Raw genomic sequence first — 57,047 nt, forward strand, 5'->3', positions numbered from 1 at the left:
GACGCGCGCGCACGTCGCCGATCACCCATTCCCAGAACGGGAACGGCTTCGTATGCGGATTATCGACGCGGAAGATGCGCACCCCCGCTGCGATCCAGTGCAGAAAGACGTCGCGCAATGCGATCCATAGCTCGGGCTTCGCGTCCTGCGCATAGAAGTCCGGATTCACGATGTCCTGATACTTCTTCGGCGGATTCTCCGCATAACGCAGCGTGCCGTCGGGACGCCATGCGAACCATGTCGGATGTTCCTTCAGCCACGGATGATCGGGCGAGCACTGCACCGCGAAATCGAGCGCGATTTCGAGACCATGTTCATGCGCGGCTTCGAGCATGCGCTTGAAGTCGTCGAGATTGCCGAGTTCCGGATGCACGGCGGTATGTCCGCCTTCCTTGCCGCCGATCGCATACGGGCTGCCCACATCGCCGGGACCTGCCGTCAGCGTGTTGTTCTTGCCCTTGCGGTTCGCGACGCCGATCGGATGAATCGGCGGGAAGTAGAGCACGTCGAAGCCCATCTGGCGGATGCGGGGCAGCTTGCCGATCACGTCGATGAACGTGCCGTGGCGGTTCACGTCGTCGCTCATCGAGCGCGGGAAGATCTCGTACCAGCTCGCGAAGCGCGCGGCGGCGCGTTCCGCATCGACGCGATACACGACCGGATCGCGCGACAGAAACGGACGATGCCGCGCGGCTGCGACGGCCTTCGCGGTCGCCGGCGCGAGCGTGAGTTCGAGCTTGCGCGCGTCGTCGGCTTTCGTGAACTCCTTGACGATCGCGTCGAGCGGGGCGCTGTTGCTGTCGGCGTCGTCGGCGGTCTTGACTTCGGCGAGGATCAGCGCGAACAGATGCTTCGCTTCCTCGACTTCCAGCTCGACGGTCTGCCCGGCCTTCAGCTTCTTCTGCATGTGATCGACGAGCGACGCGTAATCGTCGCGCCACGCCATGACGACGAATTCGTGCCGGCCCACGCGTTCGAGCGGAATGCGCGCGGACCACAGATCGAGTCCGGCGGGCTGCACGGCGCGCATCGGCGCTTCGTGCCAGACGGTTTCGTCGGCGGCGCGCCATTGCACGGCGGCGGCGATCTTGTCGTGACCTTCCGCGAAGATCGCGGCCTGAATCTCCACTGCCTCGCCGACGATGCGCTTGGCCGGAAAGCGCCCATGATCGACCGAAGGCGTCACGCTTTCGATCGAGACGCGCGGCGCGGCGATTGCCTCGGTCACCGCTTTCTTGTCCGCGGCCTTCGCGCCGCGCTTCACCTGCGGCTGCGCGAGCAGGATGAACGGCTCGGCCTCGGCGCGAAAGAGCCGCACTTCGCCCGCCCTGAGCGAAAACGGCGCGAGCCGTTCGGCCTTGCCCATGGAATCGTCGATGAGCGCAAAGCGCGTGTAGTTGCCCGGCACCGATTCGAGCAGATGCAGCGTATCGACATGCACGGGCGCGACGAGATCGGGATTGATCACGGCCAGCACGGCGTCGTTGCTATGGCGCAAATCGCCGCCATCCGCGCGGATCAACGCAGCGTACGGCGTGCCCGCGCCCGTCAGCGCCCGCAGTTCACCGACGCTCGACAGCGTGCCGACGTTGCGCTGCAAGTCGTTCGCGCGTTTGACGCGCGCCGTGAGGTCGATGCGCTTCTCGTTCTTCGCCCGCTCGTATTCGGCTGCGATGCCATATTGCGGCGACATCGGCAGGCCGACGCCATACTCGAAACCCATCGGCACCATGATGCCGGTGCCGAGCGCGGCGGCGGTGTCGAGCGCGCGTGTGTACGCGCGTTCGACGAGCGCGGTGTCGCTCGTATCGGAGAGATCGCTGATGAGCCGCGTGCCGAACGGATCTTCCGGAAACGTGATCGGCGATGCGATGCGCGACAGTGCCGCGTGCTCGTCGAAGAGCCACGCGCTCTTGAAATCCCACCAGCGCGTCGAGGCGAACACGGCATCGAATGCGGCATCGGCGAGACCGTGCAGATCATGGCGCGTGACGCCCACGGTCCATGCGAGCCAGCGTGTCTCGGGATGCTTCTCGCGCACCGCGGCGCCGAGCCTGCGCCATACGTGCGCCGGCACCGCGTGCGGCGAATCGAAGCGAAAGCCGCCCACGCCCGCATCGGCGAGCAGGTTCAGCTCGCGTGCCCACCATTCGGTCAGATGATGCGCGGCCTCGCCATCGGCGAAGTTCGCCCGCGCGACATCGCGCTGACGCGGCGGCTTGCGCGGATCGAGCCGCGCATCGGCGCTCTCGAAGGGCTGGAACCAGTGTTTGTTGTCCTGATAGAGGCCGCCTTCCGCGCTCACGCGGTCGATCACGATATCGACAAGCAGCGTGAGCTCGTGCTTCTTCGCGGCGTCGGCGAGCTGGCGCAGGCCATCGGCTGCGCTCATATCGGATTCGAAAACGGCATGCAGCCGATGATGATCCGCGACGGCCTCGCGATGCCCGTTGCTCCCGGGCATGAATGGCGAGCCGATCAGGACGTGATCGAAGCCAAGCGCGGCCGCGTGCTCGAACTGGGCGGGCCAGTTCGCGAGCGGGCCGACGAGCAGGGGATCGATGAAGTAGATACGCGGCGCGTACGCATGATGAGCTTGATGGTTTTCCATCGTTCGTCTTTTCCAGAGTCGTCCTGCGGTGGCGGGGATGCGGGCATCAATCGCGATCACGCTCACGGGCCAAACTGCTGAAGAGCCGGTCCGCACATACGGAATCGCGCGGACGTCAGGCGGAACTCAGATTACACCCTGGCGCCGCGTGAATCGACGCCGGCCTGGCCGCTTGTCGCGATGCACCGTGCATCGTGCGCTGGTCACGCTCACGGTAGGCGCCACGATCCCAAGTGATTTCCTTCGGTTCGCACGGGGCGAGGCAGCAGTTTGCGTGCCTCGCCCGGCGAGTGCCCGGTTCAGCTTTGCATCAAGGCACTACTATGGAACAACTGCGCCGCGTATGCTCATGCGGTGCGCGCAAGCGAACGCGCGTCCTGCACTTGCGCGGGCGCGGTTGCCTGCATGAGCTCGGGAACGCGGCGCGTGCGCAACGTCGAGCGGCTCGGGCGCGCGTCGCTCAGGCCGACGTACAGTGCGACCATCGTCGTCACGGCTTCGTTCCATCCGAAATCGCAGGACATCGCGTTGCGCTGCAGCGCGCGCCACACTTGCGGACGCATGTAGGCATCGAGCGCGCGGCTCGCGGCGTCGATGACATCGTCGGCGCGTTCGCCGTCGAAGAGAAAGCCCGTAGGCGCATGTGCGGCGCGCGGTGCCGCGATCGACGCGATGGGCGTGTCGTGCGTGCCGTCGCGCAGATACGCCGAGGGACGCAGCACGTCGCGCACGTCATGTTCCGCGTTCTGCGCCGCATCGACGATGGTGTCGGCGAGGCCGCCCACGCGCGAGGCGATCGGCAGCGTGCCGTAGCGCATGGCATACATCTGCGTGAGGCCGCACGGCTCGAAGCGGCTGCCGTGCAACAGGAGATCCGCGCCCGCGTGCAAGGCATGCGCGCGCCGTTCGTCATATCCGATATACACGCCCACGCGATCCGGCCATTCCTGCGCGAGCTTCCTGAAGCCCGCCTCGATATACGCCTCGCCCTTGCCGATCACCGCGAGTTGCAGGCGCGGATGTTTCTCGAGCAGCCGGGGCAGCGCTTCGAGCGCGACATCGGCGAGCTTCTGGCCGGTCATGCGGCTGCCGATTGCCATGAGCGGCGCGAAAGGATCGACGGGCAGGCCGAACCTGCGTTGCAGCGCGCGCTTGCAGGCGTGCTTGCCGCGCATGTCGTCGAATGAATAGTTGCGTTCGATGAGCGGGTCCGTGGCGGGATTCCACGTCTGTTCGTCGATGCCATTGACGACGCCCACCAATTTGTCCGCGCAGCTTTGCAGCACGCCTTCCATCAGATGCCCGAAGCGCGGCGTGAGGATTTCGCGTGCGTAGGTTTCAGAGACGGTCGTCACGCGATCGGCGTGCACGATGCCCGCTTTCATCAGACTCAGCGCGCCATAGAACTCGATGCTCTTCGGATCGCTCAACGCATGCACGAGCCACTTTTGCGGCACGCCGAGCGACGCACCAAGCGAGAGCGCGTAGTTGCCCTGGAATGCAAGATTGTGGATCGTGAATACGCTCTTCGCGTGCACGCCCGCGTGTTTCATCAGAAGCGGCGTCAGGCCGGTATGCCAGTCGTGGGCATGAACGACGTCGGGCTTCTTCACGCCGCGCACGCCTTCGGCGATCTTGACGGCGGCCGCCGAGAGCATCGCGAAGCGGATCGCGTTGTCCGGATAGTCGCGGCCCTGCGCATCCTGATAAAGGCCGGTGCGCGCATAGAGCGCATCGGCGCGCAGCAGCAACACCGGCACGCCGGTATCGGGCATGCGGCCGCGCAACAGTGCTGCATCGCCACCGGGCAGGCCCGTAAGCGTGCCCACCTTGCTCAGACCTTCAGCCTGAGCAATCGCATTCGGGTAGGCGGGGAGCAGGATGGTGGCGTCGACGCCGGCTTCGCGCAGCGCGGCAGCATAGGCGCTGACCATGTCGCCGAGTCCGCCGGTCTTGGCGAGCGGGACGGCTTCGGAGGCGACCAGCAGAACATTCAAAGGCAAAGTGGGGCTCCTGAGCAAGAGGAACGCGCGGACGGCAAGCCGCGCATGCGAGCGCTGATCGAGGTTTCGTCTGAAATAGCTGGCGCAATTCAGCAATCGCTGTGCCACGCGCGCGCGTGCATGTGCGGTGCAGCACATTCGTGTGCGGCCATGGCATGCCGAGACCGCCGGCGCACGGCGCCGGCCAGGCACGAAGCTGCACGAACGTGCCGCGTGTAAAACTGACAGCGGCGTGCGTCGCGTTTTTACACGGCGTATCCGAAGAGCTTATGGAGCGCGCGTGACAGCGTCGTTTCAGCCGCCGACCATGCTCGCGGCGATGTTGATCGAGAGCCCGAGCACCGCGAGATTGAAGAAGAAAGACAAGACCGACTGCGCGAGCGCGGTGCGGCGCGCGGATGTCGATGCAAGCGAGACGTCGGCGGTTTGAGAGGCGACCGCGATGGTGAAGGAGAAGTAGAGGAAGTCCCAGTAATCGGGCTTCAGATGCCGGTCGGGAAACCTGAGGGCGGGATCGTTATCGGGCGACTGATAGTAATGCCGTGCGTAGTGCAGCGTGAACATCGTCGGGATCAGGAGCCAGGCGCCGAGCATCGTCGCGCCGGTCAGGACGTAATGCAGCACCGCTCCCGCGCCCAGGTTCTTCGCGGTCGATAACTCGAAGACGATCGCCACGATGCTCGCGAGTGCCGCGACGCTCACGACCATCAGGACCGTCGCGGCGTTTTCGTCCTCGCGTTCGGCAAGCGCCTGCACGTCGCTCTGGCGCGCGGTCGCCATCTTGAGCCAGATCAGCACGAGATAGAGCCACACCGCCGCGTCCCAGCCGATCAGCGCGCGCGCGGTCGGGCGCACGTGCGCCGGAACCAAAGCGGCGACGACGCAACCAATCAGGAGGCCGACCAGGGCGCGCGGCCGGTAGCGCAGAACGGGCGGGAGAATCTGCTTCATTTCGTTTCTATCCGCGTGAGAGCCAGCCTTCGCTCGATGCCTGCGATTATTGCCCGGTCACCTTTCGGCAAGCTGAGGAAAGCGCATGAAAACGTCCGAGCGCGTGTCGTTCGCGATGCGGCGGGGCCTCGTGGCGGGCGGGTGCGCGTTCGCCGCGTGGGCGTCGCTGCCTGCGCGCGCTCAACAGCAGTCGCGCGCGCCCGGGTTCGATGCGTTCGTCGCGGTATCGGCGAGGCTCACAGGCCGCACGAGCTTCGATCCGCTTCTGGCCGACCGCGTGCATGCGGCGCTCGTCCGGCACGTTCCCGAGTTCGCCGCGAAGATCGCCGCGCTCGACCAATGGATTGCGACGCACGGCGGCACACCGACCGACGTCATCACGGCCGCGCTGGAAACCACGCGCCCCGAGCTCGCGAAGACGGTGGGTGCGGTGATGCGTGCGTGGTATCTCGGCGTCGTCGGCGAGCCGCCGCATGTCGAGGTCGTTGCGTACGAACGCGCACTGATGTTCGATCCCGTCGGCGACATGCTCACGATTCCCTCATACTGCCGCGGCGAGCCCGCCGACTGGGCGCGCAAGCCCTGAGCGGCCGGCGCGCAGGCATCACGACCAAGGACAAAGGCGCGCGCATGGCGGGTTCCACTTCGGCGGATGTGGTCGTCGTCGGATCGGGCGTGGCGGGCAGTCTCGTCGCGTATCGGCTGGCGAAGGCGGGCGCGTCGGTGATCCTGCTCGAAGCGGGGCCGCGTCTCGCGCGCTGGCAGATCGTCGACAACTTTCGCCGCGTCGCCGACAAGCGCGACCTGTGCGCGCCATATCCGCTTCTGCGTCACGCGCCTCGCCCCGAGCCGATGAATCCGGGCGCATATCTCATCGATCGCGGCACGACCCCGTATCGACCGCAATATCTGCGGCTCGTCGGCGGCACCACGTGGCACTGGGCGGGCGCCGCCTGGCGTCTGTTGCCCGCCGATTTTCGCGTGAAGTCGCTGTACGGCGTCGGGCGCGACTGGCCGTTTCCCTACGAGACGCTCGAGCCCTGGTACGGTCAGGCCGAAGTCGAGCTGGGCGTTGCGGGCCCGGATCTCGATCTCGGCTCGCCGCGCTCGACGCCTTATCCGATGACCGCGCTGCCGCTCTCATGGATGGACCGGCGTGTGGCGGACGTGCTCGGCGCGCAGTCGTTGCGCGTCGTGCCCGAGCCGATGGCGCGCAATAGCCGCCCATACGACGCGCGCCCCGCGTGCTGCGGCAACAACAATTGCATGCCGATTTGCCCGATCGGCGCGCTTTACCACGCCGCCACGCATGCCGACAAAGCCGAGCGCGCGGGCGCGGCGCTGATCGCGCAGGCAGTCGCGTATCGCGTCGAGGCCAACGATCGCGGCGACATCGTCGCGATCCATTACAAGGACCCGAACGGCCAGAGCACGCGCGTGACGGGCAAGCGCTTCGTGATCGCGGCGAACGGCATCGAAACGCCCAGGCTTCTTCTGATGTCGACGTCGGCGCGCTATCCCAAGGGCATCGCCAATGGCTCGGATCAGGTCGGACGTAACCTGATGGATCATCCCGGCGCGAGCGTGAGCTTTCTCGCGAACGAGGCGCTGTGGCCGGGGCGCGGGCCGGTGGAAATGAGCTCGATCGTCGACTTTCGCGACGGGCCGTTTCGCGCGCAGCAGGCGGCGAAGAAGCTGCATCTGTCGAACGCGGCGCCCACGCTCGCCGTCACCTGGAACCTGCTCGGCAAAGGGCTGACGGGCGGCGAACTCGACCGGCAGATCCGCGAGCAGTGCGCGCGCAGGCTCACGTTCGGTAGCTTCCACGAGCAATTGCCATCGGGCGCGAATCGCGTGACGCTGTCGGCGCAAAAGGATGCGCTCGGCTTGCCGCGTCCGGAAATCGCCTATGCGATCGACGACTACGTGCGCAAGAGCGCCGCCGATACGCGCGCGCTGTTCGGTCGCATTGCCGGCATGTTCGACGGCACCGAGATCGAATACGACGATTCGCTCGGCGCGAGCAGCCACATCATGGGCACGGCGATCATGGGCCGCGATCCGGGCGATGCCGTCGTCGATGCCGAATGCCGCGCGCACGATCATGCGAATCTTTTCATCGCCGGCAGCGCGGTGATGCCCGCGGGCGGTTCGGTCAATTGCACGTTGACGATCGCGGCGCTCGCGCTGCGGCTCGCCGGCACGATCGAAACGTCGTTGCGATGAACGCGCGATTCACGGGCGTGTTCGTCCTCCTGGCTTGTCTGCTCAGCCCTGCCAACGCGCAAACCAAAGCCGCTCAAGGCGAGTATCTCGTGCGCGCGGGCGGCTGCATGAGCTGCCATACCGCCGATCCCGCGCGGCCGTTCGCGGGCGGCAGGCCGATCGCGACGCCGTTCGGCAACGTGTATGCGCCGAACATCACGAGCGACCGGGAAACGGGCATCGGCGCATGGACCGACGCGCAGTTCATCCGGGCGATGCGTGAGGGCATCGGACGCAACGGCGAGCGGCTCTATCCCGCGTTTCCGTACACCGCGTACACGCTGCTTTCGGACGCCGATCTCCTCTCGATGCGCGCCTGGCTCGCAACCGTGCCGCCCGTGCGCACCGCGAGGCCGCGCAACGCGCTCTCGTTTCCCTTCGACCAGCGCTGGCTGATGACGCTGTGGAATCTGTTCAATTTTTCGCCGGGACGCTTCGTTGCCGATCCGTCGAAGAGCGCGGAGTGGAATCGCGGGGCGTATCTCGTCGAGGGGCTCGGGCATTGCGGCGAGTGCCACACACCGCGCAACTGGCTCGGCGGACTGGACCGGAGTGAGCGGCTCGGCGGCGCGACGATCGCGGGCTGGCAGGCAGGCAACCTCACGCCCGAACGCGTGGCGGGCATCGGCGCATGGCGCGACGACGAACTGCTGCGCTTTCTGTCGACGGGCGCGGCGCCCGGCCGTGCCTACGCGCTCGGACCGATGGCGGAGGTCGTCGCCACGAGCACGCAATTTATGACGACCGCCGATCTGCGCGCGATGATCACGTATCTGCGCGCCGTGCCGCCGGTCGCGGTGAAGGCGGCGCGCGTGCGCACGAGCTTCGGTCGGCCGGCACGCACGGACATCACGGCGCTCGACAGCGACGGCGCACGGCTCTACGCGGCCGCCTGCGCGAGTTGTCACGGCGTGACGGGCGAGGGTGGCAAGTCGTTTCCCTCACTCGTGCACGACAGCGTGACCGGCGCACTTGGCATCGCGACGACGAACAATCTCGTCCTCGTGATCCTGCACGGCGTGAATCGTCAGACGCGCGACGCCCATGCCCAGATGCCGGCGTTCGGCGCGCAACTGACGGACGAAGAGATCGCGGCGCTGGCCAACTTCATCACGCGCCAGTTCGGTGATCCACGCGCAACGACCGATGCAAAAACGGTCGCGCGGCTGCGCGCGATAGCGCAATAAATACGGGTTGAATCGACGGCGCGCAGCAGCTTTTACGCGCGTATCCAGCGCGCCGGTAACGCCCGTGTAACGAGTGTCGATGCGGCTTGCAGATTGCTTGCAAAAGCGAGCCAGGCCTCACACCTTGTCATTGAGCAGCGCTATCATCGGCGCATGAATGGTCCTACCTATCCTATCGTTTGCAGGCATCCCGCCAATGATATCGGCCGCGATTTCGTGGTCGGCGATCTGCATGGCTGCATGGATGCGCTGCGCTATCTTCTGCACGAAATCGGCTTCGATGGTGCGCGGGACAGGCTGTTCTCCGTCGGCGATCTGGTCGATCGCGGCACCGACTCGCGCGCGGCCATCGATCTCATCGACAAGCCGTGGTTCTATCCCGTGCTCGGCAATCACGAGGATTCGCTGATCTCGGTCGCGACCGGCACGATGCGCCGTCAGTCGTGGTACGCGATCGGCGGCGCGTGGGCAGACGCGATTCCCGACGATCAACTCGCCGTGCTCGCGGCGCGGCTCGCGAAGTTGCCGCTCGTGCGCATCGTCGGCGAAGGTGAACGGCGCTTCAACGTGCTGCATGCGGAGTTTTTCGGCAACGACGCCGAACTCGACGCCGGCGATTTCCATGAAGACGTGCGCACGCAGATTCTGTGGGGCCGCGCCCTCGCGCTCGGTCAGGCGGACCCGCAGCAACAGCTCGGGCTGTCGCCGACCTACTGCGGCCATACGCCGACGCGCGCCGTGAAGCAGATCGGCTCGCAGATTTACATCGATACGTGCGCGTTCGCGCCGGAAGGCCGTCTCACGATCGTTCAGGCCGGCACCGAAGAGCGCTGGTCCGTGAAGGAGCGCTGGGCCGCCTCCGAGGGCGCGCGGGAGCTTGCGCTGCCCTGACGTCCGCCACGGCTTCGCGCAGGCGGCACGCGCGTTGCTCGGTGCTTCGCCATGAATCGAACGTCAATCAGGCGAGGCGCGCGGTGGCGAGAACGAGAACGAGCGACGAGACAGGCGGCGGATCCGGCGACGCACGGACGGGCGCCTTGCAGGGCTGCCCCGAGGATTTGCCGCCGGGCCTGCGCTACATGGACGATTCGCGGCGCGGCTACACGCGCGAGTGGATCGACGGGGCGTTCGCGTACTTCAACACGCAAGGCAAGCGAATCGATGACGAAGCCGAGATTCGCCGCATCAATGCGCTCGCCATTCCGCCCGCTTATACCGATGTCTGGATCTGCCCCGACTCGCGCGGACATCTCCAGGCGACGGGGCGCGATGCGCGCGGGCGCAAGCAATATCGCTATCACCCGCAGTGGCGCGAAACCCGCGACGCCAACAAGTACGAGCGCATGCTCGCGTTTTCCGTCGTGCTGCCGAAGCTGCGTGCGCGCGTTACGCGCGATCTGTCGCTCGACGGCATGCCGCGCGACAAGGTGCTCGCGACCGTCGTGCGTTTGCTCGACACGACGCTCATTCGCGTGGGCAGCGAGGAATACGCGCGCGAGAACCGCTCATACGGGCTGACGACGTTGCGCAAGCGCCACCTCAAAGTGTCGGCGGGAACGTTGAGGTTCAGGTTCCGCGGCAAAAGCGGCATCGAGCACGATGTCGCGGTGAGCGACGCGCGGGTTGCGCGCATCGTCAAGCGGTGCATGGACTTGCCGGGACAGGATCTGTTCCAGTATCTCGATGCGGACGGCACGCGCCACTCGGTCTCTTCATCCGACATCAACGATTATCTGCGCGAGATCACGGGTGCGGACTTCACCGCGAAGGACTATCGCACGTGGGCCGGCAGCGTGTTCGCGCTCGCGGCGCTCAGGCGGCTGAAATGGGAGACCGTGACGGAGGCGCGCAGGCATGTCGTCGGCACGATCAAGGAAGTCGCGCAACTGCTGCGCAATACGCCTGCCGTATGCCGCAAATGTTATGTGCATCCTGCCGTGATCGACGCATTCGAGGCCGGCGAGCTTGCCGAGACGATGCCCGCGTCGCGCCGCCGCGGACTCAGGACCGACGAGGCCGCGCTCGCCATCTTCCTCGAGAAGGAAGCGAAACGCCGCACGCGCGAGGCGGCCCGCAAGAACCGCAAGGGCGAGGCGATGAACGACACGCGCCTGACCCGGCTGCTCTCGGAATCGAGCCGCAAGGCGCGCGCCGGCGGGCTCAAGGCGAGCGGCAAGAACGCGGCATCGCAGGCGCTGGAGCATGTCGCGAAGAAGCCGGCGGGGAAGGCTGCGCGCCCGGCGTCGAAGAAGCTCGCGCGCACGCGGACCGAGACGGCGATAGCGATCCGCTGAAGCGTGTGAAACGTTTGCCCGCTCAGCCGACCTGGTTCAGCTCGAAGACATAATCGATCGCCTCGCCGTTCCAGTTGTATTCCAGATACGCCGCGTGCCGGCAATCACGCAGCATCGTCGTGCGAAAGGCGGCGAGACATTCGCCTTGCGGATCGCGCACCGATGGATACACGATTCCCGGCGCGCTCGCCGTGCGCACTGCGCGTCCGAGCGCCTTGCCCGGGCCGTAGTCGTCCGGTGCGAGAATGCGCGCATCGAGGCCGGCCCGCTCGATCGCGTCGCCGCGCAGATCGACGACTTCGCCGTGCGCCATCACCGTATAGAGCCGCATCTGCTGGCGTAGCGGAGCCTCGTTCGTCGCCGCGAGAAAGAGCCCGGCGTGATAGCGCGTTTCAGCGATCGCGGTCTGCCGTTCGCGTCCGCAATAGAACACGCCGTAGCTGCCGTCGGAGAAGCGGCTGCCGTTCGGATTCAAATGCGTGAACGCGGCCATGATCGGCCCGCAGCCCGGCCCGAAGCAGCGTTCGTCCGGCGGCACGAGATCGAGTTCGCCGATTTCGGTGCGCAGGCGGTCGTTGGTCATCGCCTCGAGCGCATAGAGCGCTTCGAAATCCTGCGGCGAGGCGACGCGGTCGAACAGGTTGACGGCGGGAAAACGCGTGGGAATCACGCGATACGCGGGCGACCAGCCGATGAGGCTGTGCGGCCACTGTTCGCGCCAGTTCGATGTGTCCTTGCGAAATGCAATTCCCATCACGCCCAGCCGCCTCGCATCGCGTCGAGGTATTGGCGCACGGCGACGAGATCGCTGATATTGCCCGCCAGGAGGCGGTCGATCGCTGGATGTCCACCGAAGGGCGGCGCGGCGTTGGGACGGCGGATCCAGGTATCGGCGGCTTTCGGGTCCGGCAAAAGGATCTGGAGCGCCTTGTAGATGCCGAGAATCAGCGAGAGGCGCTCCAGGGTGTCGCGCCCGAGCCGCGCGGATTGCGGCGCGGCCTTCCATTTGAAGAAGGTGGAACGCCCCGGGGAGCCGAGCAGCGTGATCTGCTCTTCGGCCGATAGCTCCCAGTCACGGGCGATGTTGAAGAACGCGCGTAAGCCGGCGGCGGAAAGATCGCTCGAATCGAGCGCCGGACGCGGCGCCGGGGCGCGAGCCGGCGAGTGTTCGGCGCGTGCGGCGTTGGACATGTCGTTAAGTCTCCAAAGGAACTTGTTGTAGATGTTAGTCCACATTTGGATTAATACAAGCATGCCATGAATGTTTTTACGCGCGGCGCCGGATCAGGCGTCGTCATCGGTCGGACCGTAGCGGCGGCCGGGCACGTGGGATTTGAGCGCGTCGGCGATCTGCGAGGGCGTGCAATCGGCGGGGAGCACACGGCGCTGCACGCGCTGATCGTTCTTCAGCACCCATTCGACCATGCGATAAGCCGGTCCCCACGGCGGTTCGACCGGCAGGGACAGGCGGCATTCGCGCAGCGTGAGCGCGTACTGTTTTCGCATCGTCGGTGCGAGATTGGCAAAGCTTCGGCGCGCGGCGGTGTTGGCTGACATGGCACATTCCTCACGGTGATGATCCGGCCGTCCGATACGGGGCGGCGGCAATTGAGCCGGATCGCGAGACGAGTGTGTCGGGCAAGAATTAAGGGCGACTTAATCGCGAGCGGCGCCGCATCGAGGCGCGGCGAAATGTCGCCCGACGTCCTGCGGGCGCAGGTCAAGAGGGGCTTCGGCATTTTCACCACGTCGCATATCGCCTGTTTGCCGGGGCGGCGGCTTACTGTATATTCGTACAGCTTGTCTGCAACAGGGAGCTTGCCGATGATTCCACGCAACGATCCGCTCGAAGCGGCTGCGCTCGAACGTTTCATGCGCGCGACGCGCGCGGTCAACGCGGCGTTCGACGCCACACGAGGCGAGTCCGATTTCATCCAGGACGGGCAGTCCGTCGCTCGCTCGCTCGAGCGTCTCGACGCCGCGTTGCACGAACTGGAAACATCCGAGCAGTCGCTCGACGCCATTCTCTCGCGCAGAGCGGGCCACTAACCGTTGGAGCGAATCACTTGAAGCGCGTATTCCTGATCGTCGTTCTTCTGGTCGGCTCGTCGTCGCTTTTCGCGGCTGAGCGCTACACGGAAGTCTGGAATCCTCCCGAAGCACAGTCCGTCAAAGGCAAGAGCAAGACGCACGCGGCCGCGCAGACCGCGGCGAGGAAAAAGCACAAGAGCGCGACCTCAGTGAAGCAGGTCGCGGACAAGGCCGCCATCGAGCAGCCGTCCGTGGCGCCGCGTCCGAAGACAGCGTCGCGAAAGCCGGCCGAGCCGGTCATTCCGCGCAAGATCGAGCCGAACGGCCAGGTGATGCGGGTCTGAACGCGTGAACAGGCACGGATGATAAAAAGGGGCGCCCTGACGGAGCGCCCCTTTTTTTGCGCGGCTGAACACGCCGCGCTGCGTTATATCCGGCCCATCAACAACAGAACGATCACCACGATCAGCACGACGCCCAGAATCCCGCTCGGCCCGTAGCCCCAACTGCGGCTGTGCGGCCAGGAAGGAATGGCGCCGATCAAAAGCAGGATCAGGATGATCAGCAGTATGGTTCCGATCGTCATTCGACTTCTCCTTATTCAAATGACCGCGGGACGGATCGGCATCCGGCGCAGCCTCCCAACCGTCATCGACAGTCATGCGCCAGGGGAGCGGCGGCTCGCGGCCACCGGCACGATCAGTTTTGCGATCGACGACAGCACTAGAGCAATGGCCGTGCCAGTGGGCTCGAAAGACCGTGATACAAGGCGGCCGGCGTGTCGAAGGATCGTCAGCGTGAGCAGACGATTGTCGAAAAGGAGACGCGAAACGAAGCGGGATCGGCAAAACTTGCACAGCGCTGGAAAGCCCTTCGACGGGCGTTCGGGCGCGAGGTCATCGCCGGAAAGATCAAAAGATGCCGCGGAACGCCCAGAACAGCAGGCCAGCGAGCGCGATCGACACCGGCAACGTCAGAATCCACGCGAGCGCGAGGCTGCGCACGGTCCGCCATTGCAAACCGGAACCGTTCGCGGCCATCGTGCCCGCAACCCCCGATGACAGCACGTGCGTCGTGCTGACCGGCAGGCCGTAGACATCGGCGGCGCCGATGGTCAGCATTGCGACGAGTTCCGCCGACGCGCCTTGCCCGTACGTCAGATGTGTCTTGCCGATGCGCTCGCCGACCGTCACGACGATGCGCTTCCAGCCGACCATCGTGCCCAGACCGAGCGCGACCGCGACAGCGACCTTCACCCACGTCGGAATGAACTTGGTCGCGTGGTCGAGCTGCTTCTTGTAGTTGCCGAGCACGGCGTCATCGTCCCTGGAGAATGCGGGCGCCTTCTGCTTTTCCATGATGCGCAGCGCTTCGGACGCGATGTACATCTCATTGCGCACATTGCGGACGTTGCCCTGCGGAACGTCGGCGATCGTCTGGCTCGGCCGGACCTGCGTTTCGATCGAACCGACCACCGCCTTCAGCGACGCGACCGTGTCCGGCGCGAGTGTCTTCGTCTGCACGTACTTCTCCACCTGGCCGCGTGCGTCGGCCGCGGGCGAAACACCGTTGCTGTAGCGCTGCAGCACATCGGACGCGCTGTGGCTCACCGCGACGAAGGTCTGCGTTTCGCCCGCCGTCATGGCCTTGTTGAGCGCGTAGGCGGTCGGCACGGTGCCGATCAGGATCAGCATGATGAGGCCCATGCCCTTCTGGCCGTCGTTGGAACCGTGCGCGAACGACACGCCCGTGCAGGTGAGAATCAGCAGACAGCGGATCCAGAACGGCGGCGGGGTGTTCTTCTCCGGCTCCTTGTAGAGCGCCGGCACGCGGACGACGAGCTTCAGCACGTAGAGCAGGAAGCCCGCGAGAATGAAGCCGACGATCGGCGAAAACAGCAGCGACTTGCCGACCGACATCGCCTGGGTCCAGTCGACGCCCGACGTGCCGTTCGTGCCGTGCAGCATCTGGTTCATGAGGCCGACGCCGATCACCGAACCGATCAACGTATGCGAGCTCGACGAAGGAAGGCCGAGCGCCCACGTGCCGAGGTTCCAGATGATCGCCGCGATCAGGAGCGCGAAGACCATCGCGAAGCCCTGCGAGCTGCCCACGCCGATGATCAGCTCGACCGGCAGCAGTTGCAGGATGCCGAACGCGACGGCGCCGCTCGAAATCAGCACGCCGATGAAATTCCATGCGCCCGACCAGACAACCGCTAAGTTTGGCGTCAAAGAGTGCGTGTAAATTACGGTGGCAACCGCATTCGCGGTGTCGTGAAAGCCGTTGACGAATTCGAAGCCGAGCGCGATCAGCAGCGCGATGCCGAGCAGGATGTACGGAAACACCGACGATTCCCGCACCGGCGCGAGATCTTCGAGCAGATGCAGGACGCAGTACACGGCGCCCGCGCCGATGGCGATCAGAAAAAGCAGCAGCGCGAGCCGCTGCCCGAGCGTGCGTCCTTCTCGTGCTTGGGGAAAGGCGATCTGGTTCATGTCGCGTCCTTGGGTGACTTGCACGGGGGTATCGGAAGGTGGAGAGCAGATGAGAAGCGTTTCAGACGCTCAAAAGGCCATGTTTCCCGCAGCGTGTGTCGATTTCATGAATCGGGAAACATGAGCCTTTCGTATGAATTGACGGGCGGCGCGAAGCCGCTCCGGGAGACTTCATGACGATGTGGGTCGAGGTAACGCTGCAAGCGATTCGATCGGACGACGGGTCCATCGGCGTGCTCGCAGAGGCGTTGCAGCGTGTCGCCGCGTTCGCGGGCGCGACGCCCCGCTCGACGCGCCTCACCGCGCGCGAGATCGCGCTGAAAGCGCCGGGCTGGCGGCTGTCGGTGGAGACGCTGGAGGGCGCGCGCACGCTGTGCGCCGTGCAGACCGAAGGCGCGCCGATGCCCGGCTTCGTGCGTTACCGGACTTTCGCGCGGCCTGCGGGCGAGGATCTGACAGCGTCGCTGATCGAATTCGCGCAAGCCGATGAAGCGTTGCACGGACCGCTCGCCAGGGCGTATCGCCATGTGGACGCGGGAACAGCCGCGACGCCCGACGGCGAGGCGCCTGACGTTCCGGCCCCCGAAGTCGAAGTGGAGCGCATCGAATGGCGCATCGATGCGAGCGGCGCGGACATCCTCGCGACGCTCGAAACGTCCGTACAGGCGCTGCCGGCATTGCGGCTCGCGGCGCCGTCGGTGAACGGTGCGCTCGATGCAGTTTTCCGCGTCGCGGGCGAGGTGCTCGACGCCGCGCCCTTTTGCATCGCGCCGGATGACGAGCACGCGTCGCAAGCGCAGCCGGTGCATGCGGCGAAGCTCGATCTTCCGCGCACCGCGACGCGCCGCCAAGCGTTCGTCGCCATCGCGGCATCGGTGGCCGGGCAGTGGTTCGGCAACGCGGACGCATCGCGCGCAGGTCTAGGCGACGAGCACGTGCATCAGTTGCGTGTCGCCCAGCGGCGGCTGAAGACACTGCTGAAACTTTTTCGCGGCTATGTCGACGATGCCTGGAACACGCGCGTTGCGCCGGATCTCACATGGTTCGGCGACCTGCTCGCCGATGCGCGCGACTGGGACGTGTTCACCGACAAGACGCTGCCCGCCTACGCGGAATCGGACGACAGCGCCGAGCGCTGGCAGGCGCTGATCGCCGCCGCCGACGCGAAGCGCCGCGTCGCGCGGGACAAGGTGCGCGATGCGCTCGCGTCGAAGCGGTACGCGCGTCTCACGCTCGCGTTCGTCGAATGGCTCGCTCGCTTCGCCTCCCAAGAGGACGCGTCGCCGACGCGCTTCGTCAGCTATGCCGAAAAGCGCATCCGCAAGGACTACCGGCGCATCGCGCATGTGCCCGATCTCGCGTCGCTCGAAGCGCATGAGCGGCATCGTGTGCGCATTCATGCCAAGCGGCTGCGCTATGCGCTCGAATTTTTCCGCTCGGTCACGTCGCGGCGCACGCGCACGCACACCGCGAAGCTGCTCGGCGAGCTGCAGACGGTACTTGGCGAAGCGAACGATGCGGCTGTCGCAGCCGACCGGCTCGCGTCCATTCCGGAGGCCAGCGATTATCAGCGCGGGTTCGCGCGGGCGTGGGGCGCGGCGTCGGCAAGGAAGGACGCGCAGGAGGGCGAGCGGCTGCTTCGGTCGATGCGTCGTCCGCGTGTGAAGGCGTCGATATAAGCCGCCACCCGTTCATTGACCCGCATGGCCACAGAGGGCGACAGATGAATAAAACAGCACGGCCGAACGTGCGCGACCCGCTGGCACTCGGCGGCTCCGTATGGCTGCGTAGCGGCACTCAGACGCTCGGCGGCGCGGCGCGCATCGGGCTGCTCGCCGCGATTCGGGACTCGGGATCGATCACCGCCGCGGCGAAGGCCGTCGGCATGAGTTACAAGGCCGCGTGGGACGCCGTCGACACCATGAACAACCTGGCCGGCGAGCCGCTCGTGACGAGCGCAACCGGCGGCAGGGGCGGCGGGGGCACGGTGCTCACGCCCGCCGCGCTGCGGCTCATCGAGACGTACCGCGCCATCGAACGCGAGCATCGAAAATTTTTGGAACGGGCGGGCGCGGCGATCGAAGGCTTCGCCCATGACTGGCAGCTGATCGGGAGACTTGGGATGAAAACGAGCGCGCGCAACCAACTGGCCGGCAAGGTAACGAAAATCACGCGTGGTGCCGTCAACGATGAAATCGAGCTCGGCTTGGCAGGCGGCCAGACGATCGTCGCGGTCGTCACGCACGAAAGCACGCAAGCGCTGGGGCTCAAGGAAGGCAGCGACGCGTTCGCGCTCATCAAGGCGTCGTGGGTCATGCTGATGGAAGACACGAATGCGAAGCTGTCGGCGCGCAATCAGTTGCGCGGCACGGTCGCCAGCGTGACGAAGGGCGCGGTGAACGCGGAAGTGTCGCTGGCGCTCGACGGCGGCACCACCATCACCGCGATCATCACGAATCAGAGCGCCGATACGCTCCGGCTCGCGCAAGGTCAGGCGGCCGTGGCGGTGATCAAGGCGTCGAGCGTGATCATCGGCGTGAACGATTAAGCAGCACGCACTGCGACGCCGGCGGCCGTGTCACGCGGCCGCGCGTTGATCCGGCGGCAATTCGGTGCGGCGATCCGGCGCGCGGTAAATCTTCGCCTTCCAGCTCGCCCGCACGTAGGGACGCTCGTGGCCCGACAGCCCGAGCGCGATTTCCGTGATCCAGTGCTGCGTCGGCACGGGCACGCCATGCAAGGCCGCGACGACCGCCGCGAGACTTGCGGCGACGGGCGCCGGCGCGAGCTTGCCGGACTCGGCGCGCCACGCGGCCCACACGAACGCGAGCGCGACCACCGCGCCGAGGGCGCAGCCCGCCACCACTTCGGAGACGGAATGCGCGTCGAGCACGACTCGCGACACGCCGACCCACACGCCCAGCGCCAGCCCCAGCGCGACGCCGATAGCGCGCATCGCGCCACGCGCGGGCAGCAGCGCGACGAAGATCGCGACCGGCAGAACCGCCGTCGACATCAGCGCGTGTCCGCTGATGCCGGTGAAATCGAGATGACGCACACCGATTCCCCAGCCGATGAACGCGATCTTGCTCAACGCGACGAGGCCGCTCGCGGCGCCGAGCAACGCGAGCCAGGCGCCTGCGTATTTCCAGCGATAGCCGAGCGCGAGCCACGCGGCGACGATGAGCGCCACCGGGCCCATGACGCCGACACTGCCGAGCGCAGTGACGAAAATCCAGGCGGAAGAAGGAAAGTCCACGTTCATAGATGTTTTTGGGAATGAGGGTTGCTGCAGTGCGGCAGACACGACGAAAACGGCAGGCCCCGCTCAAAGCGCTTCTGACACGACGCCGCAAATCCTCCTCAGTATAACGCTTGGGAAGATGCTGAATTATGCGACATTCCGCAAAGAAAGCTGCTTGTTACAGCGGGTAACTTCCGTTTAAGTTCGTCTTTTTTGTTGAAATTACGTTAATTTATCCCGACATGTAAGTCGAGGATGCGCGCCATCTAGCCGGTTTGATGTTATTGTGCATCGCACAACGGGCGCGATTTCGCCGCGCCATCCGATTGCATGTTTGTGGAGGACCCAGCCCAATGTCAAAAAGCCTTACCAAGCTCTGGCTGCGCGGCTTGAGACGTCTGGTCACCAGCCAGGTGGACGCAATTCGCACACCGAAGCCCCGCGCCGCGGCCAAGCCCGCACGCGCCAAGACCGTAAAGTCGAAACTGAAGCCCGGCACGGCCGCGAAAGCGGCTGGGGCGCCTCGCGCCAGCGCGCGCCCGGCTGCGCGCGAATCCCGAGTGCGGCCGCGCGCGTCGGCTTGGGCGCGCGGGAAATGGGCGCGCTCGTATCACTCGGCGCCGCCTACGGCCGGCCGTTTCGTGAATCACATGGCTTACGCGCTCTACATGCCGCCGAAAGCCGGGACAGAACCGATGCCGCTCGTCGTGATGCTGCATGGCTGCAAGCAGAATGCCGACGAATTCGCGCAGGGCACACGTATAAATCTGCTTGCCGACAGATATGGTTTCGCCGTGCTGTACCCCGAGCAGTCGAAGCACGATCACGCGCATCGCTGTTGGCGCTGGTATGACGATTCTGGGAACGGAGGCGGCGGTGAGGCGGCGTCGGTCGTGTCGCTGGTGAATGCGGTCGTCGAACAGCACGATCTGGATCCGGAGCGCGTGTATGTCGCGGGGATGTCTGCCGGTGCAGGACTCGCGGCGTTGCTCGCCGTGCGTTATCCGCATGTGTTCGCTGCTGTCGGTCTGCATTCGGGCGTGGTTTTCGGCGAGGCGCGCTCGGCCATCGGTGCAATGGATGTGATGCGTCGCGGCGCGCGAAGCGATCCCGTCGCACTGATCGACGCCGCCGTCGACGTGCGCGAATATCCCGGCATGCCGGCGATCATCGTGCACGGTGAGCTGGATTCAGTGGTGACGGCCGCGAACGCCGCACAACTGGCGAAGCAGTTTCTGCGGCTGAACGGTTTCATCGATGCCGCGGGCAATCGCCGTGCGGGCGAAGCGCGCGAGGAAACGCATCCGGACGGCGTCGTGACGGACTACTTCAAGAACAGCCGACGCGTGGTGAAGACATCGATCGTGCGGGGCCTCGGGCACTCATGGGCCGGTGGCGACGATACCGTCGCTTTCCATTCGTCGAAGGGACCGGATTCCGCCGCGGTCATGTGGGAGTTCTTCAAACACCAGCGACGTCCGAGCGAGGCTACCCGCGATGCGTTCGTCGCCTGAACGCCGCCGGCCGGCGTTTCGAATGTTGCAAATTAGTCTTTAGTTTCAGTGTTCTAGCAGATAGGGCTGGTGTTGGATCAGGGATTACCCTATAATCGGCTTCATAGGTAGTTACCCCAGTATCCAAGCGAGGTTCACCATGTTCCTGATCAGCCGCATTTTCCTGTTTCTCACCAAGACCGCTGACGAGCGCGATCGTGCGCGCGACGACGCCTATCTCGCCGAAGCAACAGACATCTACGATCTCGAATATCGTATGAAGAAGTTGGACCAGCGGGCGACCGCGCGTCACCCGTCGTGGATGTCGAACTAAGTCATCAGTTTCAGGCGCCGAATTGTTCGGCGTTGTTGTGCGAATCGGATGTGAAAATGCCGGCCCTGTGGGCCGGCATTTTCGTTCGTACGCGCGCTGGATCAGATTACTTTGACGCGCACGTCCACATTGTTTCGCGTTGCGTTCGAGTACGGACAGACCTTGTGTGCGGCGTTGACCAACGCCTGGGCCTCCGTCGCATCGAGACCCGGCAGCGCGATGCGCAGTTCGATGTCGAGTTTGAAGCCGCCCGCATCGTTCGGACCGACGCCGACATCGGCCGTCACCGTCGTTTCGACCGGAACCGCGCGCTTTTGCTGGCCTGCGACGAATTTCATCGCCGAAAGGAAGCAAGCTGAGTAGCCTGCGGCGAAGAGTTGCTCCGGGTTCGTTCCCGGCGCGCCCGAGCCGCCGAGTTCTTTCGGCGCGCTCAGTTTCACGTTCAATTGCTCGTCCGAGGAAATCGCGCGTCCATCGCGTCCGCCGGTGCTCGTCGCCGTTGCCTTGTACAGAATGCTCATCGTTTCGCTCCGTGGGTTTCAGTTGTCAGATTGATATTGCGTCCACCACGGTGTAAATATATCGCGCTAATTATTAGCGTGAAAATTAAAATATCGCAATTGACCGCTTAGCGAATCGCTATCGCTGCATATTTAGCGCCCCAGATATTCGTTAATTGAGGCCCGCAGCCGCACGAGATCGCCGCGTAAGCGCAGCATCGCGTCGATGTCGGAGCCTGACGCGCAGTAGATTTCGGTTGGAATCGCCTGGGCAGACTGGCGCAGAGCCCGGCCGACATCGGTCAGGCGGATATAGACCTGGCGCTCGTCCTCCACCCCACGCACGCGCTCGACATAGCCTTGCGCTTCGAGGCGTTTGAGCAGCGGCGTCATCGTCGCGGAATCGAGCGAGAGGCGCGCGGCGATTTCCTTCACGGTGAGATCGTCGGCTTCCCAAAGCACGAGCATCGCCAGATATTGCGGATATGTCAGTCCGAGCTTTTCCAGCAGCGGCTTGTACGCTTTCGTCATCGCGAGCGATGTCGAATAGAGCGCGAAGCACAGTTGCTCATCGAGTTCGAGCGGAATCACGGGCAAGGCGTCGGGCGAAGTCATGGCGAAGGCGCGGCGGGAAGGCCGGGGCGGCCGATGCGGTTAGTGTACGTGCAATGCTTCACGCGCGAAGAATCGCCGTGCCCGTTCGATCCGCCGCAATCGCTCAGGCGTTGGGCGTGCCGGGCGCGTCTGGAATGTCCGGCGAGTCGGCAGACTTCACACCGAAGCAGCCGCGATAGGTCGCGTAGAACGAGCAATACAGCGCAGTCGTGACGATGATCGACGCGGGCATCAGCACCGCGAGCGCCATTTCCTGACCCGCGCCGAGCGCCTGCATCAGCGCGGTCAGGCCGAACGACACCGCGAGCGCGATTGCGATCCACAGCACGCCGTAGTAAATGAACGCGCCACGGTTGCGCCAGCACGACACCAGGCTGAAGAACAGCGCCTTCGCGGGCGGCACGTCGTGCCACGCGACGAGGATCGGCGCGAACCAGAACAGCATCGCGACCGGGATATAGCACGCCATCGCGACGAGCACCGCGAGGGGGCTGAAGCTCGCGGCGACCGTTTCCGGATCGCCGCTCGGGCCATCGCCCATCATGATGCTGAGCAGCGTGCCGCCGTCCACGAGTGCCGATGACGCGAAGATCACCGCCATCGCGACGATATACAGCGCGCCCAGCGCCAGCAGCCGCCGTGCGACGACGCTGCCGTACGAACGGAATCCGTCGACGAGAATGGTGGGCCAGACGGGCTTGCCCGCGATCGTGTTGCGGCACGCCGCCATGAAGCCGACCGCGATGCCCGGGATGAAGAGCAATGGCAGGAGCGGGCCGACGAGCGGCACGCGCGAGATCAGCGTCATCACGAACAGGTAGGCGAAGAACACCGTGAGAAACGCAAACGGGTTGCGGCGGAACAGCCAGATGCCCTGACGGAACCACACGTAGCCGGTCTTGGCGGGAACTTCGATCAGTCGCATGTCGCTAGGTTATCGGTTGACTTGAGAAGCGGCTTTGACGCGTTCGCGCAGAATGCGTTCGAAGTGGCCGGGATCGTGCGCGTTCAGCAACTGTGCCTCGCGCGGGCGATAGAAATCGAAAAGGCGCGAGACCCAGAAGCGCATCGCGCCGGCGCGCAGCATGTCGTTCCAGTGACGCTCCTCGGCGGGCGTGAACGGTCGAACGGTCTGATATGCGCGCAGCAACGCGTCGACGCGCGCGGGATCGAGCACGCCCGTCGCGAGGTCGATGCACCAGTCGTTCACGGTCACGGCGACGTCGAAGAGCCACTTGTCGACGCCCGCGAAGTAGAAATCGAAGAAACCGCCCAGCCGCGCATGCTCGCGTCCGGGAGCGAACAGCACGTTGTCGCGGAACAGATCGCAATGACACGGGCCGTCGGGCAGCGACGCGTAATCCGCCGAGCCGAAGAACGCCGCCTGATGCGCAAGCTCGCTTTCAAACAGGTCGCGCTGCTCGCCGCTCAGGAAATCGACGATCGACGGCGCCTTCTCCTGCCACCACGAAAGGCTGCGCAAATTCGGCTGATGCTGCGAAAAATCGCGTCCCGCGAGATGCAGCCGCGCGAGCATCTGCCCGACTTCGATGCAGTGCGCGGGCGCTGGCTGAAGCTCGGGTGCGCCTTCGAGCTTCGTCACGACGCTCGCCGGCTTGCCGTGCAGCATGCCGAAGAGCGAGCCGTCGCGGCGCGGCATCGGGTCGGGCACGGGCACACGATGCGACGCCAGATGCTGCATCAGATCGAGATAGAACGGCAACTGCGTCGCCGTGAGATTCTCGAAGATGGTGAGCACGTAGTCGCCGTGCGTCGTCGTGAGAAAGAAGTTGCTGTTCTCGATGCCCGACTGGATGCCACGAAATTCGACGACATCGCCGAGATCGTAGTCTTGCAGCCAGTCGCCGAGATCGGCGTTGGTGACGGGAGTGAAGACGGCCATGCAGGAAAACGTCGGTCAGGTTGGACGGCCAGGAAGTGGCCTGTGAACGGTGGCGCCGCGCGAGGAGCCACGGTGCCGCGACCCGCCCGGCTGGAGCGGGTCCGGGAGCGATACGGGATCAGTAACGCAGGTTGATCGAGGGCAGGCGCGTGCTCGCCTTGCCGTTGTCACGCACTTGCGGCGAAGTGTCGGCCGGGGCGCTCATCTGGTAGCGCGTGCCGAAATTCGAATGCACATCGATTTCGACGGGTTTGCCCTTGTCACGAAATTCGGTGATTTCGGTGCCGTTGGTGCTCAGTTCGTGATAACTCGGCGTGCGCGGCGGCGAAATCTCGACTTTCGAGCTGACATTCGCGGGCGGACGATTGATGGATTTGAGATCGGGAAGGCCCGCGGCTTCTTCCGGCGACATTTTCTGGGTCGCCGGTTGAGGTGCCGCGTTTGCGGCTTGCTGCGCCGGCTGCGCGAATGCGCAGAAGCTTGCTGCGGCGAGGACTGCCGCGGCGGCGGCGCAAAGGTGCGGCTTCATGATGGTTCTCCAGGCGATGGCCGGATTCTAACAAAACGGTTGCCGACTCAGTGATCCACGCTGGGCCAACGCCTTATTTTGCGCTGGTTTCGCGAAATTTGACTCCACGAACCAAAAAGGTGTTGCGAGGTGTGATCGCACGCACTCACATGCAGACGGACTTCATGGTTCGCGCATTCTTCCGTGTTAATGTCGATTCACTACGAGGGCATTTGAAGAAAGACACAAGATCATGACAAACGACCGGACCCAGAGCACGCAAGGCACACCCGCCAACGATTTTCCGACCGAATCCTTCGAGGATCCCGCCGCGGCCGTCACGCGCCTTTCCGCGATCTATGAAGCGAATACCGCGTTCCTGCGCGACGCCTTCGCGCGCTATCGCCGCAACGAGCACTTCACGCATCGCGTCCGCGCGTGCTATCCGTTCGTGCGCGTGCGTACTGAACTGAATACGCAGATAGATTCGCGGCGCTCGTACGGCTTCGTGGCGGGTCCTGGCATCTATGAAACGACGCTCACGCGTCCCGATCTCTTCGGCGATTACTATCGCGAGCAATTGCGTCTGCTCACGAAGAATCATCACGTGGGCCTCGAAGTGGGCGTGTCCGCGCATCCCATTCCCATTCATTTCGCGTTCGCCGAAGGCATTCATCTCGAAGGCGATCTCGATCGGGACCGGCTGCTCGCGATGCGCAATATCTTCGATACACCCGACCTCGCGCTGCTCGACGATCGGATCGTCAACGGCACGTACGAGCCGGGCCCGGGCGAGCCGCATCCGCTCGCGCTCTTCACGGCGGCGCGTGTCGATTTCTCGCTGCATCGGCTGAGACACTACACGGCGACTTCGCCCACGCACTTCCAGAATTACGTGCTGTACACGAACTACCAGTTTTATATCGACGAGTTCGTGAAGCTCGGCCGGACGATGATGTCGCGCGCCGACGACGAGGAAACGCGCGCGTATCGCAGCGAGTATTCGTCGTTCGTCGAACCGGGCGATGTCGTCACGTACAACGCGAATCTCGGTGAACAGCCCGAGGAAGGCACGCCGTCCGCGCGCCTGCCGCAGATGCCCGCGTATCACCTGAAGCGCGCGGACGGCAGCGGCATCACGATGGTGAACATCGGCGTGGGGCCGTCGAACGCGAAGACGATTACGGATCACATCGCCGTGCTGCGGCCGCACGCGTGGATCATGCTCGGGCACTGCGCGGGTTTGCGTAACACGCAGCGTCTGGGCGATTACGTGCTTGCTCACGGTTATGTGCGCGAAGACCACGTCCTCGATGACGATCTGCCGCTGTGGGTTCCGGTGCCGGCGCTCGCGGAAGTGCAGGTTGCGCTGGAGCGCGCGGTCGCGCAGGTGACGAAACTCGAAGGCGTCGAGCTGAAGCGCGTGATGCGCACGGGCACGGTCGCGAGCGTCGATAACCGTAACTGGGAATTGCGTGATCACCGCGAACCGGTGCGTCGGCTGTCGCAGAGCCGGGCGGTGGCGCTCGACATGGAAAGCGCGACTATCGCGGCGAACGGGTTCCGTTTTCGCGTGCCGTACGGGACGTTGCTATGCGTGTCGGACAAGCCGCTGCATGGCGAACTGAAGTTGCCCGGGATGGCCGATCAGTTCTATCGAGCGCAAGTGGATCAGCACTTGCAGATCGGCGTTAAAGCGATGGAATTGCTGCGCGAGAACGGGTTGTCGAAGCTGCATTCCCGCAAGTTGCGAAGTTTCGCGGAGGTGGCGTTTCAGTAACGCCGCTTAATGACAGGAGGGCGGCGCAAGATGCCGCCCGCCAAGCGTTTATTGCTGCGCGCGCGGGGCCGCCAGCAGCCGGCTGTAGTTCATCCAGCCAGTGACAGGCGCTTCGGTGCCGTGAGACGGTGTACAGCCGGTCTGTTGGTCCAGTTCGGCCGGCGTGCAGTATGCCCCCTCGTAAGTGACGCGTACCCAAGGCGTATTCGCACCCGACGACTCGGTGACGTTGCGAATCGTTGACGTGTCGGCGTTCACTTTCGAATCTTTCGGCACGACGATGACGGCCGCGCACGTCGAGCCGGGGCACGAGCGCAGATTCATGTCGATGCCGCCCAGCCACATATCGATGACGCCGCGATCGCTCGGAACGGTGGAAGCGGGCGATGTTTCGACGGGCTGCGAAGGCTGCGGCACAGGCGTCTTTGCCACAGTGAGCCTGCTGATCCTGTTCATATCGTCATTGCTGACTCGACGCACGAAGCCAAGTGTCTCCTGGTAACCATCGCTGCCGGTCATCGACAGGTTGTAGGCGGTGTGGTCGGTGTTCCACTGTTTGCGGATGGTGAGAATCTCTTCCTTGCCGCGCGCCACTGTGTTGACGTTGACCGTTCCCTCGCCGGGGTCCACGTCGCCCAAGGTGACGGCCAGCGGCGTGTCGCCCTGAAGGATTTGCAAGCGATTATCCGCGTAGTAGATCGTGGTCAGGCCGGGAGTCGCGGTCGGAGTCCATACGCCGGAGATGTCCTTGAGCAGCGCGATCCTGCCGTCCTGGGGGGCGGAGGCTGGTACGGAATTCGAAGGGCTTTTCGATTGGTCGCAGGCGGCGAGCAGTGAGATGACCATGGCTGCGGCGGCGGCTAGCCGCAATGGTCGATTCGACAAATGTTTCATGTTGGGTCCGGGCTTGCCATTTCTGGCAAAGGCAACGGCGTTCCGATTGGCGCTATCTCGAAAAGCCAGATTTAATTAGTGAAAGCTATCGACAAACGCAAAAATCGACCGGTGCCAGTTGTCGTATGCGGGTGTCGATGGCGAGCGCCAAGACGCAGGGCTAACTGCCCGCGCGGGGCGCTAGGATACATTTCGGATAACTATATTTTGTGGAAATGTGTGATGCCGCGGCATTGCGGTGCCGGGATATGAGAAGCGCGCTACAACAATTTCAAGCTCAAAGGCCGTGTGCGCACACGGCCTTTCGCACGGTTGGTGCTACCGCGTCAAAGATAAAACATCCGATCCTCATCCGACTTGCTTTCCGCCGGCTGCTCGACCGAGTCTTCGCGGTCTTCATAGAACCGCAACACGGCATCCAGCACCTGATCCGGATCATCGATCACCTGCATCAGATCGAGATCTTTCGGGCTGATCACGCCGTTGGTAAGCAACGTGTTCTTGAACCAGTCGAGCAGCCCGGCCCAGAACTCCGCGCCGACGAGCACGATCGGCACGTGACGCGACTTCTTGGTCTGAATCAGCGTCAACACTTCGGCAAGTTCATCCAGCGTACCGAAGCCGCCCGGCATCACCACGACCGCATCCGAATTCTTCACGAACGTCACCTTGCGCGTGAAGAAGTGCCGGAAGCGCAGCGAGATATCCTGCCACTGATTGCCCGATTGCTCGTGCGGCAGTTCGATATTCAGACCCACCGAAGGCGACTTGCCCGCATGCGCGCCTTTATTGGCCGCTTCCATGATGCCCGGCCCGCCGCCCGATATGACGGCGAAGCCCGCGTCGGAGAATTTCTGCGCGATTTCGATCGTGAGCTGATAGTACGGCGACTCCGGTTTCAGACGCGCCGAACCATAGATGCTGATGGCAGGGCGAATCTCCGAGAGGTACTCGGTCGCCTCGATAAACTCTGCCATAATCGTGAACATCTGCCACGATGCGCGAGCCTTCTTGGCCGTCGCGCGCTCTTGATCTGCGAGTGATCGCAGACTCGGAATCACTTTTCTCTTGTTCATAATGCCTGAAGAACTAAGTCTTGAAGGTAAGACCCTGCTATTGGTCGACGGTTCTAGCTACTTGTACCGGGCCTACCATGCGATGCCGGACTTGCGAGGCCCCGACGGCGGGCCCACCGGCGCTCTGTATGGGATGATCAACATGCTGCGGCGCTTGCGGCGCGAAATCAATGCAGAGTATAGCGCGTGCGTATTTGATGCCAAAGGCAAGACTTTCCGCGACGACTGGTACGCCGAATACAAAGCCAACCGGCCCTCCATGCCGGAAGACCTCTCCAGACAGATCGAGCCTATTCACGTCGCCGTGCGCGCGCTCGGCTGGCCGCTCGTCATGATCGAAGGCGTCGAGGCCGACGACGTCATCGGCACGCTCGCAGTCGTTGCCGAGAAGCGCGGCATGAAGGTGATCGTGTCGACGGGCGACAAGGATCTGGCTCAGCTCGTGACGGATCATGTCACCCTCATCAATACGATGACCAACGAAACGCTCGACCGCGCCGGCGTGCTCGCGAAGTTCGGCGTGCCGCCGGAGCGAATCGTCGACTATCTGTCGCTCATCGGCGATACCGTCGATAACGTGCCGGGCGTCGAGAAGTGTGGCCCCAAGACAGCGCTCAAATGGCTCACGCAATACGAAACCCTTGATGGCATCGTAGAACATGCCGGCGAGATCAAGGGTGCGGTAGGAGACAATCTGCGCAAGGCTCTGGACTTCCTGCCGATGGCGAGAAAGCTCGTCACCGTGCACACGGAATGCGACCTCACTTCGCAGATCGAGTCGATCGACGGCACGCTCGTCACGCGTCCCGAGTCGCGCGACGAACTGCGCGACGTGTTCATGCGTCATGGCTTCAAGACGTGGCTGCGCGAAATCGACATCGCCGATGCGGTCGAAGGCCCCACCGATACGCCGCCTGCGGAAGTCACCGAAATCGTGCATCACTACGAGACGGTACAGACGTGGGAGCAGTTCGACGCCTGGTTCAAGCGCATCAACGAAGCGGAGATCACGTCCTTCGACAGCGAGACCACATCGCTCGATCCGATGACCGCGCAGATCGTCGGCATGTCGGTGTCGACCGAGCCCGGCCATGCGGCCTACATACCGGTCGCGCATCGCGGTCCGGATGCGCCCGAGCAGTTGCCGCGCGATGAAGTGCTCGCGAAGCTCAAGCCCTGGCTCGAAGACGCATCGAAGAAAAAGGTCGGTCAGCACCTGAAGTACGACGAGCAGGTGCTCGCCAACTACGGCATCGAAATGCGCGGCGTCGAGCACGACACGCTGCTGCAATCGTATGTGCTCGAGTCGCACCGGCCGCACGACATGGACAACCTCGCGTTGCGTCATCTCGGCGTGAAGACGATCAAGTACGAAGACGTCGCGGGCAAGGGCGCGTCGCAGATCGGTTTTGACGAAGTGCCGCTCGACAAGGCCTCGGCCTATGCAGCCGAAGACGCGGATATCACGTTGCGCCTGCATCACGCGCTCTACCCGCAAGTGGCGCAGGAGGAAGGCCTGTTGCACGTGTATCGCGACATCGAAATGCCGACGTCGCGCGTGCTGCGCAAGATGGAACGTAACGGTGTACTGATCGATCGCGAACGGCTCGATAAACAGAGCAACGAAATCGCCAAGCGTCTAATCGATTTGCAGGCGCAAGCCTATGAACTCGCGGGCGGCGAATTCAATCTCGGCTCGCCCAAGCAGATCGGCCAGATCTTCTTCGAGAAGCTGCAATTGCCGGTCGTGAAAAAGACGCCGAGCGGCGCGCCTTCCACCGATGAAGAAGTGCTGCAAAAGCTGGCGGAAGACTATCCGTTGCCGAAGGTGCTGCTCGAGCATCGCGGGCTGTCGAAACTCAAGTCCACCTATACGGACAAGCTGCCGCGCATGGTGAATGCATCGACGGGACGCGTGCACACGAACTATGCGCAGGCCGTCGCGGTGACAGGGCGCCTGTCGTCGAACGAGCCGAACTTGCAGAACATCCCGGTGCGCACGGGCGAAGGGCGGCGCATTCGTGAAGCGTTCATCGCGCCGCCGGGCCGCAAGATCGTGTCGGCGGATTACTCGCAAATCGAACTGCGCATCATGGCGCATATTTCCGGCGATGAATCGCTGATGCGCGCGTTCAAGGAAGGCGAGGACGTGCATCGCGCGACAGCATCTGAAGTGTTCAGCGTCACGCCGCTCGAAGTCGATAACGATCAGCGTCGCATCGCGAAAGTCATCAACTTCGGTTTGATCTACGGCATGAGCTCGTTCGGGCTCGCGTCGAATCTCGGCATCACGCGCGATGCGGCCAAGCTTTATATCGACCGCTATTTCGCGCGTTATCCGGGCGTGGCGGCGTATATGGAGAACACACGCATCAGCGCGAAGGCGAATGGCTTCGTCGAGACGGTATTCGGCCGGCGTCTGTGGCTGCCCGAGATCAACGGCGGCAGCGGGCCGCGCCGTCAGGCGGCGGAACGCGCCGCGATCAACGCGCCGATGCAGGGCACGGCCGCCGATCTCATCAAGTTGTCGATGATCGCGGTGCAGGACTGGCTCGAAAGTTCGGGCATCGGCGCGAAGATGATCATGCAGGTGCACGATGAACTCGTGCTCGAAGTGCCCGAGGAAGCGCTGCCCGAGGTCAGGAAGCGCTTACCTGATTTGATGTGCGGCGTCGCGAAGCTGAAGGTGCCGCTGGTGGCGGAAGTCGGTGTCGGCAACAACTGGGAAGAAGCGCATTGAGCGCGCGCTGAAATTCTTTGCGCAAGGCATATGCGGCGGATGTCGCATATGCCCGACATGCTGGTGACGCGCTTGTGACTGTCATTGAAGCTCACGCACAATGAGCCGATCGAGGAAGATACGCACGAAGGCCGATCCAATATAAAAGCACAGGGAGAGTTCCATGCATCGCTTCATTATCGTCGGCGGAGGGGCTGGCGGCCTCGAACTCGCAACTCGTCTCGGCGACCGTTTCGGCTCGACGGATAGCAAGACGCCGCCAAAAGCGCAAGTCACGCTCGTCGACCGCAATCCGACGCATATCTGGAAGCCGCTCCTGCACGAAGTCGCGGCGGGGAGCATGGACCCGTTCACGCAGGAACTCGAATACGCGGCGCAAGCGCTATGGCACGGCTTCGAGTTTCAGCAGGGCGAACTCGTCGGGCTGGATCGCGCGGCGAGGCGCATCACGATCGGCGCGTTACGCGATGAAGAAGCCGGCGAGCTTCTGCCCGAGCGCGAGCTGGAGTACGACACGCTCGTCATCGCGATCGGCAGCACGACGCATTTCTTCGGCGTCGAAGGCGCGCAGCAGAACTCGATCGCGCTCGACACGGTCGGTCAGGCGGAGCTTTTTCGCAAGCGCCTCATCGCGGCCTGCATGCGCGCGGAGCACTTCGCGCCGGAACCGGTTGCGGCGGGCGTGGAGAACGGCGAGGACGAGCCGGGTGTCGATCCGGTGCCGCGCATCCAGGTGGCGATCGTCGGCGCCGGCGCGACGGGTGTCGAATTGTCGGCGGAACTGCGCAATACCGCGCAAGTGCTTTCCGCATACGGATTGCACAAGCTCGACCCGAAGCACGATATCGGCATCGTGCTGATCGAAGCCGGGCCGCGCATCCTGCCCGCGCTGCAGGAGCGCGTGTCCATCGCGACGGCGGAACTGCTCGCCAAGCTCGGCGTGAAGCTCATGACCGGCGAAACGGTCGCGCAGGTGTCGCGCGATGCGATCCGCACGGCGAGCGGCAAGACGATTCGTGCGGATCTCACGGTCTGGGCGGCGGGCATCAAAGCGCCCGCGATCCTCGCCAGTCTCGAGGGTCTGCCGACAAACCGCCTCGGCCAGCTGGTCGTGCGCCGCACGCTGCAAACCGAAACCGACGACCACGTCTTCGCGCTCGGCGATTGCGCCGCGTGTCCGTGGCCCGGCAACGAGCGCAACGTGCCACCGCGCGCGCAGGCCGCGCATCAGCAGGCGAGTTTTCTGTTCAAATCGTTCGAGCGGATGTTGCAGGGCAAGCCGCTGCCCGAGTACACATATCGCGATTTCGGCTCGTTGGTGTCGCTCGGGCATTACAGCGCCGTCGGCAATCTGATGGGCGGGCTGATCGGCGGGAACATGCTGATCGAAGGACTTTTCGCGCGCTTCATGTACATGTCGCTTTACCGGCTGCACATCGCCGCGCTGCACGGCTATGCGCGCATGATGCTCGATACGGTCGCGCACTGGCTGCGCCGCTCCACCGCGCCGCGCGTGAAGCTGCACTGACACGGAATAGAACGCCTGCGCCATTCGTTCAAAGCTGTTTAGAATGGGCGGCGCGCCCGATCCACGGCGCGCGTTCTTCGTCGTGCAGCGCCGCGCTGCGTGCAGCCTCGAGCACGTCGCGCGGTTCCGAGGATCCACGCCGTCGCACTCGATCGCGAACATGATGCGACGGCTCCGCCGCGGGAGCTTTCCATGCTAGACCCTGAAGTCGACAGCCTCGTTCCGCACGTTCCGTTCGATCGACGCACCTTCATCAAGGCGACCTTCGGCACCGGCTTCGCGGCCGCCGTGCTGCCGGTGTCCGCCCAGACCATTCATACCGATTCCGACGGGCTCGAAGCGGGCGCCATCGGCATACGCGGTGCGGACGGCACGCTCGTGCCCGCGTATCGCGCGCAACCGAAGGGCAAGACGCATCTGCCTGTCATCATCGTGATCCACGAGATTTTCGGGGTCCATGAGCATATCGCCGACGTCTGCCGGCGCTTCGCGAAGCAGGGTTATCTCGCGATCGCGCCGGAGTTTTTCACGCGTCAGGGCGATCCGAAGGCGTATTCGTCGATACAGCAGCTAAACGAGCAGGTCGTGTCGAAAGTGCCGGATTCGCAGGTGATCTCCGACATCGATCAGGCCATCAAATGGGCGGGCGAGCACGGCGGCGATACGAAGCGCACGGGCGTCATCGGGTTCTGCTGGGGCGGGCGGTACTCATGGCTGTACGCGGAGCACAACCCGAATCTCAAGGCGGCGGTCGCGTTTTACGGGCGGCTCGTCGGCAACAAGACGGAGATGACGCCGAACAATCCGCTCGATCTCGCGAGTGAACTCAAGGTGCCGGTGCTCGGCCTTTATGGGCGGCAGGATCAGAGCATTCCGCAGGACACCATCGAGCAAATGAAACAGGCGCTCGCCAACGATCCGCCGCCCGCAAAGAACTCGCAGTTCGTCGTCTACGACGACGCGGGGCATGCGTTCTTCGCGGATTATCGTCCGAGCTATCGCAAGGCCGATGCGGAAGACAGCTGGAAGCGCGCGCTCGCGTGGTTCCGCGAGCACGGCGTCAGATAACGACGTTCAGGGATTCGGCCCGGTCGCGACCGGGCGGCCCGGATCGGCGCTCCACTCGCTCCATGAGCCGGGATATAGCGCCGCGCCGTGCAGGCCCGCGATTTCCATCGCGAGCGCGTTGTGGCACGCCGTCACGCCCGATCCGCATTGCAGCACGATGCGGTCCGCCGGTGTCGTGCCGACGAGCGAGCCGAACGCTTCGCGCAGTTCGTGCGCGGTTTTGAAGCGGCCTTCCGCTGTCAGGTTGTTTTTGAAGAAGTGATTGAGCGCGCCGGGGATATGCCCGCCGACGGGATCGATCGTCTCGTTCTCGCCGCGATAGCGGTCGGCGGCGCGGGCATCGATCAGCAGATGGTCGCGCGTGCCGATGCTGCGCTCGATCGCCTGCGCGTCGATGGTCACCTGCAGCGGGGCGCCGGCCTTGAACGTGCCCTGAGACTTCGCCGGTACGGCGCTGTCGAGCGAATTGCCCGCGGCTTCCCACGCTTGCAGGCCGCCGTCGAGCAGCGCGACGGAATCGTGACCGAGCCAGCGCAGCAGCCACCACAGACGCGCGGCGTACATGCCGCCTTGCGCATCGTATGCAACCACTTGCTGCCCCTCGTTCAGGCCGAAGCTCGCGAGCTTCGTGACGAGCGCGGCGCGTTCGGGCAGCGGATGACGCCCGTTCGTGCCCGTCTTGACGCCGGACAAATCGCGGTCCAGATGGAGATAGTGGGCGCCGGGAATATGTCCTTGCGCGTAGGCCTTTTCGCCCGACTCGGGTGCGGCGAGATCGAAGCGGCAATCGAAGACGAGGATGCTGCCGGGCGCGGCGGCCAGCCGTTCGGCGAGATTCGCAGCCGAGATGAGCGTGGTGTAGTGGGTGTGCGGCATGACGGCTCCTGAAGCGGCGCTTTTTGATGCGGGGATGAGCCAATAGTCTAAAAGAAAAAACGGGCTCGAAAGCCCGTCTTTTCTCGATGACTGAACCGCGTTCAGATGCTCCCGAGTTGATGTCGCAGGAACTCGTGGAAGTGCTGCATGCCGGATTCCATCGGGCTTTGATACGGACCGACCTGGTTCTCGCCGCGCGACATCAGCGCGCGGCGGCCGGCGTCCATGCGCTCGGCGATCTCGTCGTCCTCGCGCGCGGTTTCCATATAGGCGGCACGTTCGGCCTCGATGAACTCACGCTCGAAGAGCGCGATTTCCTCGGGATAATAGAACTCGACGATGTTCGTCGTCTTCTGCGTGCCGTGCGGAATCAGCCACGACACGACCAGGACGTGCGGATACCACTCGATCATCAGACCGGGGTAATACACCATCCAGATTGCGCCGAACTCGGGTGGCGTGCCGTTGCGGAAACGCAGTACTTCGTCGTGCCACTTGCGGTATGTCGGGCTGCCCGGCTTTTCCAGATTCTTGTGGACGCCGACGGTCTGGACGCTGTACCAGTCGCCGAATTCCCACTCGAGGTTGTCGCACGACACGAAGCTGCCGAGTCCCGGATGGAACGGCGCGACGTGATAGTCCTCGAGATAGACCTCGATGAAGGTCTTCCAGTTGTAGTTGCACTCATGCACTTCGACGTGATCGAACATGAAGCCCGAAAAGTCGAAATGACGCGCCGTGCCAAGTCTCGCGAGATCCGCGGCGACGTTGCGGCCCTCCGATTCGAAAAGCAGGCCTTGCCAGTTCTGCAGCGGAGTCTTGCCGAGGTTCAGGCAGGGCTTGTCCGCGAAATGGGGCGCACCGAGCAGTTGCCCGTTGAGATCGTAGGTCCAGCGATGCAGCGGGCAGACGATGTTGTCCGCGCTGCCGCGGCCATTGAGCATGATCGCCTGGCGATGGCGGCACACGTTCGACAGCAGCTCGATATCGTTCTGCTGATTACGGACGAGCACGCGCCCTTCGCGCTCGCCGGGGAGCGCGAAATAGTTTCCCGCTTCGGGAACCATGAGTTCGTGCCCGATGTAGCGTGGACCTTGCTTGAAAAGTGTGTCGATTTCGCGCGTAAGAAGCGCTTCGTCAAAGTAAGCCGTGACTGGCAGCTGACTGTGAATGGCATTCAGCTGCAATGCATTGCTCAGATTGGACATTCCCACTCCCGATGAAAACGTGAAAGCAGTGAACAACCCAACCATCGAAGATTCGATTTAGGGAGCCCGCGATTATACCGAAATCCCCCTCCTTGGGGTACTTAAGGTCTTGATTTGGGTATAAATTGTCGCGAGAGTTCCTCGCGATCGCCAGGCAAAAGAGCGCGGACGGCGCGGTCCGCGACGATCGGCGGACAATCCCGCAACGCAGTCTTGGGCGTTCCGCGCGGACGGGATGCGGGTCGAAAATTTGTCTTTTGCCGTAGAATGTGCGACTTGGTTCCAAAAATTCAATTGCACATCCACGATTCATGGCGAAGACCGCTGTCCAGGAAACAGGCGAGCATACCGGCGCCGACGCGCAAAGCGCGGACGCCGCGCAGCTTCCGGAGAATTACGAGGCGGCGCTGGCAGAACTCGAATCGCTCGTCGCGCGCATGGAAGAGGGCGCGCTGAGTCTCGAGGAGTCGCTTGCGGCTTATCGCCGCGGCGCGGCGCTTGTGGGCTTTTGCCAACAGCAGCTCGAAAAAGTCGAGCAGCAGGTACGCGTTCTCGATGGCGAGACGCTCAAGCCGCTGCCCGCCGAGGTACAGCGCGCCACCCAGGGTGCCGGAGCGACAAACGACAACGGGGATGACGACCTATGAACTTCGAACAATGGATGCGCGCGACGCTCGATCGCGTCGAGACGGCACTCGAACACTATCTTCCGGACACGGACATCGCGCCGGCGCGCCTGCATGAGGCCATGCGCTATGCGGTATTGGGCGGCGGCAAGCGCGTGAGACCGCTCCTCGTCCACGCGGCGGGCGAACTGACCGGCGCGAGCGCGCCGGCCGTGGAAGCGGCGAGCGCGGCGCTCGAGATGATTCACGTCTATTCGCTGGTGCATGACGACATGCCCGCCATGGACGACGACGCACTGCGCCGGGGCAAGCCCACGGTACACATCCAATATGACGAAGCGACGGCACTGCTCGTCGGCGACGCGCTGCAATCGCAGGCGTTCGTGGCGTTGACGGCCGAACGCAATGGTCTGGACGATGGCCAGCAAGCCGCGCTGGTGCGCGAGCTCGCCGTCGCGAGCGGTTCGCTCGGCATGGCGGGCGGCCAGGCGATCGACCTCGAAAGCGTCGGTCGCAAGCTGTCGCGCCCCGAGCTCGAGACGATGCATCGCAAGAAAACGGGTGCGCTGTTGCGCGCATCGGTGCGCATGGGCGCGCTCGCGGGCACGGATCCGGGCGCGGACGCGCTCGCCTCGCTGGACCACTATGCCGCCGCGATCGGCCTCGCATTCCAGGTCGTCGACGACATCCTGGACGTCACCGCCGATTCCGCCACGCTCGGCAAGACCGCCGGAAAAGATGCGCAGCACGACAAGCCGACTTACGTGTCGATCATCGGGCTCGATGCATCGCGCGAACTGGCCGCGCAGCTCGGCCGCGACGCGCACGCCGCCATCCAGCCGTTCGGCGCGCGTGGCCAACGCCTGGCCGAGCTTGCCGACCTGGTCGTGAACCGGGTGAATTGATGTTGAACGCGTGACGAACCCCACGGCGCGATAAGCAATAATCGCGCCGAACGATTCACGCCAGTTTTCCTAAAATGGGACGACGATGTACGACTTGCTGAAAACCATCGACGATCCGGCCGATTTACGCGCCCTCGATCGCCGCCAACTGCAACCGCTGGCCGACGAGCTGCGAGCCTACGTGCTCGACAGCGTGTCCCAGACGGGCGGCCATCTGTCGTCCAATCTGGGCACGGTCGAGCTGACGATCGCGTTGCACTATGTGTTCGATACGCCTAATGACCGCATCGTCTGGGATGTCGGTCATCAGACGTATCCGCACAAGATCCTCACGGGCCGCCGTGATCAGATGCCGGGCCTGCGCCAGCGGGGCGGCATTTCCGGCTTCCCGCGCCGCGCCGAGTCCGAATACGACACGTTCGGCACCGCGCATTCGAGCACGTCGATTTCGGCGGCGCTCGGCATGGCGATCGCCAACAAGCTGCAGGGCGACAACCGCTATTCGATCGCGGTGATCGGGGACGGCGCAATGACCGCGGGGATGGCCTTCGAGGCGATGAACAATGCGGGCGTCGCCGACGACGTGCCGCTGCTTGTCATCCTCAACGACAACGACATGTCGATCTCGCCGCCGGTCGGCGCGCTGAATCGCCATCTCGCGCGTCTGATGTCGGGCCGTTTCTACGCTGCGGCGCGCGCGGGTGTCGAACGCGTGCTGCGTCATGCGCCGCCGGTGCTCGATCTCGCCCGCAAGCTCGAAGAGCACGCGAAGGGCATGATCGTGCCGGCCACGCTGTTCGAAGAATTCGGCTTCAACTACATCGGGCCGATCGACGGTCACGATCTCGATTCGCTGATTCCGACGCTTCAGAACATCAAGGAACTGCGCGGCCCGCAGTTCCTGCACGTCGTCACGAAGAAAGGCCAGGGCTACAAGCTCGCCGAAGCCGATCCGGTGCTGTACCACGGCCCGGGCAAGTTCAATCCGGCCGAAGGCATCAAGCCGTCGACGGCGCCTTCGAAGAAGACTTACACGCAGGTGTTCGGCGAGTGGCTGTGCGACGCCGCGGCGCAGGATTCGCGCGTGGTCGGCATCACGCCGGCAATGCGCGAAGGCTCCGGCATGGTCGAATTCGAGAAGCGCTTCCCGGACCGTTATTTCGATGTCGGTATCGCCGAGCAGCACGCGGTCACGTTCGCGGGCGGTCTCGCGGCGGACGGCATGAAGCCCGTCGTCGCCATCTATTCGACCTTCCTGCAACGCGCATACGATCAGTTGATTCACGATGTCGCGCTGCAGAATCTGCCAGTGGTCTTCGCGATCGATCGCGCGGGCCTCGTCGGCGCGGACGGCGCGACGCACGCGGGCAACTACGATCTCGCGTTCCTGCGCTGCATCCCGAATATGACGGTGATGGCGGCATCGGACGAAAACGAATGCCGCCAGATGCTCTACACGGCGCTGCAGCAGCCGAACCCGACAGCCGTGCGTTATCCGCGCGGCGCGGGCACCGGCGTCGCAACCGTCAAGCAAATGACCGCGATTCCCGTCGGCCGTGGCGAGATTCGCCGCGAGTCGTCGCAGAAGCTCGGCTCGGGCAAGCGCATCGCGATTTGCGCGTTCGGCACGATGGTCGCGCCGTCGCTCGCCGCGGCTGAAGAGCTGGATCTGACGGTTGCCAACATGCGTTTCGTAAAGCCGGTCGACGCCGATCTGTTGCGCGAACTCGCCGCGACGCACGATGCCATCGTGACGATCGAAGAAGGCGCGATCATGGGCGGCGCGGGTTCCGCGTGCGTCGAAGCGCTGCTCGCCAGCTCGATCGTGAAGCCCGTTCTGCAGCTCGGTCTGCCCGACATCTTCATCGATCACGGCGATCCGGCCAAGCTGCTCGCGAGCGTCGGCCTTGACTCCGCTGGCATCGTCAAGTCGATTCGCGAGCGCTTCATCGACGCCGTCGAAAGCGCGCACGCAGAGAAGCTGACCAAGCGCGTCGCCTGACGACGCACCGCTCGAACGGCGCGCTCGGGGTGCGCCGTGCATCAACGCTTTGGCACACGGCGCGGGCATCGTCCCGCGCCGTGTGCGCTTGAACGTTTCGAACCGCTCGCGTCATTCGGGACGCGCGGCGCATAAGGACAAAACAAATGAATCAGATGAATCCCGCCTTCGTGATGCCCGATGTCCAGAGCACGCCCGACACGCGTCAGATCGCGATTCAGCGCGTCGGTGTAAAGGGCGTGCGGCATCCGTTGTCGGTGCGCACGGCGAACGGCGTGCAGCCGAGCGTCGGTGTCTGGAATCTCGACGTGCATTTGCCCGCCGACCAGAAGGGCACGCATATGTCGCGCTTCGTCGCGCTGCTCGAAGAGCATCGCGAGCCGCTCGATCAGGCCGCCCTGCGCACGCTCCTCGCCTCGATGCTGGCGAAGCTCGAAGCGCATTCGGGGCGTATCGAAGTGACCTTGCCGTACTTCGTGATGAAGACTGCGCCGGTCTCCGGCGTGCAAAGCCTGCTGGACTACGAAGCGACGTTCATCGCCGAGAAGCGCGATGGCCAAACGCATATGTCGATGAAAGTGCTCGTGCCCGTGACGAGCCTGTGCCCGTGCTCGAAGAAGATCTCGCAATACGGCGCGCACAATCAGCGCTCGCACGTGACGATCCTCGCGCAGCTCGCGGGGGAAGTCGCGGTCGAGGAGCTCATTCGTATCGCGGAGGAAGAGGCGTCGTGCGAACTTTGGGGACTGTTGAAGCGCCCCGACGAGAAGTTCGTGACCGAGCGCGCGTATGAAAACCCGAAGTTCGTCGAGGATCTCGTGCGCGATGTCGCCACGCGTCTGAACGCCGACGAGCGCATCGTCGCGTATGTGCTCGAAGCGGAGAACTTCGAGTCGATCCACAATCACAGCGCGTATGCGGTGATCGAGCGGGACAAGCGCCGCGACGCCTGAGCCCGCCTTCAGGCGAGCGCCGTTTCCTCAGGAACGTGCGCTGCCCGCACTGAAGCCATCACCAGCGCCGCCAGCCGCTCGACCGGCGGCGACGCGCTCCCCGATGCGCGATGCAGCGCGAGCGGGATCGAAGGCAGCGCCGGCAATTCACCTTCGCCGGCATCGAGCGCCCGAACCGTCGATGGCAATCCATAGCTCGTTCGCACGGTGACGCCCAGACCTGCGGCCGCCGCTGCCCACAATCCCGACAAGCTCGGGCTCGTGAACGCCACGCGCCATTTGATGCCCGCGCGATCCAGCGCCGCGGCCGCCGCGCTGTGAAAGAGACACGGACGATCGAACGCGATGAGCGGTAGAGCCTCGTCGGCGCTGAACTGCCACGGAACCGTCGACGACGCGATCCAGCGCATCGGCGGCGCGGCGATCGGCTCGGCGATCATCGCGGCGTTGCGGTCGTCGGTCACGCCTGCCGCGCCCCACACGAGCGCAAGATCGAGCTGTCCGGTATCGATGCGCTCCAGCAACTCGGTGTTACGCGCCACACGCGCTTCGATCCGCACCTTCGGATGCGCCCGCGCGAACCGGCCGAGCACGTCCGGAAGCACGACTTCGCCGAAATCCTCCTGCAGCCCGAGCCGGATCCAGCCTTCCAGATCGACGCCGCGAATCGCGACGGCGGCTTCGTCGTTCAGTTCGACGAGGCGCCGCGCATAGCCAAGCATCACTTCGCCCGCGTCGGTGAGCGCGAGTCCGCGCCCCGACTTGCGAAAGAGCGGCGCGCCCGCCTGTTCCTCCAGTTTGCGTAGCTGCGCGCTTACCGCCGACGTCGAGCGCCCGACACGGTCCGCCGCCTTCGCGAAGCTGCCCAGATCCATTCCCGCGACAAAGCTGCGCAGCACCGCGAGATCGAATGTCGTCTGGCTCATGGCAATCGTCCTGATTTTCTGAATGGTCGATGAAAAACTTTGTGATTTTCAGGACGATCCTAAGCCTTCAAACTGGCCGCAGTCAAATTCGATATGGACTGCATGATGGCCACTTCTCTTGTTGAAGGCGCTTACGCATTCGGTGACGCACATCGCTGGAAAGTGCTGGGCGTCGGCGTGGCGGCAAACGCGAGCTTCTCGGCTGCCGCGGCGGGCATTCCGACCACGGCCGTATGGATGCGCAGCGGCTATCACCTCAGCAACAGCGAACTGGGACTCGTGCTCGGCGCGCTGGGTTTGGGCGTCGCGGCGTCCGAACTGCCGTGGGGCGTGCTGACCGATCGCTGGGGCGACCGTCCGGTCTTGCTGACGGGTTTGCTCTCCACGGCTGCCATGCTCGTCGCGATGAGTGTTTTCGCGGCGCCGTCGTCGGCCACGCTCGGCTGGCTCGTTTTCTCGATGTGCGTGCTCGGTCTCCTGGGCGGCAGCGTCAACGGATCGAGCGGCCGCGCGGTGATGGCGTGGTTCGCGGACGGCGAGCGCGGCCTCGCGATGAGCATCCGGCAAACCGCCGTGCCGCTCGGCGGCGGCATCGGCGCGGGATTGTTGCCGTGGCTCGCGTCGTCGCATGGCTTTGCGGCGGTCTACGGCGCGCTCGCGGCGATGTGTGCGGTCTCCGGCGCGTTCGCCTGGCGCTGGCTGCACGAATCGCCGAACGCGGCGCATCGTGCCGTGACGGCCAAAGGCGCCCCGCCGCTGAAGAACACGCTGGTCTGGCGCGTCGTGCTCGGCATCGGCATTCTGTGCGTGCCGCAATTCGCGGTGCTGACTTTCGCGACCGTGTTCCTGCACGATGCCGGCCATTTCGGCGTGACCGCGATCAGCGCGACGATGGGCGCGATCCAGCTCGGCGCGATGGTCATGCGCGTCTGGAGCGGCCGTCACACGGATCGTCACGGCAACCGGCGTGCGTACTTGCGGGGATCGGTGATCGTAGCGTCGGCGTCCTTCGTCGTGCTGGCGGCGGCGATCGCGGGCGGCGCGGCGCACGCACCCGTGTTGCTCTCGGCGATGCTCATCATCGCGGGGATTTGCGTGTCGGCCTGGCACGGCGTCGCGTACACCGAACTGGCGACGCTCGCCGGCACCGAACGCGCCGGCACCGCGCTCGGCATGGCGAATACGGCCGTGTACGCCGGGTTCTTCGTCACGCCGCTCGTCATTCCGCATGTGCTCGCGGCGAGTTCGTGGCCGATCGTATGGCTGGCGGCGGGCGTCTGCGCGTCGCTGGCGTTGCTGTTGTTTCCGAGGCCCGCGCGACCTTAAACTGGCCGTCCGAGAAATCGACCACGGAGCGCATCTTGATCCTCATCGGCCAATACGATTCCCCGTTCGTCCGGCGCGTCGCCATCGCGCTGAATCTATACGGCATGGCTTACGAGCACCGCCCATGGTCCGTATTCGGCGATGCCGACAAGGTCGCGCCCTTCAATCCGCTGATCCGCGTGCCGACGCTCGTGCTCGATTCCGGCGATGTGCTCCTCGAGAGCGCGCTGATCCTCGACTATCTCGACGAGCAGGCGGGCGAGCGCGCGCTGATTGCATCGAGCGGCCCGCAGCGCCGTGAAGCGCTGAAGGTCTGCGCGCTAGGGACGGGCCTCGCCGATAAAGCCGTCGCGCTCGTCTACGAGCGCGTGCTGCACAAGGAGAAATCGCAGGCCTGGCTCGATCGCTGCACGGGGCAAGTCGAACGCGTGCTGAACGCGCTGGAAGCGGACCGCGCCGCGCGCGCGACGCAATACTGGTTCGGCGAGTCGATCGGTCACGCGGACATCGCCGTGGCCTGCGCGCTGCGCTTCGCGCGGGAGGCGCATCCGGAGATCGTCAGCTCGACGCGCTGGCCGACGCTCATCGGTCATAGTGATCGCTGCGAGACGCTGCCCGTGTTCCAGTCGATCGTGCAGCCTTTCAATCCGCCGCGATGAACGCTCAGGCGCGCGAAAGCGACGTGAGATCCCAGCGCGGCTTCACGGTGAACGCGTAGTCGCGCACGGCCTGCTCGGGCCAGCGCGACAGGCGCAACGCGCCGGCGAGCGCGATCATCGCGCCGTTGTCGGTGCACAGCGAGAGATCGGGGTAGTGCACGTCGAAGCGGCGTTTTTTCGCGGCCGCCGACAACGCCTCGCGCAACTGCCTGTTCGCGCCGACGCCGCCCGCCACGACGAGACGCTTCAGGCCCGTTTTCTTCAGCGCGGCGAGCGACTTGGCGACGAGCACATCCACGGCCGCATCGACAAAACCGCGCGCGAGATCGGCTTTCGCCTGCTCGCAGACGTTGTTGCCGAGCTTGCGACTATGCGTGAGCACGGCGGTTTTCAGGCCGCTGAAGCTGAAATCGAGATCGCCGGAATGCAGCATCGGACGCGGCAGCGTAACCGCGCCGGGCGTGCCGAATTCCGCGAGCCGCGACACTTCCGGCCCGCCCGGATAGCCGAGGCCGAGCAGCTTCGCGGTCTTGTCGAAGGCTTCGCCGGCGGCGTCGTCGAGGGTTTCGCCGAGCGTCTCGTAGACGCCGACATCGGTCACGCGCATGAGCTGCGTATGTCCGCCCGACACGAGCAGGGCGACGAACGGAAACGGCGGCGGCGCATCGACGAGCAGCGGCGACAGCAGATGCCCTTCCAGGTGATGAATGCCGACGGTCGGCTTGTCCCACGCCATCGCCAGTGAATTCGCGATGCTCGCGCCGACGAGCAGTGCGCCCGCGAGGCCCGGCCCCTGCGTGAACGCGATGGCGTCGATGTCGCCGCGATTCGCGCCGGATCGCTCGAGCACTTCCTCCAGCAACGGCAGCGCGCGACGGATGTGATCGCGCGAAGCCAGTTCCGGCACGACCCCGCCGTAATCGCGATGCATCGCGATTTGCGAGTGAAGGGCGTGTGAAAGCAGCCCGCGCTCGGTGTCGTAGAGGGCGAGGCCGGTTTCGTCGCAGGAGCTTTCGATGCCGAGAACGAGCATGGATTCAATGCGTTAGAGGGAACAGAAAAGTATAGCAGCGCCCGTCAACGAGCGTGCCGAAGGTAGAATGCGCGCCATGGAATCCTTCGATATTGCCGTCATCGGCGCGGGCGCGGCCGGCATGATGTGCGCGGCCGTGGCCGCTCAATCCGGGCGCCGCGTCGTGCTCATCGACCACGCCGAGCGCCTGGCCGAGAAAATCCGCATCTCCGGCGGCGGACGTTGCAACTTCACCAACATCAATGCGCAGCCGGCCAATTTTCTGTCGGCGAATCCGCATTTCTGCCGCTCCGCGCTCGCACGCTATACGCCGCGCGATTTTCTCGCGCTCCTCAAGCAATACCGCGTCAAGTGGCATGAAAAGCACAAGGGCCAGCTCTTTTGCGACGACTCCAGCGAAACCATCATCGACGTGCTGAAAAGCGAGTGCGACGCGGGCGGCGTCGCGTGGCGGCGTCCGGTCGTCGTGCATGAGATCCGGCACGGCGGCGCGCGCTTCACGCTCGATACGACCGCGGGCGCGATCGGCGCGACGGCGCTCGTGATCGCGACGGGCGGCCTGTCGATTCCCAAGATCGGCGCGACGGAGTTCGGCTATCGCGTCGCGAAACAGTTCGGCCACAAGCTCGTCGATACGCGTCCGGCGCTGGTGCCGCTCACGTTCACGTCGGCGGACTGGGCGCCGTTCGCCGCGCTCTCGGGGCTTTCGTTGCCTGTGCGCATCAGCACGGGCCGCGGCAAGACGCGCGGCGAGTTCGACGAAGACCTGCTGCTGACGCATCGCGGCGTGTCGGGGCCGGGCGTGCTGCAGATTTCGAGCTACTGGAATACGTCGGAGCCGATTCACGTCGACCTGCTTCCCGATGCCGATGCCACTGACATGCTGCTCGAAGCCAAAGCGGGCTCGAAGAAGCAGATCGGCAACTTTCTGGCCGAGCACGTGCCGGCGCGTCTCGCGCACGCGTGGCTCGAAGCGCAGCACGTTTGCGTCGATGCGCGCCTCGCCGATTTGCCCGACCGCACGCTGAAGGCGATCGGCGCGTCGCTGTCCAGCTGGACCCTCACGCCGAGTGGCACCGAAGGCTACCGGAAGGCGGAGGTCACGCGCGGCGGCGTCGACACCCGCGAGCTTTCGTCCACGACGATGATGAGCGAACGCGTCGCCGGGCTCTATTTCATCGGCGAGGCCGTCGATGTCACTGGCTGGCTCGGCGGTTATAACTTTCAGTGGGCGTGGGCGTCGGGCGTCGCGGCGGGCAAGGCCGCCGGCGAGTTCGCACGACACGCGGCGACGGCCGCCTGAGCGCGCCCGGCCGGGGGTTTTGGCGAGTCTCGAAACGCGGACCCGTTTGCTATACTCGGACGGTCATCGGAGGATTCTCTCCGCTCTGGCAGGCGCTAGAACGGTTAGCGTGGCACGGGGCGCTGCATCCCTTTGCCGCGTCTCAAAACGGCCCGCTAAAAGTCCCGCTTGAGGAGGCGTTCCCAAGCGGGTTTTTGCTTTCGCGGGGTAACCGCGCGCCGGCCTGAATCCATATTTCGCAATTGCACCGGGTGAACGATGAGCCTCAAAGACCAGATCAGCGACGACATGAAGACTGCGATGCGCGCAAAGGAAACCGAGCGCCTCGGCACGATTCGACTGCTGCTCGCGGCAATCAAGCAGCGTGAAGTCGACGATCGCGTCACGCTCGACGACGCGGGCATCACCGCCGTCATCGACAAGATGATCAAGCAGCGCAAGGATTCGATCAGCCAGTTCGAAGCCGCAGGCCGCACGGATCTCGCCGACAAGGAAAAAGCGGAGCTGGCGGTGTTGGCGGCATACATGCCCGAACAGCTTTCCGCCGATGCGATCGCCGCCGAAGTGCAGGCCGCCGTCGCCGCGACGGGCGCCGCCGGCCCGCAGGACATGGGCAAGGTCATGGGCGTGCTGAAGCCGAAGCTCGCGGGCAAAGCCGACATGACCGCGGTCTCCGCGCAGGTGAAAGCCGCACTCGCCAAGTAATTTCCGCCGCTCCTGATTCGGTGATTCCGCACGCTTTCCTGCAGGATTTGCTCAACCGCGTCGATATCGTCGACGTGGTGGGCCGCTACGTCCAGTTGAAAAAGGGCGGGGCGAACTTCATGGGTCTGTGCCCTTTTCACAATGAAAAGAGCCCGTCGTTCACGGTGAGTCCGACCAAGCAGTTCTATCACTGCTTCGGCTGCGGCGCGCACGGCACCGCGATCGGCTTTCTGATGGAACACACCGGCCTTACGTTTCCCGAGGCCGTGAAGGAGCTTGCGCAAGGCGCGGGCCTCACGGTTCCGCAGGAGCCATCGAACGCCTTCCGGGGCGGCAGCGGTGGCGAAAGCGCGCCGAGCAAGGCGGTCAGCGTCGCACTGACGGAAGTCATGCAGACCGCGTGCGATTTTTATCGGAAGCAACTGCGCGGCGCGCCCAACGCCATCGCGTATCTGAAGAATCGCGGCCTCACCGGCGAAGTCGCCGCGCGCTTCGGACTCGGATACGCACCGGATGGCTGGCAGAACCTCGAGTCGGCATTTCCCGATTATCGGGATGACAACCTCGTCGAATCGGGGCTCGTGATCGTCAGCGAGAAAACGGATTCGCAGGGACAGGCGCGGCGCTACGATCGCTTCCGCGAGCGCGTGATGTTCCCGATCCGCAATGTGAAGGGCAACGTGATCGGCTTCGGCGGGCGCGTACTCGATAGCGGCGAGCCGAAGTATCTGAACTCGCCGGAGACGCCGCTGTTCAGCAAGGGAAGCGAGCTTTACGGACTGTTCGAAGCGCGTCTGGCGATTCGTGAACTGGGCTACGTGCTCGTCGTCGAAGGGTATATGGATGTAGTCGCCCTCGCGCAACTCGGCTTTGCGAACGCCGTGGCGACGCTCGGCACGGCCTGCACGCCGATCCACGTGCAGAAGCTTTTTCGTCAGACCGACACCGTGGTATTCAGCTTCGATGGCGATTCGGCGGGCCGCCGCGCCGCGCGCCGGGCGCTTGAAGCGGCGCTGCCGCATGCGGCGGACAACCGGACGATCAAGTTCCTTTTTCTGCCGAAGGAGCACGACCCGGACAGCTACGTGCGCGAGTTCGGCACGGACGGATTTGGCGAGCAGGTCGACCGGGCGATGCCGCTGTCGCAGTTTCTCCTGAATGAGGTGCTGAACGACAAGGAACTGGAGCAGCCCGAGGGCCGCGCGAAGGCGCTCTTCGACGCCAAGCCGCTGCTTCAGGCGTTGCCGGCGAATGCGTTGCGGGTGCAGATCCTGCATATGCTCGCAGACCGGCTCGACACGCCGTTTACCGAGATCGCGGCGCTGTGCGACATCGATTCACGCGCGGCGGCCGTCGCCCGCGCGAACGTGCCGAAGAGCGAGCGCCGGCGTGTGACGGGGCAGGAACAGCGCGCGCTGCGCAATCTGGTGATGTACCCGGGCATCGCGGCATCGCTCGATCAGGACAGCGAGCGCACCCTCGTGACGATGACCGAGCACGGCGAGTTGTTCAGCGAGGTGGTGTCGCACGCGCGCGAACTCGGCGATGCGGCGGAGTTCCAGTTGCTATCGGAGATCTTGAGAAATGCAGCAAACGCGCCAACGTACGACGATATCTTCCAGGAAATTCTCGCCTATGATGAAAACGTTCGCGATTTGCTGATGCGCGACCCGGCCGACGAGGACGCGGCGCAGCGAGTCGAGGAACAGAAGCGCCTGCTCGCCGAAGAGCTGCAGGCGACGGTCTTGAAGTTGCGGCACGACAGTTATCGGGCGCGGCTCGATCAACTGGCGCGGCAGTCCAGCTTGTCGGCGGAAGAGGTCGCGGAGTTCTCGGATCTGTCGGCGAGGGTCGCACAGATCAAGGCTGGGCGGGGTGCGAGCCCGGATGGCGGAAAGTGAAATGCTATAATAAAAAGTTCGAAATGAATTGTTTTTTGTCAACGGTTCGAACGTTTTGGTTGCTCTGACGAGGCGGCTGGGGCGGCGAAACGCGAGCAATCGACGAAAGCATTTGGATAGTTTTAGCGGTAGTGCCGGCGTGGTCGTCCGGTACGGGAAGAGGAAAGAAGCAGGAAGCTGTTGGCGGTATCGGATCTCGGGAATGCGGCGTGGTGGTACGTGGTGCACGCCGCATAAATCTTACAAAAGAGGCCGTTAAGCACGCCGACGAACAGACGGGCATAAGGGAAGCGGCTGCTATTGAGGGTAGGGCGAGGAGACGATTCACACTCGTTCGAACCTCGATGGCGCCCCGGGCAGGGCACGCAGGACGAAGCAGCGTGCGCGTATTGGGTATTCACGGTTCCATCGGCTGTTGTCCAGCAGCCGCGAGTCGAGACTAGAGCCGGTATGGCGAACTCCATGACGAAAAAGCTGAACGATGTATCCGTCGAAGACGACGCAGTGCAAAACGCAGAGTCCGGCGCCGCGCCTGCGGCGAAGGTCGAAAAGGCCAAGGCTCGCGATCGCCGCGCGAAGGAAAAAGCGCTCCTGAAGGACGCGTTCTCGTCGAGCGCGCCCGGTACCGTGGAGGAACTCGAAGAGCGGCGCTCGAAACTGCGCGCGCTCATCAAGCTCGGCAAGGAGCGCGGTTTCCTCACTTACGGTGAAATCAACGATCACCTCCCGGACAACTTCACGGAAACCGAGGCGATCGAAGGCATCATCAGCACGTTCAATGACATGGGCGTGGCGGTGTACGAACAAGCGCCGGATGCCGAGACCCTGCTTCTGAACGACAACGCGCCGAATGCCTCGTCCGACGATGAGGTCGAGGAAGAAGCGGAAGTCGCGCTATCCACTGTCGATTCCGAATTCGGCCGCACCACTGATCCGGTGCGCATGTACATGCGCGAGATGGGCACGGTCGAGTTGCTGACGCGCGAAGGCGAAATCGAGATCGCGAAGCGTATCGAGGATGGCCTGAAGCACATGGTCATGGCGATCTCAGCGTGCCCGACGACCATCGCCGATATCCTCGCGATGGCCGAGCGTGTGCAGAACGAAGAAGTGCGCGTCGATGAACTCGTGGACGGCCTGATCGACCCGAACGCCCAGGACACCGATGGTTTCTCCGAACAGGAAGCCGAGGCGATCGAGTCCGAAGACGAGGAATCCGAGGAAGAGGGCGACGAGGAAGAGGAAGAAGAGGACGACGGCAGCGCGCAGGCGAGCGCGAACGCCGCGCAACTCGAAGCCCTCAAGACCCAGTCGCTCGAGAAGTTCGGGCTCATCAGCGAATGGTTCGACAAGATGCGCCGCGCCTACGAGAAGGAAGGCTACAAGTCGAAGGCCTATCTGAAGGCGCAGGAAGCCATCCAGACGGAGCTCATGAACATCCGCTTCACGGCGCGCACCGTCGAGCGTCTGTGCGATACGTTGCGCGCGCAGGTCGATGAGGTGCGCCAGGTCGAGCGACAGATACTGCACACAGTCGTCGACAAGTGCGGCATGCCGCGCGCGGAGTTCATCACGCGCTTCCCCGGCAACGAGACGGATCTCGAATGGTCCGACAAGGTCGTCGCGGAAGGGCATGAGTACAGCGCGGTGCTGGAGCGCAATATTCCGGCTATCCGCGAGCAGCAGCAGCGTCTGCTGGATCTTCAGGCGCGGGTCGTGTTGCCGCTGAAGGACCTGAAGGAAACCAACCGTCAGATGGCGGCGGGCGAATTGAAGGCCCGTCAGGCGAAGCGCGAAATGACCGAGGCGAACTTGCGTCTCGTAATTTCCATTGCGAAGAAGTACACGAACCGCGGGCTGCAGTTCCTCGATCTGATCCAGGAAGGCAACATCGGTCTGATGAAGGCGGTGGACAAGTTCGAATATCGTCGTGGCTACAAGTTCTCGACCTACGCGACGTGGTGGATCCGCCAGGCCATCACGCGCTCGATCGCGGACCAGGCGCGCACGATCCGCATTCCGGTTCACATGATCGAGACGATCAACAAGATGAACCGGATCTCGCGACAGATTCTGCAGGAAACCGGCCTCGAACCGGATCCGGCGACGCTTGCCGAGAAGATGGAGATGCCGGAGGACAAGATCCGCAAGATCATGAAGATCGCGAAGGAGCCGATCTCCATGGAGACGCCTATCGGCGATGACGACGATTCGCATCTCGGAGACTTCATCGAGGATACGAACACGGTGGCGCCCTCCGATGCCGCGCTGCATGCGTCGATGCGCGATGTCGTGAAGGACGTGCTCGATTCGTTGACGCCGCGCGAGGCGAAGGTGCTGCGGATGCGGTTTGGCATCGAGATGAGCACGGATCACACGCTCGAAGAGGTCGGCAAGCAATTCGACGTGACGCGCGAGCGGATACGCCAGATCGAGGCGAAGGCGCTGCGCAAGCTGCGGCATCCGAGCCGGTCGGACAAGCTGAAGTCGTTTTTGGAAGGCAACTGACGGGACTTGTTTTGAGAGGCGTTGTGAGGCAAACTCGCAACCCTTCGCAGTCGCCTCGCGCAATGTTCGGAAGTAACAGAAAGCGCCGACATCGGCGCTTTCTTTTTGCCCTCCGCGTTAAAGGGCCGGAAGCTTAACTGGTATAAGCTGTCGACTCATAATCGACCGATAGTGGGTTCGAGTCCCACCCGGCCCACCATTCATTTCTTCGTTATATCAAACGGTTATGTGCCGTTAAGCATAAAATGGCCACCTGGACACGTTATGCTTTAATGTCCGATAGGCCAAGTTATGCTTGAACGGCGAACTCGGTTGCAGGAGCCGCCAACTGAGGTACGGCGCGCCAGGGGAACGTCGCCACCCAGGGCTGTCGCGAAAACGACACAGCTGGAGTACGGATGAAGTGCGCTCTGGCGACTGCCGTTTCAAGCCGACGCTCCGCAGGTGGTTGCGCCTGCACTCAACCCGCGCAGCCCCCTATAGGATTACTCGTCGAGCAGGCTCAACTGCGATCCGGCATCCTGTGTCGGGAGCTCCGCGATTGCAAGTCCTCGTACATTCGCAACGTCGACGACAACGCGCGTCAGATGGTGTGTCGTATTGACTTGCCGCCACGTAGTGGAGCTGCCCGGCCCATCCAACCCTTGAGCCGTGCGCGCGATGTAGGCATCGGCCGGCGAGAACCGCGCGCTCGCGAAATGCCCGCTTTCAACAATTCGAGCGCAGACTTCTTTCATGATCGCTTGGTGCGAGCCGGCCTTTGCTCCGCGCGCTACGAACCAGTCGGTTTGCGTCGTGTACCGATAGTGTGGAATCGGCTTGCCGCCGCTGCCGCCAAACACCATCTTCGCGCAGTCGGCCGCGTAGTCGCCGAAAATCATGTGCTCCGCCGTTGCCGGGTCGAAGCTGACGGCCTGCCGCCATGCAGCCCACTCGTTGCGAGGCCAAAGGAAGCTCGCTCCATCCTCAGCCGGATTCTTCTCGGGGTAGTGTGTTCCCTGAAAGATAACGTGCCGCCATTGCCCCAGATCTTGGAGCTGTTCCAGCGCGCCGCCGATAATAGGCGCTACGAGATCCGGAGACGAGAAATCGGAATCCGAGAAGTCCGCAATGATTGCGCAGTCGGTCGCTTGCAAGCCAAGCTGCTTCACAGCGAGCGAGAGCGTCGCACCAAACTCTAAACCGACCATGTCGCCGGAACCGACGCAGATGCAAAACTTCAAAGCATCTTTGTCGTCAATCGACTCTTTGAACGCGTCCCTTTCAAGCGTGCCGAGATCGTGGAGCATTGCCATCGGAATGGCCTTCACGCCTAGGCTCCGTGCGCGACGAAACATCTGCGGCAGCCACGACGCGAGGTTGTCTCTCCCGCGTTCCGCGATCAGGTGCGTCGAATCGATAATCGCAGGGCGATTGAGCCAATGCCGGGACAATAATCCGCCGACGTCTGGGGTGTTGTCGAGCGCAAAAAGCTTCGGCTGATCGTCGTCCCTTTCGCTAGGCGGCGGCACGATAAAGCGGGGAAGCACATATGAAGCAACATCGGGCGCCAGTTCCCGGACGCCGTTCAGTTCGCCGGCCTTCATGCGCAACGCCGGGCAATACAAAACCTTACTTCCCTTCATGAACCGCCTCCTGAGGCTGCGAAAGTAACTGCTTGCGTACCTTGTTGCGACCAATCTTGTCCGAAAAGAGCGCGTAATTTTTCCGCTCCATGCGAACACGCCCAAAAACTATCGCGGGCGAAATCCCAAGCTGTTCAGCAAAACGCTCGATAGGGTCGGCCGTCTTGGCGATTCGAGCCGGGGACCGCGACCACAACTCCTCGGGAATCAGCATGTTTGACGCGAAACGATTTGCCTCGTCTTCAAACTCATCGATTTCCGTGCTTTCGATATCGTCAAAGAAGCCGGCTGCCAAACCCGTCCGGTAATGCAAAATCACATGGCCAACTTCATGCATCAAAGTGAACCAGAAGTTATCTAAGGCGTCACGTAACAGCGTCAACCCGATGACCGGAATGTGATCGACCAAAAATGCGGCTCCATCCACGTTCATCCCGGGAATGTTGCGTTCCGCAAGTAGAACGATACCGTGCTGTTTGAGCAGATCGCACGCCTGCGAGGGACCATCGTCCAGTCTGCTAAGCCGAACGAGGTCCTTCAGCCACGATACGTCGACCGGCCGGTATCGGAGCTTCTCTTGGTCAATTATCGTCTTCGCCCGACGTGTCACTTGGGCCTTCCAAGACAGTAACGACCAATCTTCAGAATGGTGCTCTACATTAAGACCTGTCCTAAGCAGGGAAGGTGTACCATGCATTTCCACATGCTCGGCGACGTGCTTGACGAGTTGGCTGATCCCATTCTCGTCCGAGCCGTTATCACCTTGCAGCCATCCGCTTGCGCGCGCGTGTTTCAGGACTTTGTGAGCTTCCGCAGGCGAGACTTCGAAAGAAGGTTTCCAACGGTCATCTTCAAGTGGCCGGATATCCGCTGCGACATCTACTGATAGTGCACGTGCGATCCGCAGGTAGCCGGAAAGACTGATGGAGCGATAGCGCTCTGACTCGTACCGCTGGATAGCCTGCTCTCGCAGACCGAGCTGGCGCGCGAGGTCTTTCTGAGACCAACCCTTCGCGATCCGCGCAACAATCAAAACCTCTCCGAGGTCACTGTTAGCCTTGCGTTTGAGAAGCTCGTAGTCCCCCGATTTTGCTTTCTGATACGCCTCGAGAATTTCCGATAGTTCCTGTCGTTCGGTAGAGAGTGAACGGCGTACTCCATCGATTACATGTGCCGGCAATCCGTCCACAATCGACTTGAGCGTCTGGTCAGAAGACAGTGCCTGGCCAATCTCTTCGATTAGCGTGGAGACCTCGCGGGCTTGGCGGTCGTTTGAGATGAAGGTAACTGGAGACATGCCCGAATTGTACACTACAAATATGTTGTGTCATAGTCGGGCCAGACGATGAATTCGTTTTGTCGCTGGCAGTTAGCATTACCGTCGAACGCGATAGGGGCTCCCTTCCAGTTGAGGTGTTGGCGACGGGAACAAGTTCGACGGGTTGCACGACTGCGGACTCGAATGGAAAAGCAGCCTTGCCGGGTCGGCGGGCGAAATTCCGTCATCTTGTGGACGTTCCATTAGCTCCGTACCCGTCCTGTGACGGCTGCGATCTGCTCGCCAGTACGCCGGACGGGGTGGAGGACACTCGTTCCGACCGCTTTTGGCTGCCCAGGTCCAGCGAAAAGGTGGACGAGCGTCGTGTTTAGAGGGGATCCTCTAAGTCAAAAACAGCGGCTATTTACTTTTCTTTTTCAGTTTACTGCCCGCCGCGGCGCGACCACTTGCATTGAAGGCACTTTTCCGCGACTCATTCGCAAACTAGAATGGGCCATCTTGCTGATCGGCACCGAAAAAGCCGTCTGCATGATGAGAGAGTCCTGTGATCGGCGATGAATAATCGATCTTTAGAAGAATTTCGAGTGAGAGGTAATTGTTGTGCTTTGAATTTATTTGATCTCTGCGCCGGGCACATGTCCGTGCTTTCTCGCGCGATTCGACGCGACTGTCGATGAATCAATTAATTCGGAGTAAGACAATGTACATGGAGGGTTGTTTTATGGTTTACCCGAAAGTCGAAAAGATTGAGGGGCCGTATTCAGAAGGTTCTTGCGATTTCGAGGAGATGGTAGTGGTTGCACCGCCCGATTATCCTAAGTTGGTTGACGGGCTGGAAATCGGCGCCATCTACAAGGAGGTGTTGCGACCCGACGGGAGCAATAGCGGAGTATTGCACGGCATCTCCTCGCGTGAGCAATATCGCGACTGGTGTGAGAAGTTGGTCAGCTTGGTCACGAACGGCAAAAAGCTGCGAGAAAGACCAAAAGACGAGGTCGAATGGTCGAATAAGCTTTCAGAACTCGTCCACGATAAGGAGAAATATCCGGATACCGACGGGCGCGGACCCTTCTGGGAGATGCTCCGTTATGCTATCCGCGGGATGACCTTCGGGCCCGTCGTCTGCAAGAAGCTCGATGCGGATTTTCACAAATGGAAGTCGAAGGCCTCGGTCTTGGGCAATTCGGATTTCGTTCAGATGTACGATTTTATGTGGTCCACCTTCGGCCTGGACGGTGACGCAGGGATGGTTATCCACCCATGTTACTGGGATGAAGACACGGAGCCGAAGCTCGGAGTAGAAACCATTAGGCTACTTCGCGGTGACGAGTACGGCGACATTTGAAACTTGATGACGTAGAAAAGCGCTCAGGCGAACGCAATGCAACGTTCGCCGATTTCGAGTGCAATCGCAGACTTTTTTGCGTCCACCGTAAGTGGAACGGAAAGGGGATTGTTTGTGCTCTGAATTTTTTGATCTCGTGCGTCCGCCGCTGTGCCGCTTTTTGGCGTGCTTTCGGCGCAAGTGCCGATATCTCAAACCATTCGGAGCAAAAAATATATGAGCGTTCCCGCGTATTTCGAGGTCAATCCTGTGTTGCGGAAAGTAGAGCCACCGTATTATCCTGCCGAGATAATGTGCCCAGGGAGGCCATGGGATGTTTCAACGCATATGGTTGTAGTCGCGCCTCTCGATTATCCCCAGCTCGCTGAAGGACTTGAAATAGGTGCGCTCTATGATTCGGTGCCAAGTCCTGAGGGTGGGCCTTGTGGTCACTTCTATCTTGACAGCCGTTATTTCGAAGGATGCGAAAAGTTGGTTAGTCTTGTGACGGGTGGAAAACGGCTTGCGGAACGCCCGCCTCGGATGGTCGATTGGTCGATTCAACTTTCAGAGTTAGTGGTCGACGAAGACAAATATCCAGAAAGTGAGGGTCGTGGCCCGTTCTGGGAATTGCTCCGCTACGGTCTGCGAGGTATGACCTTCGGACCTGTCGTTTGCAAGAAGCTCGCGAACGATTTCGAGAAGTGGTATATGGACGCTTGGGCACTAGGTGACCTAGAGTTTTACCAGGGCGCGCGGAAAGCTCCGGCCTTTCAGGCCGGGGATGCAGAGCGCATCAAGCTCCAGCGTTAAAGTACGACTCGAAAACATGGGTCATGCATACAGCTATACTGTGCATGACCAATACGGAATTCACCACACGCACGTTGCGCCTGCGCCTGAAAGACAGGCATGCAGCTTTGCTTCGCGCTCAAGCACGCGAGGTGAATTTCGTGTGGAACTACGTCAATGAGCTTTCGCTAAAAATTCTCATGCGCGAAGGCAGGTTTTGCTCCAATGCGGACCTGGACCGTTACACGGCGGGCGCGACGAAGGAAGGCTTGTCGTTGCACTCACAAACGGTCCAGGCTATCAGTAAGGAACTCGTGACCCGCCGCCGACAGTTCAAAAAGCGTCGCCTTGCGTGGCGCAAGTCTGATGGCACGAGACGCTCGCTGGGTTGGATTCCGTTGAAAGCCTCGGCTTTGCGATACCGCAGCGGGCAGCTCTGGTACTGCGGCAAACCGCTCTCGTTGTGGGACAGCTTCGGTCTGCATCAATATGAGCTGGGCACCGGCTGCTTCAGCGAAGACAGTCGCGGACGGTGGTATTTGAATATCACCGTACAACGAAAGCGACCATCGGCCTCGCGAGGAACGAAGGCACCCGGCATTGATTTGGGCCTGAAGGATTTTCTGACCGCGAGTGACGGCTCTAAGGTCCAGGCTCACCGCTTTCATCGCGACCTGGAGCCGGCGATCGCCGCGGCGCAGCGTGCCAGGAAAAAGCAGCGTGTTGCGGCACTTCACGCCAAGGTGAAGGCACGCCGCAAGGACGCGCTACACAAACTCAGCACCGCACTTGTGGAAGAGTACGGTGCCATTTTCATCGGCAACGTAGACGCGCAAAAGCTTACGCAAACAGGCATGGCGAAGTCCGTGCTCGATGCTGGCTGGAGCGCGTTCCGAACCATGCTGCAGTACAAGTGCGCTGACGCCGGCGTGTGGTTCGAGGAAGTCAATGAAGCGTTTTCTACCCAGACCTGTTCGTGCTGCAGCAGTCGCACGGGGCCGAAAGGTATCGCAGGTCTTGGAATAAGAGAATGGCGATGCGAAGTCTGCGGCTCGAATCACGAGCGAGACGTCAACGCCGCCCGAAACATCCTTGCTACAGGGATGCCATCGCGCGCCGCCGGCGCGGGATTGCGGGACGGCCTCTCATCAACCAGTCTCGCGGCCGGACGTGGCCGTCTTGCTGAAGGAATTCCGGTCCTTTAGGGCCGGGAGGACGTCAAGACTGGTACGTTTTCATCCAGCACAGCAGTTGGCCACCTGTTTTCGAACACACACTCGTCGACGGATCGGCGCTTGGCCCAGCGCTCTTTTTCGAGCATTGGCGCGCCGTAGAAGCGTTCGACGTGTCCCAAGCAGAGGATTGCAACGGGCTTCGCGCCAGCGGGCATTCCCAGCAGCGTCGCGACCTCATGCGGATCGAATAGCGAAACCCATCCCATTCCGAGTCCTTCAGCCCGTGCGGCTAGCCACATGTTCTGGATCGCGCATGCCACCGACGCAAGGTCCATCTCGGGAAGCATGCGTCGCCCGAACACGCATTGCTCCGCCCTTCAATTAGCGCCATGACGAGC

50 protein-coding genes, 1 tRNA gene and 1 pseudogene (2 of these 52 cut by a window edge) are annotated in these 57,047 nt (G+C 63.3%); 29 read left to right on the top strand and 23 right to left on the bottom strand.

Annotation, left to right across the window (positions count from 1 at the left end; translation table 11 throughout):
- The 3 genes from NCS58_RS14625 to NCS58_RS14635 all read right to left on the bottom strand — a co-directional run.
- Positions 1-2,611, bottom strand: the 5' portion of a protein-coding gene (locus NCS58_RS14625; RefSeq protein ID WP_086961058.1) for a maltotransferase domain-containing protein. It extends 794 nt beyond the left edge of the window; the window shows 2,611 of its 3,405 coding nt (coding positions 1-2,611); its start codon is at positions 2,609-2,611; its stop codon lies off the left edge, out of view.
- Between the two features lie 347 nt (positions 2,612-2,958).
- A complete protein-coding gene (glgA, locus tag NCS58_RS14630) occupies positions 2,959-4,614 on the bottom strand; it encodes a glycogen synthase GlgA (RefSeq protein WP_061118382.1) in 1,656 nt (551 codons plus the stop codon).
- A 294-nt stretch (positions 4,615-4,908) separates the two neighbouring features.
- On the bottom strand, positions 4,909-5,565 hold the full coding sequence (locus tag NCS58_RS14635) for a DUF1345 domain-containing protein (protein WP_061118334.1): 657 nt from the start codon (positions 5,563-5,565) through the stop codon (positions 4,909-4,911).
- A gap of 85 nt (positions 5,566-5,650) precedes the next feature.
- Here NCS58_RS14635 and NCS58_RS14640 point away from each other — a divergent pair, with 85 nt between their 5' ends.
- The 5 genes from NCS58_RS14640 to NCS58_RS14660 all read left to right on the top strand — a co-directional run bounded on the left by NCS58_RS14640 (position 5,651) and on the right by NCS58_RS14660 (position 11,311).
- The gene (locus tag NCS58_RS14640) at positions 5,651-6,151 is read left to right on the top strand and encodes a sugar dehydrogenase complex small subunit (RefSeq protein WP_061118333.1); all 501 of its coding nucleotides are present in this window, start codon (positions 5,651-5,653) and stop codon (positions 6,149-6,151) included.
- 44 nt (positions 6,152-6,195) lie between these two features.
- On the top strand, positions 6,196-7,791 hold the full coding sequence (locus NCS58_RS14645) for a GMC family oxidoreductase (protein ID WP_061118332.1): 1,596 nt from the start codon (positions 6,196-6,198) through the stop codon (positions 7,789-7,791).
- Complete coding sequence (locus NCS58_RS14650; protein ID WP_061118331.1) at positions 7,788-9,017, top strand: cytochrome c; 1,230 nt, start codon at positions 7,788-7,790, stop codon at positions 9,015-9,017. The genes NCS58_RS14645 and NCS58_RS14650 overlap by 4 nt, the downstream gene beginning before the upstream one ends.
- 153 nt (positions 9,018-9,170) lie before the next feature.
- Positions 9,171-9,908 carry a metallophosphoesterase gene (locus tag NCS58_RS14655; protein WP_061118330.1) on the top strand — a complete coding sequence of 246 codons (738 nt, stop codon included), beginning with the start codon at positions 9,171-9,173 and terminating at the stop codon, positions 9,906-9,908.
- 83 nt (positions 9,909-9,991) lie between these two features.
- Entirely contained in the window at positions 9,992-11,311 is a 1,320-nt protein-coding gene (locus tag NCS58_RS14660) for a DNA topoisomerase IB (protein WP_061118381.1), read from the top strand.
- A 22-nt stretch (positions 11,312-11,333) separates the two neighbouring features.
- Here NCS58_RS14660 and NCS58_RS14665 read toward each other — a convergent pair whose 3' ends face one another.
- From NCS58_RS14665 to NCS58_RS14675, 3 genes are all read right to left on the bottom strand, one after another.
- Positions 11,334-12,065 (bottom strand): RES family NAD+ phosphorylase, encoded by a 732-nt coding sequence (locus NCS58_RS14665; RefSeq protein WP_061118329.1) that lies wholly within the window; start codon positions 12,063-12,065, stop codon positions 11,334-11,336.
- Positions 12,065-12,502 carry an MbcA/ParS/Xre antitoxin family protein gene (locus NCS58_RS14670; protein WP_061118328.1) on the bottom strand — a complete coding sequence of 146 codons (438 nt, stop codon included), beginning with the start codon at positions 12,500-12,502 and terminating at the stop codon, positions 12,065-12,067. The genes NCS58_RS14665 and NCS58_RS14670 overlap by 1 nt, the downstream gene beginning before the upstream one ends.
- A gap of 93 nt (positions 12,503-12,595) precedes the next feature.
- Complete coding sequence (locus tag NCS58_RS14675; RefSeq protein ID WP_086961056.1) at positions 12,596-12,868, bottom strand: DUF2866 domain-containing protein; 273 nt, start codon at positions 12,866-12,868, stop codon at positions 12,596-12,598.
- 267 nt (positions 12,869-13,135) lie between these two features.
- Here NCS58_RS14675 and NCS58_RS14680 point away from each other — a divergent pair, with 267 nt between their 5' ends.
- Together NCS58_RS14680 and NCS58_RS14685 are read left to right on the top strand one after the other, a co-directional pair.
- Positions 13,136-13,360: a hypothetical protein gene (locus NCS58_RS14680; protein WP_061118327.1), complete on the top strand. Its 225-nt coding sequence runs from the start codon at positions 13,136-13,138 to the stop codon at positions 13,358-13,360.
- A gap of 17 nt (positions 13,361-13,377) precedes the next feature.
- Complete coding sequence (locus NCS58_RS14685; RefSeq protein ID WP_061118326.1) at positions 13,378-13,686, top strand: hypothetical protein; 309 nt, start codon at positions 13,378-13,380, stop codon at positions 13,684-13,686.
- A gap of 83 nt (positions 13,687-13,769) precedes the next feature.
- Here NCS58_RS14685 and NCS58_RS14690 read toward each other — a convergent pair whose 3' ends face one another.
- Positions 13,770-13,928 carry a DUF3309 family protein gene (locus NCS58_RS14690; RefSeq protein WP_040050372.1) on the bottom strand — a complete coding sequence of 53 codons (159 nt, stop codon included), beginning with the start codon at positions 13,926-13,928 and terminating at the stop codon, positions 13,770-13,772.
- Positions 13,929-14,253: 325 nt separating this feature from the next.
- Positions 14,254-15,840, bottom strand: coding sequence for an inorganic phosphate transporter (locus tag NCS58_RS14695; RefSeq protein ID WP_061118325.1), 1,587 nt, complete (start codon positions 15,838-15,840; stop codon positions 14,254-14,256).
- 173 nt (positions 15,841-16,013) lie between these two features.
- On the opposite strand from NCS58_RS14695, the gene NCS58_RS14700 reads away from it, so the two are divergent.
- Together NCS58_RS14700 and NCS58_RS14705 are read left to right on the top strand one after the other, a co-directional pair.
- Positions 16,014-17,519 (top strand): CHAD domain-containing protein, encoded by a 1,506-nt coding sequence (locus NCS58_RS14700; protein WP_061118324.1) that lies wholly within the window; start codon positions 16,014-16,016, stop codon positions 17,517-17,519.
- A 44-nt stretch (positions 17,520-17,563) separates the two neighbouring features.
- The gene (locus NCS58_RS14705; protein WP_061118323.1) at positions 17,564-18,388 is read left to right on the top strand and encodes a TOBE domain-containing protein; all 825 of its coding nucleotides are present in this window, start codon (positions 17,564-17,566) and stop codon (positions 18,386-18,388) included.
- Positions 18,389-18,418: 30 nt separating this feature from the next.
- On the opposite strand, the gene NCS58_RS14710 is transcribed toward NCS58_RS14705, so the two are convergent.
- Positions 18,419-19,105: a phosphatase PAP2 family protein gene (locus NCS58_RS14710; RefSeq protein ID WP_061118322.1), complete on the bottom strand. Its 687-nt coding sequence runs from the start codon at positions 19,103-19,105 to the stop codon at positions 18,419-18,421.
- A gap of 332 nt (positions 19,106-19,437) precedes the next feature.
- Here NCS58_RS14710 and NCS58_RS14715 point away from each other — a divergent pair, with 332 nt between their 5' ends.
- Complete coding sequence (locus NCS58_RS14715) at positions 19,438-20,598, top strand: PHB depolymerase family esterase (RefSeq protein ID WP_061118321.1); 1,161 nt, start codon at positions 19,438-19,440, stop codon at positions 20,596-20,598.
- Positions 20,599-20,737: 139 nt separating this feature from the next.
- Positions 20,738-20,911, top strand: coding sequence for a DUF3563 family protein (locus NCS58_RS14720; RefSeq protein ID WP_086961054.1), 174 nt, complete (start codon positions 20,738-20,740; stop codon positions 20,909-20,911).
- A gap of 101 nt (positions 20,912-21,012) precedes the next feature.
- On the opposite strand, the gene NCS58_RS14725 is transcribed toward NCS58_RS14720, so the two are convergent.
- The 5 genes from NCS58_RS14725 to NCS58_RS14745 all read right to left on the bottom strand — a co-directional run bounded on the left by NCS58_RS14725 (position 21,013) and on the right by NCS58_RS14745 (position 24,458).
- Positions 21,013-21,432: an organic hydroperoxide resistance protein gene (locus NCS58_RS14725; protein WP_061118320.1), complete on the bottom strand. Its 420-nt coding sequence runs from the start codon at positions 21,430-21,432 to the stop codon at positions 21,013-21,015.
- 132 nt (positions 21,433-21,564) lie between these two features.
- A complete protein-coding gene (locus tag NCS58_RS14730; RefSeq protein WP_061118319.1) occupies positions 21,565-22,026 on the bottom strand; it encodes a MarR family winged helix-turn-helix transcriptional regulator in 462 nt (153 codons plus the stop codon).
- A 103-nt stretch (positions 22,027-22,129) separates the two neighbouring features.
- Positions 22,130-22,951 (bottom strand): BPSS1780 family membrane protein, encoded by an 822-nt coding sequence (locus NCS58_RS14735; RefSeq protein WP_061118318.1) that lies wholly within the window; start codon positions 22,949-22,951, stop codon positions 22,130-22,132.
- Between the two features lie 9 nt (positions 22,952-22,960).
- Entirely contained in the window at positions 22,961-23,929 is a 969-nt protein-coding gene (locus tag NCS58_RS14740; RefSeq protein ID WP_061118317.1) for a homoserine kinase, read from the bottom strand.
- A gap of 118 nt (positions 23,930-24,047) precedes the next feature.
- The gene (locus tag NCS58_RS14745) at positions 24,048-24,458 is read right to left on the bottom strand and encodes a hypothetical protein (RefSeq protein WP_061118316.1); all 411 of its coding nucleotides are present in this window, start codon (positions 24,456-24,458) and stop codon (positions 24,048-24,050) included.
- 232 nt (positions 24,459-24,690) lie between these two features.
- Between NCS58_RS14745 and NCS58_RS14750 the strand changes: the two genes are divergently transcribed.
- The gene (locus NCS58_RS14750) at positions 24,691-26,217 is read left to right on the top strand and encodes an AMP nucleosidase (RefSeq protein ID WP_061118315.1); all 1,527 of its coding nucleotides are present in this window, start codon (positions 24,691-24,693) and stop codon (positions 26,215-26,217) included.
- A 48-nt stretch (positions 26,218-26,265) separates the two neighbouring features.
- Here the strand turns inward: NCS58_RS14750 and NCS58_RS14755 are convergent, their stop codons facing one another.
- Positions 26,266-27,111 carry a hypothetical protein gene (locus NCS58_RS14755; protein ID WP_143756333.1) on the bottom strand — a complete coding sequence of 282 codons (846 nt, stop codon included), beginning with the start codon at positions 27,109-27,111 and terminating at the stop codon, positions 26,266-26,268.
- A gap of 326 nt (positions 27,112-27,437) precedes the next feature.
- Positions 27,438-28,187: a TIGR00730 family Rossman fold protein gene (locus NCS58_RS14760; protein ID WP_061118313.1), complete on the bottom strand. Its 750-nt coding sequence runs from the start codon at positions 28,185-28,187 to the stop codon at positions 27,438-27,440.
- A gap of 1 nt (position 28,188) precedes the next feature.
- Here NCS58_RS14760 and polA point away from each other — a divergent pair, with 1 nt between their 5' ends.
- From polA to NCS58_RS14775, 3 genes are all read left to right on the top strand, one after another.
- Entirely contained in the window at positions 28,189-30,927 is a 2,739-nt protein-coding gene (polA, locus tag NCS58_RS14765) for a DNA polymerase I (RefSeq protein WP_061118312.1), read from the top strand.
- Between the two features lie 163 nt (positions 30,928-31,090).
- Positions 31,091-32,455 (top strand): NAD(P)/FAD-dependent oxidoreductase, encoded by a 1,365-nt coding sequence (locus NCS58_RS14770; protein ID WP_061118311.1) that lies wholly within the window; start codon positions 31,091-31,093, stop codon positions 32,453-32,455.
- Between the two features lie 192 nt (positions 32,456-32,647).
- A complete protein-coding gene (locus NCS58_RS14775) occupies positions 32,648-33,523 on the top strand; it encodes a dienelactone hydrolase family protein (RefSeq protein WP_061118310.1) in 876 nt (291 codons plus the stop codon).
- A gap of 6 nt (positions 33,524-33,529) precedes the next feature.
- Here NCS58_RS14775 and NCS58_RS14780 read toward each other — a convergent pair whose 3' ends face one another.
- Both NCS58_RS14780 and NCS58_RS14785 read right to left on the bottom strand, forming a co-directional pair.
- A complete protein-coding gene (locus tag NCS58_RS14780; RefSeq protein WP_061118309.1) occupies positions 33,530-34,399 on the bottom strand; it encodes a sulfurtransferase in 870 nt (289 codons plus the stop codon).
- 101 nt (positions 34,400-34,500) lie between these two features.
- The gene (locus NCS58_RS14785) at positions 34,501-35,607 is read right to left on the bottom strand and encodes an aromatic ring-hydroxylating dioxygenase subunit alpha (RefSeq protein WP_061118308.1); all 1,107 of its coding nucleotides are present in this window, start codon (positions 35,605-35,607) and stop codon (positions 34,501-34,503) included.
- A gap of 311 nt (positions 35,608-35,918) precedes the next feature.
- On the opposite strand from NCS58_RS14785, the gene NCS58_RS14790 reads away from it, so the two are divergent.
- The 4 genes from NCS58_RS14790 to folE2 all read left to right on the top strand — a co-directional run bounded on the left by NCS58_RS14790 (position 35,919) and on the right by folE2 (position 40,093).
- Positions 35,919-36,254 (top strand): exodeoxyribonuclease VII small subunit, encoded by a 336-nt coding sequence (locus NCS58_RS14790; RefSeq protein WP_061118307.1) that lies wholly within the window; start codon positions 35,919-35,921, stop codon positions 36,252-36,254.
- Positions 36,251-37,138, top strand: coding sequence for a polyprenyl synthetase family protein (locus NCS58_RS14795; RefSeq protein WP_061118306.1), 888 nt, complete (start codon positions 36,251-36,253; stop codon positions 37,136-37,138). Before NCS58_RS14790 ends, NCS58_RS14795 begins: the two co-directional genes overlap by 4 nt.
- Positions 37,139-37,223: 85 nt before the next feature.
- A complete protein-coding gene (gene dxs / locus NCS58_RS14800) occupies positions 37,224-39,140 on the top strand; it encodes a 1-deoxy-D-xylulose-5-phosphate synthase (protein ID WP_061118305.1) in 1,917 nt (638 codons plus the stop codon).
- 146 nt (positions 39,141-39,286) lie between these two features.
- Positions 39,287-40,093: a GTP cyclohydrolase FolE2 gene (folE2, locus tag NCS58_RS14805; RefSeq protein ID WP_061118304.1), complete on the top strand. Its 807-nt coding sequence runs from the start codon at positions 39,287-39,289 to the stop codon at positions 40,091-40,093.
- Positions 40,094-40,101: 8 nt separating this feature from the next.
- Here the strand turns inward: folE2 and NCS58_RS14810 are convergent, their stop codons facing one another.
- Positions 40,102-41,019 (bottom strand): LysR substrate-binding domain-containing protein, encoded by a 918-nt coding sequence (locus NCS58_RS14810; protein ID WP_061118303.1) that lies wholly within the window; start codon positions 41,017-41,019, stop codon positions 40,102-40,104.
- 102 nt (positions 41,020-41,121) lie between these two features.
- On the opposite strand from NCS58_RS14810, the gene NCS58_RS14815 reads away from it, so the two are divergent.
- Together NCS58_RS14815 and NCS58_RS14820 are read left to right on the top strand one after the other, a co-directional pair.
- Positions 41,122-42,345 carry an MFS transporter gene (locus tag NCS58_RS14815; protein ID WP_086961064.1) on the top strand — a complete coding sequence of 408 codons (1,224 nt, stop codon included), beginning with the start codon at positions 41,122-41,124 and terminating at the stop codon, positions 42,343-42,345.
- 35 nt (positions 42,346-42,380) lie between these two features.
- On the top strand, positions 42,381-43,004 hold the full coding sequence (locus tag NCS58_RS14820) for a glutathione S-transferase family protein (protein WP_061118301.1): 624 nt from the start codon (positions 42,381-42,383) through the stop codon (positions 43,002-43,004).
- 4 nt (positions 43,005-43,008) lie between these two features.
- On the opposite strand, the gene tsaD is transcribed toward NCS58_RS14820, so the two are convergent.
- On the bottom strand, positions 43,009-44,037 hold the full coding sequence (gene tsaD, locus NCS58_RS14825; protein ID WP_061118300.1) for a tRNA (adenosine(37)-N6)-threonylcarbamoyltransferase complex transferase subunit TsaD: 1,029 nt from the start codon (positions 44,035-44,037) through the stop codon (positions 43,009-43,011).
- 76 nt (positions 44,038-44,113) lie between these two features.
- On the opposite strand from tsaD, the gene NCS58_RS14830 reads away from it, so the two are divergent.
- The 5 genes from NCS58_RS14830 to NCS58_RS14850 all read left to right on the top strand — a co-directional run bounded on the left by NCS58_RS14830 (position 44,114) and on the right by NCS58_RS14850 (position 50,653).
- Entirely contained in the window at positions 44,114-45,340 is a 1,227-nt protein-coding gene (locus NCS58_RS14830; RefSeq protein WP_061118379.1) for an NAD(P)/FAD-dependent oxidoreductase, read from the top strand.
- 258 nt (positions 45,341-45,598) lie between these two features.
- On the top strand, positions 45,599-46,045 hold the full coding sequence (locus NCS58_RS14835; protein ID WP_061118299.1) for a GatB/YqeY domain-containing protein: 447 nt from the start codon (positions 45,599-45,601) through the stop codon (positions 46,043-46,045).
- Positions 46,046-46,065: 20 nt separating this feature from the next.
- Positions 46,066-47,946 (top strand): DNA primase, encoded by a 1,881-nt coding sequence (gene dnaG / locus NCS58_RS14840; RefSeq protein WP_061118298.1) that lies wholly within the window; start codon positions 46,066-46,068, stop codon positions 47,944-47,946.
- Between the two features lie 450 nt (positions 47,947-48,396).
- On the top strand, positions 48,397-50,454 hold the full coding sequence (rpoD, locus tag NCS58_RS14845) for an RNA polymerase sigma factor RpoD (RefSeq protein ID WP_086961053.1): 2,058 nt from the start codon (positions 48,397-48,399) through the stop codon (positions 50,452-50,454).
- Positions 50,455-50,576: 122 nt separating this feature from the next.
- Positions 50,577-50,653: transfer RNA gene (locus NCS58_RS14850), tRNA-Ile, on the top strand.
- Positions 50,654-50,939: 286 nt separating this feature from the next.
- Here the strand turns inward: NCS58_RS14850 and NCS58_RS14855 are convergent.
- Both NCS58_RS14855 and NCS58_RS14860 read right to left on the bottom strand, forming a co-directional pair.
- Entirely contained in the window at positions 50,940-52,079 is a 1,140-nt protein-coding gene (locus tag NCS58_RS14855; RefSeq protein WP_250477282.1) for a beta family protein, read from the bottom strand.
- The gene (locus NCS58_RS14860; protein WP_250477283.1) at positions 52,066-53,376 is read right to left on the bottom strand and encodes an XRE family transcriptional regulator; all 1,311 of its coding nucleotides are present in this window, start codon (positions 53,374-53,376) and stop codon (positions 52,066-52,068) included. Before NCS58_RS14860 ends, NCS58_RS14855 begins: the two co-directional genes overlap by 14 nt.
- 703 nt (positions 53,377-54,079) lie before the next feature.
- On the opposite strand from NCS58_RS14860, the gene NCS58_RS14865 reads away from it, so the two are divergent.
- The 3 genes from NCS58_RS14865 (at position 54,080) to NCS58_RS14875 (ending at position 56,679) form a co-directional block, all read left to right on the top strand.
- Entirely contained in the window at positions 54,080-54,703 is a 624-nt protein-coding gene (locus NCS58_RS14865) for a hypothetical protein (RefSeq protein WP_250538612.1), read from the top strand.
- Positions 54,704-54,919: 216 nt separating this feature from the next.
- The gene (locus tag NCS58_RS14870; protein WP_250477285.1) at positions 54,920-55,495 is read left to right on the top strand and encodes a hypothetical protein; all 576 of its coding nucleotides are present in this window, start codon (positions 54,920-54,922) and stop codon (positions 55,493-55,495) included.
- Between the two features lie 44 nt (positions 55,496-55,539).
- Positions 55,540-56,679 (top strand): transposase, encoded by a 1,140-nt coding sequence (locus NCS58_RS14875; RefSeq protein WP_250538613.1) that lies wholly within the window; start codon positions 55,540-55,542, stop codon positions 56,677-56,679.
- Here NCS58_RS14875 and bluB read toward each other — a convergent pair.
- Positions 56,676-57,047 (bottom strand): annotated as a pseudogene (gene bluB / locus NCS58_RS14880) (5,6-dimethylbenzimidazole synthase) (it continues 316 nt past the right edge of the window). The gene NCS58_RS14875 and the pseudogene bluB overlap by 4 nt on opposite strands.

The sequence above is a fragment of the Caballeronia sp. INML3B genome (genome assembly GCF_023631305.1).
GTDB lineage: Bacteria > Pseudomonadota > Gammaproteobacteria > Burkholderiales > Burkholderiaceae > Caballeronia > Caballeronia turbans.

Excerpts from the sequence above, each read along its gene's own strand:
- NCS58_RS14720 (WP_086961054.1), top strand. The coding sequence starts at position 20,738 with ATGTTCCTGATCAGCCGCATTTTCCTGTTTCTCACCAAGACCGCTGAC.
- NCS58_RS14670 (WP_061118328.1), bottom strand. The coding sequence starts at position 12,502 with ATGTCCAACGCCGCACGCGCCGAACACTCGCCGGCTCGCGCCCCGGCG.
- NCS58_RS14875 (WP_250538613.1), top strand. The coding sequence starts at position 55,540 with ATGACCAATACGGAATTCACCACACGCACGTTGCGCCTGCGCCTGAAA.
- NCS58_RS14680 (WP_061118327.1), top strand. The coding sequence starts at position 13,136 with ATGATTCCACGCAACGATCCGCTCGAAGCGGCTGCGCTCGAACGTTTC.
- NCS58_RS14645 (WP_061118332.1), top strand. The coding sequence starts at position 6,196 with ATGGCGGGTTCCACTTCGGCGGATGTGGTCGTCGTCGGATCGGGCGTG.
- NCS58_RS14665 (WP_061118329.1), bottom strand. The coding sequence starts at position 12,065 with ATGGGAATTGCATTTCGCAAGGACACATCGAACTGGCGCGAACAGTGG.
- NCS58_RS14870 (WP_250477285.1), top strand. The coding sequence starts at position 54,920 with ATGAGCGTTCCCGCGTATTTCGAGGTCAATCCTGTGTTGCGGAAAGTA.
- NCS58_RS14690 (WP_040050372.1), bottom strand. The coding sequence starts at position 13,928 with ATGACGATCGGAACCATACTGCTGATCATCCTGATCCTGCTTTTGATC.
- NCS58_RS14770 (WP_061118311.1), top strand. The coding sequence starts at position 31,091 with ATGCATCGCTTCATTATCGTCGGCGGAGGGGCTGGCGGCCTCGAACTC.
- NCS58_RS14700 (WP_061118324.1), top strand. The coding sequence starts at position 16,014 with ATGACGATGTGGGTCGAGGTAACGCTGCAAGCGATTCGATCGGACGAC.
- NCS58_RS14725 (WP_061118320.1), bottom strand. The coding sequence starts at position 21,432 with ATGAGCATTCTGTACAAGGCAACGGCGACGAGCACCGGCGGACGCGAT.
- NCS58_RS14745 (WP_061118316.1), bottom strand. The coding sequence starts at position 24,458 with ATGAAGCCGCACCTTTGCGCCGCCGCCGCGGCAGTCCTCGCCGCAGCA.
- folE2 (WP_061118304.1), top strand. The coding sequence starts at position 39,287 with ATGAATCAGATGAATCCCGCCTTCGTGATGCCCGATGTCCAGAGCACG.
- NCS58_RS14860 (WP_250477283.1), bottom strand. The coding sequence starts at position 53,376 with ATGTCTCCAGTTACCTTCATCTCAAACGACCGCCAAGCCCGCGAGGTC.
- NCS58_RS14710 (WP_061118322.1), bottom strand. The coding sequence starts at position 19,105 with ATGAACGTGGACTTTCCTTCTTCCGCCTGGATTTTCGTCACTGCGCTC.
- NCS58_RS14815 (WP_086961064.1), top strand. The coding sequence starts at position 41,122 with ATGATGGCCACTTCTCTTGTTGAAGGCGCTTACGCATTCGGTGACGCA.
- dxs (WP_061118305.1), top strand. The coding sequence starts at position 37,224 with ATGTACGACTTGCTGAAAACCATCGACGATCCGGCCGATTTACGCGCC.
- NCS58_RS14775 (WP_061118310.1), top strand. The coding sequence starts at position 32,648 with ATGCTAGACCCTGAAGTCGACAGCCTCGTTCCGCACGTTCCGTTCGAT.
- NCS58_RS14785 (WP_061118308.1), bottom strand. The coding sequence starts at position 35,607 with ATGTCCAATCTGAGCAATGCATTGCAGCTGAATGCCATTCACAGTCAG.
- NCS58_RS14715 (WP_061118321.1), top strand. The coding sequence starts at position 19,438 with ATGTCAAAAAGCCTTACCAAGCTCTGGCTGCGCGGCTTGAGACGTCTG.
- NCS58_RS14735 (WP_061118318.1), bottom strand. The coding sequence starts at position 22,951 with ATGCGACTGATCGAAGTTCCCGCCAAGACCGGCTACGTGTGGTTCCGT.
- NCS58_RS14650 (WP_061118331.1), top strand. The coding sequence starts at position 7,788 with ATGAACGCGCGATTCACGGGCGTGTTCGTCCTCCTGGCTTGTCTGCTC.
- NCS58_RS14830 (WP_061118379.1), top strand. The coding sequence starts at position 44,114 with ATGGAATCCTTCGATATTGCCGTCATCGGCGCGGGCGCGGCCGGCATG.
- NCS58_RS14635 (WP_061118334.1), bottom strand. The coding sequence starts at position 5,565 with ATGAAGCAGATTCTCCCGCCCGTTCTGCGCTACCGGCCGCGCGCCCTG.
- NCS58_RS14835 (WP_061118299.1), top strand. The coding sequence starts at position 45,599 with ATGAGCCTCAAAGACCAGATCAGCGACGACATGAAGACTGCGATGCGC.
- NCS58_RS14655 (WP_061118330.1), top strand. The coding sequence starts at position 9,171 with ATGAATGGTCCTACCTATCCTATCGTTTGCAGGCATCCCGCCAATGAT.
- NCS58_RS14760 (WP_061118313.1), bottom strand. The coding sequence starts at position 28,187 with ATGAACAAGAGAAAAGTGATTCCGAGTCTGCGATCACTCGCAGATCAA.
- NCS58_RS14695 (WP_061118325.1), bottom strand. The coding sequence starts at position 15,840 with ATGAACCAGATCGCCTTTCCCCAAGCACGAGAAGGACGCACGCTCGGG.
- polA (WP_061118312.1), top strand. The coding sequence starts at position 28,189 with ATGCCTGAAGAACTAAGTCTTGAAGGTAAGACCCTGCTATTGGTCGAC.
- NCS58_RS14755 (WP_143756333.1), bottom strand. The coding sequence starts at position 27,111 with ATGAAACATTTGTCGAATCGACCATTGCGGCTAGCCGCCGCCGCAGCC.
- NCS58_RS14750 (WP_061118315.1), top strand. The coding sequence starts at position 24,691 with ATGACAAACGACCGGACCCAGAGCACGCAAGGCACACCCGCCAACGAT.
- NCS58_RS14790 (WP_061118307.1), top strand. The coding sequence starts at position 35,919 with ATGGCGAAGACCGCTGTCCAGGAAACAGGCGAGCATACCGGCGCCGAC.
- NCS58_RS14855 (WP_250477282.1), bottom strand. The coding sequence starts at position 52,079 with ATGAAGGGAAGTAAGGTTTTGTATTGCCCGGCGTTGCGCATGAAGGCC.
- NCS58_RS14675 (WP_086961056.1), bottom strand. The coding sequence starts at position 12,868 with ATGTCAGCCAACACCGCCGCGCGCCGAAGCTTTGCCAATCTCGCACCG.
- NCS58_RS14865 (WP_250538612.1), top strand. The coding sequence starts at position 54,080 with ATGGTTTACCCGAAAGTCGAAAAGATTGAGGGGCCGTATTCAGAAGGT.
- NCS58_RS14795 (WP_061118306.1), top strand. The coding sequence starts at position 36,251 with ATGAACTTCGAACAATGGATGCGCGCGACGCTCGATCGCGTCGAGACG.
- NCS58_RS14740 (WP_061118317.1), bottom strand. The coding sequence starts at position 23,929 with ATGGCCGTCTTCACTCCCGTCACCAACGCCGATCTCGGCGACTGGCTG.
- tsaD (WP_061118300.1), bottom strand. The coding sequence starts at position 44,037 with ATGCTCGTTCTCGGCATCGAAAGCTCCTGCGACGAAACCGGCCTCGCC.
- NCS58_RS14705 (WP_061118323.1), top strand. The coding sequence starts at position 17,564 with ATGAATAAAACAGCACGGCCGAACGTGCGCGACCCGCTGGCACTCGGC.
- NCS58_RS14640 (WP_061118333.1), top strand. The coding sequence starts at position 5,651 with ATGAAAACGTCCGAGCGCGTGTCGTTCGCGATGCGGCGGGGCCTCGTG.
- NCS58_RS14730 (WP_061118319.1), bottom strand. The coding sequence starts at position 22,026 with ATGACTTCGCCCGACGCCTTGCCCGTGATTCCGCTCGAACTCGATGAG.
- rpoD (WP_086961053.1), top strand. The coding sequence starts at position 48,397 with ATGGCGAACTCCATGACGAAAAAGCTGAACGATGTATCCGTCGAAGAC.
- NCS58_RS14780 (WP_061118309.1), bottom strand. The coding sequence starts at position 34,399 with ATGCCGCACACCCACTACACCACGCTCATCTCGGCTGCGAATCTCGCC.
- NCS58_RS14810 (WP_061118303.1), bottom strand. The coding sequence starts at position 41,019 with ATGAGCCAGACGACATTCGATCTCGCGGTGCTGCGCAGCTTTGTCGCG.